Here is a 40,540-nt window from a genome sequence, read left to right as displayed (position 1 = left end):
GATTTCCCATCACATTAGTGAGTAAGAACCCTGAAAGATGATCAGGTTGATAGGTCTGAGGTGGAAGCGTGGTGACACGTGGAGCTGACAGATACTAATCGTTCGAGGACTTAACCTAAATTAAAGGCGGAAGAGGCCAGTATGGCTTCTGGAGCTAGATATAAAGAGCGTTAAACTAAGTGAATGAATATTAAAAATCGTTATCTAGTTTTGAAGGAATATTTTCTTCAAAAAAGACTTGAAAAATTCTTCTAAGATAGTATAATAGTCTTTGTCACAATTGTCTGGTGGCGATAGCGAAGAGGTCACACCCGTTCCCATGCCGAACACGGAAGTTAAGCTCTTCAGCGCCGATGGTAGTTGGGGGACTCCCCCTGTGAGAGTAGGACGTTGCCAGGCTATTATATTATTCCGCAGTAGCTCAGTGGTAGAGCTATCGGCTGTTAACCGATCGGTCGTAGGTTCGAATCCTACCTGCGGAGCCATTTTGGAGAGCTGTCCGAGTGGCCGAAGGAGCACGATTGGAAATCGTGTAGGCGGCGAAAGCTGTCTCAAGGGTTCAAATCCCTTGCTCTCCGCCACTACTGATAAAACAAACTTTGGCCCGTTGGTCAAGCGGTTAAGACACCGCCCTTTCACGGCGGTAACACGGGTTCGAATCCCGTACGGGTCACCATATATGGAGGATTAGCTCAGCTGGGAGAGCATCTGCCTTACAAGCAGAGGGTCGGCGGTTCGATCCCGTCATCCTCCACCATTAAATGTTAAACATACTATTATCGCGGGGTGGAGCAGTCTGGTAGCTCGTCGGGCTCATAACCCGAAGGTCGCAGGTTCAAATCCTGTCCCCGCAACCAATTTAAGTTAATTAAATGGTCCGGTAGTTCAGTTGGTTAGAATGCCTGCCTGTCACGCAGGAGGTCGCGGGTTCGAGTCCCGTCCGGACCGCCATTCTAAATTTATTACTATTTATAAAATGTTAATTAAGTCTAGAGTAAAAGGGTTTCGATAAGCGAGAAGATCAAGGAAGCGAATGAATGAACACCGGAGCGTATTTGAATACGTGAGGATGTGAATGAATGAGCTGACGCAGAGATTCGAAGTTTAGCGGAAGCCGAAAACATTAAGGCTCGGTAGCTCAGTTGGTAGAGCAATGGACTGAAAATCCATGTGTCGGCGGTTCGATTCCGTCCCGAGCCACCTTTTGTTTGCCGGTGTAGCTCAATTGGTAGAGCAACTGACTTGTAATCAGTAGGTTGGGGGTTCAAGTCCTCTCGCCGGCACTGTTTCACCAATATGGAGGGGTAGCGAAGTGGCTAAACGCGGCGGACTGTAAATCCGCTCCTTCGGGTTCGGCAGTTCGAATCTGCCCCCCTCCACCATTTAATATAGGGGCATAGTTTAACGGTAGAATAGAGGTCTCCAAAACCTTTGGTGTGGGTTCGATTCCTACTGCCCCTGCCAATTAAATAATGGCGGCTGTGGCGAAGTGGTTAACGCATCGGATTGTGGTTCCGACATTCGTGGGTTCGATTCCCATCAGCCGCCCCATTAATCAGTGGGCTATAGCCAAGTGGTAAGGCAACGGACTTTGACTCCGTCATTCGTTGGTTCGAATCCAGCTAGCCCAGCCATTTTTTTATTACACATTTTTGATTCTCTTGCATAGGCTAGAGTATACAAATTTTATAATTGTCAGCGCGGAAGTAGTTCAGTGGTAGAACACCACCTTGCCAAGGTGGGGGTCGCGGGTTCGAATCCCGTCTTCCGCTCCAGTTTAAAATGGCGGCATAGCCAAGTGGTAAGGCAGAGGTCTGCAAAACCTTTATCACCGGTTCAAATCCGGTTGCCGCCTCCATTTAAACTAACCCTTGCCGGGGTGGCGGAACTGGCAGACGCACAGGACTTAAAATCCTGCGGTAGGTGACTACCGTACCGGTTCGATTCCGGTCCTCGGCACCATTTGAATTTTATTTTGCTTTGCCAGTGTGGCGGAATTGGCAGACGCGCACGACTCAAAATCGTGTTCCTTCGGGAGTGTCGGTTCGACCCCGACCACTGGTATTATGTAACGATTGTAAATGAGATTAATTCGACGTTTCTTACGTATTGTAAGGAGCGTTTTTTATTTATCTCCAATACTATCCTTCAATTTCTTAGCAATAAATTTAAATAAAGCGTGGGATAAAGTATGTGATTCTATCCCCATCCTAATGATAATAGTATTTCTAACAATATACAGTGGTAATCTAGATAATGTACCTAAACTATGAGCAAAACTGTCTTTATTGCTCTGTTTCCTTTGCATTTTTTATTTAGTAATAGTAAAGTTTATAATGTTCTAAATTAAAGTCTGATAAAAAGTCATTAAGCATGCTTTAAGTGTAAAAAAGCGGAACATTTTCACTTTTTAATATAGAGACGAAGGTTTGACCAGGTATTTGATGATGAAAGGATTTGAGTTTGAATATGAAAGATAATTTTTGGCGTGAATTACCACGACCTTTTTTTGTACTGGCACCAATGGAAGATGTGACAGATGTTGTTTTTCGCCATGTGGTGAGTGAAGCAGCTAGACCTGATGTGTTTTTTACTGAGTTTACAAACACGGAGAGTTATTGCCACCCAGATGGAAAACAAAGTGTGCGTGGACGTTTGACTTTTACCGAGGATGAACAGCCAATTGTTGCACATATATGGGGGGATAAGCCAGAGTATTTTCGGCAAATGAGTATTGGGATGGCGGAGCTTGGATTTAAGGGTATCGATATCAATATGGGCTGTCCTGTAGCTAATGTGGCGTCTAAAGGTAAGGGAAGTGGCCTTATCCTTCGTCCAGAGGTTGCCGCTGAAATTGTACAAGCTGCAAAAGCAGGGGGCTTACCTGTAAGTGTGAAGACTCGACTTGGTTACACATATGTAGACGAGTGGAAGGATTGGTTAACACATATTTTGAAACAGGATATCGCTAATCTTTCAATCCATCTACGGACTAGAAAAGAAATGAGCCAAGTAGATGCTCATTGGGAGTTGATTCCGGAGATTAAGAAACTACGTGACGAGATTGCGCCAGATACACTGTTAACAATCAATGGGGATATTCTTGACCGTCAAACTGGCTTGAAGCTCGCTGAACAGTATGGTGTTGATGGAGTTATGATTGGCCGTGGAATATTTAAAAATCCATTTGCCTTTGAAAAAGAGCCAAGAGAGCATACTAGTCAGGAATTGCTTGATTTGTTAAGATTGCACCTTGACCTCCATGATAAATATTCAACTGAATTAGAACCACGTCGATTTAAACCTCTTCATCGCTTTTTTAAGATTTACGTCAAAGGGTTTCGTGGAGCAAGTGAATTAAGAAATCAATTGATGAACACAAAATCAACGGATGAAGTACGTGAATTGCTTGATACTTTTGATTATCATGTTGAGGATACGGAACAGTAAAAATGTGACCCAAAAGTAGCTGTTCTTCACATGATAACAAATATAATGTAGTATCCTTCCTATCAATAGACTATAATGCCCAGGATTTAAAGTAAACTTAAATAATGTTTAAATCAAAAACCCGGTTAAATTTCACTTTTTGTGGAACTTCACCGGGTTTTATTCATTAAAAAAGTTTAGCACCTGAAAAAAGAATAAAATCATACTATATAGTTCAGATTAAAGGGAAAAATCATCTTTAATTAGATTTGCATGGTTTGGCAGCCGATTTAAATAATGAATAAGGAGGAGTTTTCATGAAGAAGTTAATCATCATGTTTATACTTTTAATGATGTTCATTCCAACTGCCTGTTCAGATAATGATAATCGGACAAATGAAGAAAAGGATACTACTCAAGAAAAGAAAGAAGGTACTGAACAACAGAACGTAGATGTCGATAAAGGTCTTTTAAATGTAGAAATAACGGTACCAGCTACCATATTTGAGGGAGAAGATATTGATACTGTTATTTCAAATGCTAAAAAAGAGGGTGTAAAAGAGGTTGTAAAGAATGATGATGGCTCTCTCACATATAAAATGTCCAAAGAAAAGCATAAAGAAATGGTAGGAGAATTAGAAGCTGAGATAAATAAAACAATCCAAGAAACAAAGAAAAGTGGAGAATATAAATCAATTAAAGATATTACCCATAATGATACATTTTCTGAATTTATAGTTGTTGTAGACAGAGATGCTTATGAAAACAGTTTGGACGGTGTTGCAATACTTGGCCTAGGGATGTCAGGAGTCATGTATCAGACATTTAATGGCGGTGAGCCAAATAGCAACAAAGTGACCATTACTATAAAGGACCAAACTACTGAAGAAGTTTTTGATGAAATCATTTATCCAGATGCTTTAGAACATGATAACGAAAAATAAATGCTGTAAGAAAATATAATAAGGACATTTTGTTTAGTTTAGGTTGATTTCTACTACAGAGTACTCTCTTTTGTAACATAAAATAAAGCCGTGTATAAACCTATGAATAACATGCATACATTGAAATTAATTTTACTTATGATTATATTTATTAACACATAAGTCTAAAACGTGGATGTTCGTGTTGGGGAGAGTAAAAATTACTTCACCCCAACATTTGACGTTGAACCGAAACAATAAATTAGACATTAGCTACTTGCTATAATAATACTTCTTTCCTAACAAATATTACCTAAAAATATTCTTTTAATCTATTAAATATCAAATTGACAAGTAGAAATCACCTATGCTAGACTTGTGATTGAGGATTGTTACCGCTTTATTGTGGGCTATACCTATTTTTTGTTGTAGATGATGAATTTATAAAGAATAGGGACTATCTATGAATGTATATAAAGTAATTAATAATAATATCGTATTGTCTAGGAATCAAGATAATCAGGAAATTGTCGTTATGGGTAAGGGGCTCGGCTTTAAGAAAAAGGTCGGCGATGTAATTGATGAAACTCGAATTGAGAACATTTATCTCAGTTCAAAAGAGTGGAATGTCAATAAATTAACCCAAATGCTTTCTTCGATCCCGATGGAACACATTCAGGTAGCCAATGAAATCATTAGCTTTGCGAAAGTTTCACTTGGTAAGAAACTAAGTGAAAATATCTTCTTAACATTGACCGACCATATTAGTTATGCGATTGAGCGCTATCAGAATGGCATGGAAATTAAGAATGCCCTTCTATGGGAAATCAAGAGGTTTTATAATCATGAGTTCTTGATTGGAAAAGAAGCGTTATCAATTGTTAGAAACCGACTTGGGGTTGAGTTACCAGAAGATGAAGCTGGTTTTATTGCTTTGCATATCGTAAATGCTGAGCTTGATATGGGACAAGTAAGCCGAGTTTCTGAAATAGCAAAGGTTATCCAAAATATCCTTAGTATTATAAAATATCACTTCAAAATTGAATTGGACGAGTATTCGCTAAATTATGAACGATTTATCACACACTTGAAATTTTTCTTTCAACGATTGTTTAGTGGTGTTAAATTGGATGATGCTGGGACGTCAAGTTTCATTTTCATGTTAAAGGAAAAGTATACAAACGAGTACGCCTGTGCATTGAAAATTAGGGAGTATATTAAAAAGGAATTTGGAAGAGACCTAGAGGAAGATGAGCTAATCTACCTGACGATTCATATAAAAAGAATAACGAGTGATTAGGATTGTTACTGTCATGCAGGCTATACCTAAATGAACCCTTTATTTAAAGAGGGATTCATTTAGGTATTTTTTTATTCATTTTTATCTGCAACAAGTCATTTTAGGTTATGTGAGAATGGAGGATAAAACGGATGAACTATCAAGAGTTAGCGAAATTAATCATCGACAAAGTCGGTGGTGAGGGAAATATCAAAAGTTTGACTCACTGTGCCACACGTTTGCGTTTTAATTTAAAGGATGACCAAAATCCAGATGAGCAAACATTAAAAAGTACTCCTGGTGTAATGGGAGTTGTAAACAAAGGCGGACAATATCAAGTTATTATTGGTAGCGATGTCGCAAATGTTTATAAAGAGATTGCTAAGCAAACAAATATTTTGAATGAAGGTGAAGGGACTAAGGAGGAAGATAAACGTTCTCCTTTTGCCAAAGTGATTGATACGATTACAGGAATTTTCACCCCGATTCTTCCTGCAATTACAGCTGCAGGGATGCTAAAAGCAGTTTTATCTCTGTTAGTCGTATTTAATGTTTTAACAACGGAAAGCCAAAGCTATCAAATAATGAATTTCATGGCAGATGCCGCTTTCTACTTTTTACCTATCTTGCTAGCAGCGTCTTCTGCACAAAAATTTAAAACCAATATGTACTTAGCTATGATGGTTGGAGGAATATTACTGCATCCAACTTTTATTACGATGGTGACTACAGCAAAAGAGACTGGAGATGCGATTCAACTTTTTGGACTTCCTATCTCTGCTGTATCCTATTCATCTTCTGTTATCCCGATTATTCTTTCTGTATGGTTTATGTCTTATATTGAACCGATTGCAGATAAAGTTTCACCTAAGGCGATTAAGTTCTTTAGTAAACCATTGATTACGATCTTTATCGTGGGAACAGTTAGTTTGGTTGTTTTAGGGCCAATTGGTTATATGATAAGTGATGCAATTTCAAACGGTATAACAACATTAGAATCTGTAAGTCCATGGATCGTTCCATTATTAGTTGGAACATTTAGTCCATTGCTTGTCGCAACAGGTACTCACTACGGTCTAGTTCCAATTGGAATTAACAACCGGATGACAACAGGTTATGATACAGTAATTTATCCTGGAATGCTTGCTTCAAATGTAAGTCAAGGTGCTGCTGCTATTGGAGTTGGTTTAAAATCGAAGGATAGTACGATTAAGCAATTAGCTTATTCTGCGGGCTTGACTGGTCTGTTTGGTATTACGGAGCCTGCTTTGTATGGAGTTAACTTACGCTTTAAGACACCACTATACGCTGCAATGATCGGTGGCGGAGTTGGTGGATTATTTATGGGTATTCTTAGAGTACGAAACTTTTCTGGTGGTTCACCAGGTCTTCTAACATTACCTAGTTATATTGGAGATAACACATTAAGTTTCTTCTATTATGCATGTATTGGTGCAGCTATCAGTATTGTCGTAACATTTATCGCAACGTTAATCCTATATAGGGACCCAGTTGTTGAAGAAACATCTGAAGAACCAATTAAACCGGTAACGAATGCAAAATTAAATATTAATGGCGCAACGATTTTATCGCCGATGCAAGGGACTTTACACAGCTTAAAGCATGTAGATGATGGCATGTTTTCCGAAGAAATTTTAGGACAAGGTGTAGCGATTGAACCATCTGAGGGTACCGTTGTTTCACCTGTCAATGGTACAGTTAGTGCAGTGTTTGATTCAAAACATGCAGTCGGTATTACGAGTGAAGATGGTCTAGAACTATTAATTCATGTTGGAATCGATACTGTTCAGTTGAATGGGGAAGGGTATGAGTATTTCATTCAAAAGGATCAAAAAATTCAAGTAGGTGACAAGCTAATTCAGTTTGACCTTGAAGGAATTAAAGCAAAAGGATATAAGACGATTACTCCTGTCGTGATTACAAACTCAGCTGAGGTTGGAGATATTTTAACAGCAAATGAAAGCCCAATTAAATTTGGTGAAGAAATCATTAAAGTCATGAAGTAGGAGGAGAACTAATGGGATTTAGAGAAGATTTTTTATGGGGCGGTGCAACTGCTGCAAATCAATGTGAAGGTGGATTTGACCAAGGTGGCAGAGGGCTAGCAAATGTGGACGTCATTCCAACTGGTCCAGACCGTCGAAGTATCATTACTGGTAAAAAGAAAATGTTTGCTTTTGAGGAAGGATATTTTTATCCTGCAAAAGAAGCGATTGATATGTATCATCGTTACAAAGAAGATATCGCCTTATTCGGTGAAATGGGCTTTAAAACGTATCGATTATCGATTGCATGGAGCCGTATCTTTCCGAAAGGTGATGAGCTGGAGCCGAATGAAGAAGGTCTAAAATTTTACGAAGACCTATTTAAGGAATGCCATAAATATGGAATCGAACCTTTAGTGACAATTACCCACTTTGATTGTCCAATGCATTTGATTGAAACGTACGGTGGCTGGCGAAATCGGAAGTTAATTGATTTTTATAAACGCTTATGTACAGTATTGTTTACTCGATATAAGGGACTTGTTAAGTACTGGCTTACTTTTAATGAAATCAATATGATTCTTCATGCACCATTTCTTGGAGCAGGGATTTGCTTTGAAGAAGGTGAAAATGAGGAGCAAGTAAAATATCAAGCAGCACATCATGAGCTTGTGGCAAGTGCAGAAGCTACAAAAATCGCACATGAAATCGATCCTGAGAATAAAGTAGGATGCATGTTAGCAGCAGCGAGTTATTATCCTTATAGTTGCCGACCAGAAGATGTCTGGGAAGGAAAGAAAAAGGATCGAGGCAATTACTTTTTCATTGATGTGCAATCAAAGGGTGCTTATCCTGCTTATGCATTAAAAGAATTAGCTAGAAAGAACATTGTGATAGACATGAAGCCTGAGGATTTAGAAGTATTAAAGAATCATACTGTTGACTTCATTTCATTCTCTTATTATGCTTCACGTGTTGCAGCAGCTGAAGATTCTAATGTAGAAAAGACGGCAGGCAATTTGTTCCCGACTGTAAAGAATCCATACCTCCAAGCAAGTCAATGGGGTTGGCAAATTGATCCTTTAGGTCTGCGTATTACGATGAACGATTTGTATGATCGTTATGAGAAGCCTTTATTCATTGTTGAAAATGGGTTAGGTGCAGTAGATATACCAGATGAATCAGGATATGTAGAGGATGATTATCGGATTGAGTATTTAGCAGCACATATTCAAGCTATGAAAGATGCTGTTGATGAAGATGGTGTTGATCTTCTTGGCTACACATCCTGGGGCTGCATCGACCTAGTATCAGCAGGCACTGGTGAGATGAAGAAACGCTATGGCTTTATCTATGTAGACCGTGACAATGATGGAAGAGGAACTTTAAAAAGAACGAAGAAGAAGTCATTTCATTGGTATAAAAAAGTGATTGCAACAAATGGGGAAGATTTATCGAATCAATAGTAGTAAATGAATCATTCTATCATTTTTACCATCTTTTGCAGAGGTGGGAATGTTGATAGGAGCTAGTAATCATTTCTTGATAGAAGGATGTACTTTAAAAGGTACATCCTTTTTTTATATAGGAACAGTGAAAGTATAGTATTGTATTGGTATAAGATTATTTGGCTCAATTGATTAAAAATGACCACGGATTAGTTTATTAACAGCATAATAAAGGGACTTTTGGAATAGTAAGAAATTGTTAAAGCTAACTATAAAGTATCTGGAAATATTAAATTATTTACTAAAATAGTATTTTGATGATAAAATTGAAATAGTTCGTTTTTTGCTTAATCTTATTTTAAGAGCGGGGGACCCAAATTTTTTCTGCGGATAGTTCCGCTATTGGTGAATTCTTTAAAAAGAAGGGGCTCGTTGTTTCCCGTAGTCCTAACCTGAAAGCTAACCTCGTAAGCGATTGAGAGGAAACAGTAGGATAGAGAATGGTGAATCGGCATTAGCCGTTTTTTTGTGTGAAATATCGTATCTATTTGTTTCCCTTGCCTGAGACATTCGTTTATATAAAATCAACAAGAAGGTGGGGTAATTAATGAAAAAATTCAAATTAAGCTTAGCAAGTCAAATTTTTATCGGTCTTATATTAGGTATAATCATCGGTGGAATTTTCTATGGAAGTGAAACGGCACAAAGCGTTTTACAGCCATTTGGGGATCTGTTTCTCCGTTTAATTAAAATGATTGTCGTGCCAATTGTCCTTTCTAGTATTATCGTTGCGATTGCAGGTGTTGGTGATTTAAAATCTGTTGGTAAGCTAGGAGCTAAATCACTTACTTATTTTATAGGGATGACATTGATTGCAATAGCTGTCGGACTTATAGCAGCGAATATCTTCCAGCCTGGTGCTGGTTTAAATATGGACAAGCTGGAGCATACTGATATTTCAAATTATGTTGAAACATCAGAAGAGCAAGAAGGAAAAACAATTGCCGAAACACTTCTTCATATTGTTCCGACAAATCCAATTAGTGCAATGGTTGAAGGCGATATGCTTGCGATTATTTTCTTTGCTGTCGTTTTCGGTATTGGAATTGCAGCTATTGGAGATAAAGGAAAACCGGTTTTACGTTTCTTTGAAGGTACGGCAAGTGCAATGTTTTATGTGACAAACTTATTTATGAAATATGCGCCAATTGGTGTGTTTGCATTAATCGGGGTAACGATTTCTAAATATGGTTTTGCATCACTTATTCCATTAGGTAAATTAGCTCTTACTGTTTATGGAACAATGATTTTCTTTGTCATTGTGGTCTTAGGCATAATGGGTAAAATTGTTGGGTTCAGTATCTTTAAATTATTGAAGATGATTAAAGAAGAGTTAATTTTAGCATTTTCAACATCAAGTTCGGAAACGGTACTTCCGAAAATTATGGACAAAATGGAGCAAGCAGGAAGTCCAAAGCATATTGCGACTTTTGTTATTCCAACAGGTTACTCGTTTAATTTAGATGGTTCTGTTTTATATCAAGCAATCGCATCATTATTTATTGCGCAAATGTTTGGCATTGAACTAAGCATTGGCCAACAAATAACCCTAATGCTTGTCTTGATGGTAACCTCTAAAGGTATGGCAGGAGTACCTGGTGTCTCATTCGTTGTTCTATTAGCAACATTTAGCACAATTGGTTTACCTGCTGAAGGATTAGCGATTATTGCTGGTATTGACCGAATTCTAGATATGGGACGTACTGCGGTGAACGTAGTAGGAAATTCATTAGCAGCGATTGTTGTCGCTAAATGGGAAGGGCAATTTAACCCTCCTCTTGAAAACATGAAAGATGCTTCATAAAATTGTCTCAGCAAGCATGAAAAGCTGTGAAATTAAGACCTTCAACGTTAATGTTGAAGGTCTTTTTTGTGAGATGATTCTGGGATTACCTTTTCAGTAAAACACTCGTAGTAAGAGCCAAAACCGTATGAGCTAAATACAGTTCTATCAACGTTTCTTACATTTAGTAGGAACGTTTTTTATTTATCACAAATATGAAGCGCTTATACGGACTTTTCATGAAATGCTTAGTGATGTTGTTAGCGAATATAGTGCTCTCCTCTACTTTTCTATATTTTGAAATGATAATGGGAATTAAGCTTTTAATTATTTTGTAGGATAATATCTAATTTTAAGTGTATTTTGACTTAAAAATAAATGAAACAATGCTACTATAAAAAATTTCCAAAAATGGAACGATATTAAAAGGGAGAGTGAGGGGTGAATGCATTCATAAACTTTTATTTATATACTTCCTTTACTTTTAAAGAAGTCATCAAAAAATATAGGGTAGGTGGGGCATATTGGCAAAGTTATTGTTTGTAACAGACTTATACTATCAAGCGAAAGGAGCAAGAGTGTATTATGAGGAGGATTTATTTCTAACTTCTCAATTAAGGAAAGATTTTCAAGTTGTCATTTGTCATCCTAAGGATACCGAAATGTTTGAAAAGGACTTTGACTTAATCGTGTTTCGAAATGCTGGACCAGTAATTAATTTTAAGGACCAATATCAGTCATTTCGCCATAGAGTTGTTGCAAATCAGTTAAAAACCTACAATTCATTCAATGGGAAAGGTGACATGGATGGGAAGGATTATTTAATTGAGTTGACGAAAAATGGGTTTCCGGTTATTCCGACCATTAATTCCTTAGACGATTTGAAAAATCTTCCTGATGTAGAAACGTACATCATAAAACCAAAGGATGGGGCAGATTCAATCGGCTTCGAATTTGTTCATAAAAGTGAGCTTGATACGAAGATTGACGCAAACGAAAAAAATATGTTAGTACAGCCTTTTATTAATTTTGAATATGAGGTCTCCTTCTATTTTATTGACAAAGAATTTCAATATGCTCTTTATGCTCCAGACAAAAGCAAAAGATGGGAATTAAAGGAGTATATTCCTACGAAGCAGGATTTACAGTTTGCCGAGCGTTTTATTGAATGGAACAATCTTGATTGGGGAATTGAACGAGTGGATGCTTGTCTAACTAAAGAGGATCAGCTTTTATTAGTCGAACACGAGGATTTAAATCCTTACTTATCTTTATCCTTGCTACCACCGAAAGTATGCGATAGCTTTGTGGAAACATTTAAAAAATCATTAATAAAGGCACTAGAATTGAGTCAGCATGAAAAAATTTTAATAGCAAAATGATTGATAGTTTTTGCATTTATACTGGATTCTATTAAAAAGTTATAACAAAAAAACTTGTTAGGTGGTTTTTGTATGAATATAACAGTATCTGATAGAATGAGTTTTTTTCAGCCATCAATCTTTAGTGAATTGGCATCATATAAGCAACAAAAGCTTGCAGAAGGTGCTTTTATTATTGATTTAAGTATTGGGAGTCCAGATTTAGCCCCTCCATCCTATATTACAGAAACGTTAGCTGAAGAGGTTATGAAGCCTGGTCAGTATGGATATGCAATAACTGGGACAAACGATCTTAATGATGCATTCTCCAGCTTTTATAAGAAAAAATATCAAGTCGCACTAAATCCAGAAGAGGTTTTACATGTTATGGGATCTCACGATGGCCTTGTCCATTTACCAATGGTTTTTGCTAATCCTGGTGATCTCATTTTAGTACCAGATCCAGGGTATGTTGGCTATGCTGCGGGAATAGCGCTGGCAGGAGCTAAGCCATACTTAATGCCTTTGAAAAAGGAAAACGACTTTTTACCAGATCTTTCAGCAATACCAGATCATATTGCTAAATTAGCAAAAATCATGATATTGAATTTTCCTGGTAATCCAGTTCCAGCAATAGCTAGTAAGGAATACTTTGAAGAGGTTGTCGCATTTGCAAAAAAACATAATATTATAGTGCTTCATGACTTTGTCTATTCAGAGGTGTATTTTGATGGGAAGGAATCAATTAGTTTCTTATCAATTGATGGAGCCAAAGATGTCGGGGTTGAGCTATTTTCTTTCTCTAAAAATTATAATATGGCAGGTAGTCGAATTGGGTATTTGGCTGGTAACAAGAAAATTATCCAAGCGATGTATCAATTTAAAAGTAATTTAGATTATGGAGTATTTTTACCTATTCAAAAGGCAGCAATTCAAGCATTGAAAAAAGGGGAAGAATACAGTGAAACCATTCGAAAAATCTATCAGGAAAGACGAGATATTTTAGTAAATGGCTTAAATGAAATAGGATGGGAAGTCATGAATCCTAAGGCAGGAATGTTTGTCTGGGCTGAAGTTCCCAGAGGCTGGACATCTATTGAATTTGCCTATGCATTAATTGAGAGGGCAAATGTCGTTGTAACCCCTGGTAATGCCTTCGGACCAAATGGGGAAGGATATGTAAGAATTGCTTTAGTGCAAGATATTGATAAACTTAAAATGGCAATTTCTAATATTGAAAAAGCGGGTTTATTGCAAGTAGGTGTCGTGTAGTTTTTTAATAGATTAATTATGGGGAGACAGTTAGCAGAAATGGCTAGCTGTCTTTTTATTTCAACTAGATTATAAAAATGTCAATTTACTCAAGAATACAGTCGGATATAGAGTTTTTAATTTACTGAAAGTGAAAAGTTAAAATCTATGAAAATATGACTACAAATTTTAACAAATAAATCCATAAGTGTACAAAAAAGGTTTATAATAATCAAGATAATATATTTGGGGGAGGTTAATTTATGCAAAAGTGGATTGGTAAAAGACCAACAATGAGTCAAAAGGCTCTAGTATCTAAGTATGAAAAATTATTATTGCAAGCACAAGATACAATATTAAATCCGACTGAAAAAATTTTAAAAGCTATTGAGACAGAATGTGATAAAAAAAGTGGTCGAGAATTAGATGGAGTATTAGTGTTAACAACGGAATCTGTAGTATTTATCTCAAAAAGTGAAAATATGGTATATAAATACTCTCAGATTAATGATATTGATGTTCAATCTGACGGAAAAGATAAAAATGAGTGGCAAATAACACTTCAAATTGGTCGTTCAAGGCGAACATTTGATGATATTAAGAAAAATGATGATAGCCAAGAATTTGTTGAAATTTTAGAACATATGATTACAAATAAAGCTCAAGAAATTCTTACAACTGTTACTCATGATTTTGATTATTTTTTACATGCTGAAACCTTAGAAGATTTACGAAAACGTGAGATTAAAATTACGTCATTTCTTTTGAAAAGAGATGATATGGGACATACAAAAAATGGTGAGAGATTATTGCGTGAAAAGCATAAGGGCGCAGAATTAATTATTGAAGGTTTTTATCAAGATACGCAGAAAAAGGGTAACTTTATTGTAGTTGATACTAATATACTATTATATGAATATGATAATAAGGAACGAAAAGCTAAACTAATTAACACATGGTCTTATAATTTCTTTGCTAACGCAGTTATCGACTACTTTGCAATTAAAACAGTAATAAGTAATGATGAAGGCAAGTTAGTATTAAATAGTTCAGGTAAAGCTTTTGTTAATATTCTATCGAAGGGAAATATCCCTTTTAAATATAAAAAAAGAAAGTGGTATCAAAAAATACTTGGCTTTCGAAGTGGAAAGTGGTGGAAAAGAACAATTGCTTCGCTTTTTTACCTATTCATTTTGCTAATTATTATCGGAATAACTTTTGGAGAAGATTCTACAGAAAAGGCTTCTATTAAATCAACTACTGAGGTAACAGATTCCGAAACAGAGGAAGTTGAAGAAGAGGCACGTCTAGCGGAGGAAAAACGTAAACAAGAAGAAGAAGCACGTCTAGCAGAAGAAAAACGTAAACAAGAAGAAGAAGCACGTCTAGCAGAAGAAAAACGTAAACAAGAAGAAGAAGCACGTCTAGCAGAAGAAAAGCGCAAACAAGAGGAAGAGGCACGTCTAGCAGAAGAAAAGCGCAAACAAGAGGAAGAGGCACGTCTAGCAGAAGAAAAGCGTAAACAAGAGGAAGAGGCACGTCTAGCAGAAGAAAAACGTAAACAAGAAGAAGAAGCACGTCTAGCAGAAGAAAAACGTAAACAAGAAGAAGAGGCACGTTTGGCAGAGGAAAAGCGCAAACAAGAAGATGTACAGATGGCAGAGATACAGAAGCAGGAACAACAGACAAACGTATATTATAAAAACTGTACACAAGCAAAGGCAGCAGGTGCTGCGCCAATTCATAAAGGTGAGCCAGGATACGCCAAACATCTTGATAGAGATGGAGATGGAATTGGTTGTGATAGATAATAATTAGTTAAAAAGGAATTTAGGTTTTATAAGTAGATATCCAGTAAATGGATCGTAGCTAAATATTTTTATAAAGTAGTACTTATCCAATTTTAAGTGAAGATAAAAAATGTAAGGAGCGCCATTAAGCGCTCTTTTTTAAATTGATTTAAGGCAAAATAAAAAAGCTGTTGAGTACTTGATGAAAAGGGTTGCAAAGACTCAATGAAGGAAACTTTAAAACATCAAAGTAGATGCATAGTCCAAACAGGCATATCCAATATGAGTTGAAATACACGTATACAATGTCGAAAAGTTTCCCAATAATATTGCGATTACAACGTTTTAAAGCTGTAGGAAATTAAAGGAAACTGTTATATAATCGTAAGTAATAACGAATCAAATACTTAAATAACGCAAAAATTACGCAGCTATGAAAGGAATACGATATTTAAAATGTGTACCTCACTAAATAGATTATTCGATTTTGTAACGTGTCTAGACGAAAAGGCATTAAGGGACGAAAGGCTATTAAATGCATTAATAGAGGCAGACTTGTTAGAACCGTTAAATGATGTGATTATGCGCAAATATGAATGTAATAGAAATGCTAGTTTAGGCGTCCATTAAGGGCGTCATTTTTTGTTCGCCCAGCATGGGCGAACTCTAACGGGTGAAAGTCCCGAGTATGGCCTGGTAGCGGCAAATACATAGCTGAAGGCAAGGGTGTCCATGGTGACGTGGAATCTGAAGGAAGCCCAAGGCAAACCTCTGGTCTGACGAACAGAAATCATATAAGAGGCACCGTATGAGGATAAGGCTGCAAAAGAAGTTGAAGTCCGATAGCTACTTTACATGCGTTGTATATATGGCAGATAGATGGAGGGAAAGAGTTCGCACCTTAACTGGGGAGGTCTCGCGGATCTACATCAAAATCCTATAGAGATATAGGACTGGACCGTGAGAAGTCAGCAGAAGCCATAGTAGTGAAGAGGTCAAACGAAAGTTAGAAAGAGCGAAGGGCTGAACAATTTTATCGTTATAGAAATCTCAATTGGGGAAGGAAACAGACCACTGGCAAACCGCGACAAAGTGGATACCGACCTACGTGAAAGAAAGGAAATAACAAGCATGCACGAAAGAAAACTACTCGACAAGATACTCGAGAAGGATAATTTAGACCAGGCAGTCAAGCTGGTTAAAAGAAACAAAGGCTCTGCTGGTGTTGATGGCATGGGTGTGGAGGAACTGGTTGGGTATATGGCACTGAATAAGGATGAAACTATTCGCCAAATCCGAAAAAGAGAATATAAACCCAGTCCTGTATTAAGGGTCGAAATACCAAAACCAAACGGTGGAACACGACTTTTAGGAATTCCGACTGTTCTAGATAGGGTTATTCAACAGGCAATTGCCCAAGTTTTAACCCCAATGTTCGATAAACAATTCAGTGAATATAGCTATGGTTTCAGACCAAGACGTTATGCCGAAATGGCTATCCTGAAAGCCTTAGAATACATGAATGATGGATATGAATGGATTGTAGATATCGACTTAGAGCGTTTCTTTGACACAGTACACCATGACCGACTAATGAATCTCCTATCGAGAACAGTGGATGATGGAGATGTCATTTCTCTTATTCGTAAATTCTTAGTAAGTGGTGTTCAAATAGACGAAGAATATAAAGAAACAATCATCGGCACCCCGCAAGGCGGAAACTTATCACCTTTACTAAGTAATATCATGCTTAATGAATTGGATAGAGAACTAGAAAATCGAGGACTGCGTTTCGTTAGATACGCAGATGATTGTATCATCATGGTCAAAAGTGAGATGTCGGCTAAAAGAGTCATGAGGTCTGTATCGAGATTTATTGAAGAGAAACTAGGGTTAACTGTAAATGTGGAGAAATCGAAAGTGACGAAACCTAATGACCCAGAGATGAAGTTCTTAGGGTTTGGATTCTTTAAAGATTATCAAGCTGATTTATACAAAGCAAAACCACACCAAAAATCCTTTGATAGTTTCAAATTCAAACTTAAACAACTCACAAAAAGGCATTGGAGTGTTAGTACAAAGTATCAAGTGGAGAGAATTAATCAGTTAATTAGAGGGTGGGTCAATTACTTTAGGGTCGGTTATATGAAGAAAGCACTTGGGAAAATAGATGCTCATACAAGATTTAGAATGCGAATGTGTATCTGGGAGAAATGGAAAACTGCCAAGAATCGTAGGAAAAATCTTATTAAACTGGGCATGGATAAATATAGTGCTTACAAAAATAGCCATACAAGTAAAGGACCAGCTCGAATAGCTTATACTTGGATACTCACGACGACAATAACCAATGAGAGATTAGCCAGATTCGGCCTAATCTCCAGTGAAAAACATTATATCAAAGTGCGTGGCTAATATAAAATTGAACCGCCGTATACGGAACCGTACGTACGGTGGTGTGAGAGGTCGGCACGGAAACGTGCCTCCTACTCGATTATTATCTTTTTAAGGTATTTTAAAGAAGGAAGTTTATTGAAACTTATTATTGAGAGTTGAAATTTTATATAGGTAAGTTAAGATTTTTAGAAGAGTTAAAGGATTCTAGGTAGTACGTTTCACAAGAATTTGAATGCTCATGAGGATAAAAACTCCCCCATGGTGCTAAAATAGTTTTGGTTCGCCACCCAAAACATCAGCATATGGAGGAATTTTAATGTCAAAAGACACTCATATTTAACATAAACAACATGGAATTGTAAGTATCGCGATAGAGCAGACGACCTGTTATCATGGATGGTTTTGACTGGATTAGGAATTTATCTGTGGATAACTATTAACGGTGCAATATTCTTAGGTGAATTAAAAGGTAAGGGTATATTCTATCGATAGACTGCGATAAAGCTCAATAAAGGGTTATATTAGGGAATCACTTACAATAAGCACATTTAAAGTCTGACCTGGAATCCATATGACAGAATCCCGAAACTTGCCTACAAATTTTGTGCCTATGGATTGAGACTAAAAAAATAAAACTATTTCATAGAATCTTAGATTTATTCGCCAGCACGAATGTTCTTAATTGATTTCTTTACTAATGTAAAGTTTTTAAACATTCGGACTCCACCATTTCCAATCGGTGCCTGAGCGACTAAACCAACCTTGATTGTCTTTTCAACTGGCAAACTGAAAAAACGCATCATATCAAATTTAATTCCATCTAATGAATAATGGAAAGAGAAAGCATTCCCTACCCTTGCTACTTGCAGCCATACTGTTTCACCCTCAATGTTACAACCATTTGCGTCGTCTGATGTATGATTTGTGACAACACTAACGACTGCATGTGTATCAAAATCTGTTTTTTCGAAGCAAGCTTTTGCCCAAATGTTGTCATCTTGCATTACCATAATACATGCCGCATCATACATATCCTTAAATTCATGAGAGACTTGAACGCGCATTACAAAATCTCCGCTTGCTTCAGTATAATAAAACGGAGCATTCAATAGATTTTGTGGCAACACGCCTGAATCTGAAACAACACCATTATTACAAAAAAAATCACTTTTGGCAGGCGCTTCTATAATCAATGTATCTTGACTAAATTCTGCCTTACTTTCATTAATCCACTTAAAACGATCAAATGAGTCTTTATTCATTTTATCTTTCCCTTTCTCATTCTGATTTGAATTGACAAGCTAATCTACAAGTAACAGTAATTTTGCTAGATATTTCCTAAAGTTCAATAAAAAGGGTGAAACCTTATTCCTCATATTATAACTTGCAGTATTTTTGTACAAGACATTTTTGTAAAAGAAGGACGGCTCTTATTTCCTTTTTTATAGATTATGATAGTTAGGCAGGAGATCTGTTCCTTTGACTCTTGATGTGACTGGCACCAAGAACTATGTTATTCTTTTCTATAGTGTTCTCCTTATAATTAGGGGAAGGACTACTTATTATTTATAAGTTTTTAATAGGTTATCAAACTAAAAATAACAATATATTAATTGATTAGATGCTAGTAATTAGGAGGAATTTATATTATGGAACAACGTAATGCACACTATTATATATCCAAACTTGGACTTGAAGCACATCCTGAGGGTGGATATTATAAAGAAACATTTAAATCAGGGGAGCAGACGACGGACAAGGAGTTATCGGTAAGCTTTGATGGGGTGCGGAAGCTTTATACGAGCATTTACTTTCTCTTAACTTCTAATAACATATCACATTTTCACCGTTTGAAATCAGATGAATTATGGTATTACCATGCCGGAAGTCCATTAACAATTCATATCATTCATGAAAATGGAGAATATGAAGAAATTAAGCTTGGATTAGATTTTGATAACGGAGAGGTACCACAAGCATTAGTTCCGAAAAACTCGATCTTTGGCTCTTCTGTTATGGATAACGATACATTTTCCTTAGTAGGATGCATGGTCTCACCTGGCTTTGAGTTTCAAGACTTTGAACTGTTCACACAAGCTGAGCTTTTATCAGCTTATCCCGAGCATAAGGATGTAATTATGAAGTTGGCCTATGAAGTGCTTCCTGAGTAAGAGGTAAGATGAATTTTTCTACAGACTGACAATTTCTCTTTTAGCCATCTTTAACACCAATCTTTCCCACTTAAATCATGCTGTTTTCTGTAAATTTTTGTTGAGTATTTGGTGTTAGGGATGGTCAACTATTACATGATTCACGTCTTCGAATTAGTAGTTATAGGATTTACCCTTTACATAATCTATCCCCATAATAACTAACCATATTAACATTCCCTACAAATATTCCAGCAAACATCACTATCAAATTTTTCGAAATTTCGTCATTTTTTTACAATGAATTAATACTAGGTTAATAGTAAAACGATAAAATGATAGAGGGGAAAAGTTTGTTGTGTATTTCAAGCGGGAAAATAGCAAGAAATAAACAATTTGGAACGGTTTATCTGTATATCCTTACATGAAGTGAATTAGCTTTTAAACACAGATTGATGGATGGACGTATTTTTGTTTTAGAGACGAATTAGTATTTGTTGTAAATGTCCGAATGTTGAAGAATACACCAAGTGGCATGCTTTCAAACAGTGCATTACAAAGATTGAATTGTAATCTGGATTAAGAGCTAACGTTCAGTTCAGTCCCTTATGGTTATAGCTGTCTAAACAAGTGTTAAATGAAGCTACAATTCAATGAAATTTCATCTTTAGGTCTACTTATGGTATTTTTAAAAACAATCATTACTAAAAAATAGAAGTGGATCAAGTAAATGCACGAACTTGCTGATTAAGAGATGTCGTATTAAAATTATGCGTTTTAATTGGAATCATCAGCACGAAACACATCGATAACTCCTTGAATTTTAAGGTAACATAATAAACCGTTCCAACAGCAAATTCCCCTAGAAAGTTCCCTGTACTGAAATTACAAGAGTTCTTAAGTGCATACCCCTTTCCTATTAAATGACTATTATCATACTGAAAAGAGGTTTAGTTATATAGAGGGAGCACTTTAGACAGTAATTTCGGTCTTGAAAGGCTGAAACGTTTTTCAAGTAGCAAGAGAAAAAAACAGAACCAATCTAAAAGGAGGAGAAACATGAAACGAAGACATAAGAAGAGTGCAAGTATTGTCATGGTACTTGTCCTACTTTTAAGCTTAGTTTCACCATTTGCTAATTCACATGCAAAGGCTGAAACTAGTGCGGATTTAATTATCTCAGAATATGTTGAAGGTTCTAGTTTTAACAAAGCCATTGAGTTATACAATGGAACGAGCGCAGAAATCGATTTAAGTGAATATACTCTTGAACATTATAATAATAGTGGAAGTGCCACAACCGGAACAACGACAACGGATAAGGTATTACCATTAGTGGGTAAGATTGCTGCTGGTGATACATACGTTATCTCGCGTTCAGATGCGAGTTCCGCTATTGTTGCTGTTGCTGATTATATTGATGAAAGCAAAAATGTCATTAATTTCAACGGTAACGATCAAATCGTTCTTAAGAAAAATGGAACGGTTGTGGATTCAATTGGACAAGTTGGATCAGTGGAAAATTCCCTTGCAGATGTTTCTCTAGTTAGAAATAGTAATATTCTAACAGGAGATACAACGATTGATGATGCTTTTGATCCTACTAAGGAATGGACGAATTTAGGGAAAGATAACTTTTCAAATTTAGGAACGCACACATTCGGTGAACCTTCTGAAGAGGAACCGACAGAACCGACAGAGCCTGAAGCACCAGCAGAAGCAATGACAGTTGCAGAAGCTCGTGAAGCAGGAGCAGGTAATATCGTAACAATTGAAGGTATCGCTACAACAAGGAATGGACTTTGGGGTTATGATACTTTCTATATGCAGGATGAAACAGCGGGAATGTTCGTTTATAGTAGCCCGAAAGATGTACAACCTGGGGATAAAGTAAAAATTACTGGTAAGTTATTAACTTATAAAAACGAATTAGAAATTCAACCAACGAGTATGGAGATTATTTCCTCTGGTAACAGTCTTCCAGAAGCTCAAGTTATCGCGCCAACAGCTGTTAACGAAGCAACTCAAGGGGAATTACTAAAACTAGAAAATATAACAATTACTAACCTTGAAAGCGATAGCTATGGAACTGCGATTTTCCAAGCAAAGACAGAATCAGGTGAACAGGTACGTGTTATTCATGATAATCGCACAGGTTCTGACTATAATGAACTGATTAAATACTATAAAGAAGGCGACAAAGTTCATTTAACAGGAATCGGCTCGATTGATAATGATGGATATCATTTAAAGACATTTGGTCTTGAAAGCTATGATTTAGTCAACAAACCAGCAGTATATGTAGAACAACCACAAGGCACTGTACCAGCGGGCACAAAAATTGAACTGAAATCTGGTATTGAAGGTGCTGTGATTTATTACACGACAGATGGAACAGAACCAACTACAGAAAGTACAAAATATGTGGAACCAATTGCCTTAAATACTGGAGACACAACGATTAAAGCGATTGCTGTTAATGGTGAGGAAGTAAGCGAAGTATTTAGCTTCACTTATACGATTTTAAATACTGAAGGCGTGAAAATTCGTGATATTCAAGGAAAAGGACATGTTTCAAAATATGACGGTTCTTCGGTAAAGGGTATTACGGGTGTTGTAACATATGTTATTAACGGATCATCTTTTATCATTCAAGATGAAAATGCCGACGATGACAATACAACATCAGAAGCGATTCAAGTGTACAAATCATCTTATGGAGTTTCTGTCGGTGATAAAGTATCAGTTGACGGAACTGTAGAAGAGTATGGTGGCGGTGCAAACCTTTCTAAAACTCAAATTAACGCAAGTTTAATAACAAAGACGGGAACGGCTGAGTTACCAGCGCCACTTGTCGTTGGAAAAGACATCATGCCTCCTAACAAAATCATTGATAATGATGAGATGAAATCATTTGATCCTGCTGAAGATGGGATTGATTTCTGGGAATCTGTAGAATTTATGCGAGTTTCATTCCCGAATGCGAAAGTAGTTGGCCCTCCTTACTCAAATGATGTTCCAATCATTGTTGAGAGCACGACAAACAATGAGCTAAATAATCAAGGCGGTCTAAATATTGCAGCAGATGATTATAACCCGGAAAAAATATTTTTAGACAATGTAGGCAGTAACTTCAAATCAGGTGATACGTTTGATGGTGATGTTGAAGGGGTTATTTCTTACTCAAGCACAGGCTATCAGCTCTTAACAAACAAAGAGACATTACCAAAAGTAATCGAGTCTACAATTCAGCCTGAAGTAACTCATATTGAACCAGCTGAGGATAAATTAACTGTTGCATCATACAATATCGAAAACTTCTCAAACAATAAATCAAATACACCAGATGAGAAGGTAGCGAGAATTGCGAAAACATTTGTAGACAATATGAAATCTCCAGATGTTATTACGTTAGTTGAGGTTCAAGACAATGATGGAGAAACAGATTCAGGTAATACAGATGCTTCAGAAAGCTATCAACGCTTAATTGAAGCGATCAAAGCTGCTGGAGGTCCTGCTTACGAATGGACAGACGTGGCTCCTGTTAATAATGATAATGGTGGAGCACCTGGTGGAAATATTCGTGTAGGATATCTCTATAATCCAGAACGCGTGTCATTAGTTGACGGAACAAAAGGTACTGGTACTCAAGCAAATGCATGGAGTGAAGAGGGAAATTTAACTCTTAACCCAGGTGTGATTGACCCAGCGAAATTCCCTAATACACGTAAACCGATTGCTGCTGAATTTGAGTTCAAAGGTGAGCGGGTAGTTGTTATTGGAACACACTTGAACTCTAAAGGTGGAGATCAATCATTATGGGGATCTAACCAGCCTCCAAAATTAAATTCTGAAGCGGAACGACATGGATTAGCACAAGCAATTAATGATTTTATCGATGAGGGACTTGCAAAAAATCCTGATTTAAACGTTGTCCTTGCTGGCGATATGAATGATTTTGAATTTACAAAAACATTGGACATCCTTAAAGGAAACGAATTAACAAATATGGTGGATAAAGTTCCAGCAAACGATCGTTTCTCATATTTCTTCCAAGGCAACAACCAAGTGCTTGATCATATTCTAGTTTCGAACAACATCGCAGATAGCACAGTAGCAGATATGATTCATATTAATGCAAACTATACAGAAGCACAGGGACAAGCTTCTGATCATGATCCGTTATTGATTCAAGTTGATTTAACGGACAAAGAAACAGACAACTTTGATTTAACAGTTCTACACACAAATGATACACATGCATCCTTAGACAACATGCCGAAGACAGTTACTGCTGTTAAAGAAGAAAGAGCGAAGGATCCGAACGCACTTCTTTTACACGCAGGAGATGCATTCACTGGAACGTTGTACTTTAACGAATTCCATGGTCAAGCAGACTTAGCTTTAATGAACTTAATGGGCTTTGATGCGATGACATTCGGTAATCATGAATTCGATTTAGGTTCTTCAGCTACAGGACATGAGGGATTAGTTGAATTCATCGAAGGTGCAAAATTCCCATTTGTAAGTGCGAACGTTGATTTTTCAAAAGATGATAAATTCACTGGAATTTTCAATGATTCAGTTACAGCTGATGCCAAGAACGGTCAAATTTATAACGGAATTATTAAAGAAGTAAATGGTGAAAAGGTCGGTATCTTCGGATTAACAACAGAAGAAACCGTTGCGATTTCTAGTCCAGGTTCTATCGCGTTTGAAAACTATTTAGAAGAAGCGGAAAAAGCTGTTAAAGACTTAGAAGCACAAGGTGTTAACAAAATTATCGCTTTAACACATATCGGTTATGATGATAATGCGGCAATCGACAATGATCTTATCCTTGCAAAAGAAGTAGAGGGCATCGACATTATCGTTGGTGGCCATAGTCACACAACTTTAACAGAACCAACGGTAATAGCTGAAGATGAAACACCAACAGTTATCGTGCAAACAGGAAATGCGAATAGTAACTTAGGTGTACTTAATGCGGAATTTGATGAGAATGGTGTCATTGTAGCTCACAAAGGTCAATTAATTCCAATCGGTGACCAGGAGGCGGACAAGGAAGCTGCCGAAATTTTAGCGCCATTCAAGGACCAAATTGACAAAGTTGCCCAACAAGAAATTGGTGTCACAGCTGAAGTCGCATTAGAAAATCCACGTACAAATGGAGATAATAATCAGCCAAGCGTACGTAAAAATGAAACAATCTTAGGAAACTTAATTACAGATGGAATGCTTGAAAAAGCAAAATCATTCACTGGCGAAAATGTCATTATGGCATTACAAAACGGTGGTGGAATCCGTGCCGCAATTGATGCAGGTCCAATCACGGTTGGTGAAGTCATTACAGTTCTACCATTTGGTAATACATTAGCAACAATGGATGTCACTGGTGCTGAGTTAAAAGAAGCATTTGAAATTAGCTTCGGTAAATACCCAGCAGAAAATGGCGGATTTTTACATGTAGCTGGCGGAAAAGTGGAATTTGATTCAACAAAACCGGCAGGAGAACGTGTCGTATCTGTAAAATATTTAGATGAAAATGGTAACTATGTAGAAGTTGAAGACAATGAAACATATACAATCGCAACAAATGCCTTCACAGCTAAAGGTGGAGCTGGGTATGACGTCTTTGCGAAAGCATATGAAGAAGGACGTGTAACAGATTTAGGTTTATCAGATTGGGAAAACTTCAGAGATCATCTAGTAAGCTTAGAAAAGATCCCAACAGAAGTAGAAGGCCGAATTGTCGATACAAGCAATGAAATAGACAACTTTGATTTAACAGTTCTACACACAAATGATACACATGCATCCTTAGACAACATGCCGAAGACAGTTACTGCTGTTAAAGAAGAAAGAGCGAAGGATCCAAATGCACTTCTTTTACATGCGGGAGATGTATTTACTGGAACGTTATACTTTAACGAATTCCAAGGTCAAGCAGACTTAGCATTAATGAACTTAATGGGCTTTGATGCAATGACATTCGGTAACCATGAATTCGATTTAGGTTCTTCAGCAACAGGACATGAAGGATTAGTTGAATTCATCCAAGGAGCAAAATTTCCGTTTGTAAGTGCCAACGTTGATTTTTCAAAAGATGATAAATTCACTGGAATTTTCAATGATTCAGTTACAGCTGATGCCAAGAACGGTCAAATTTATAACGGAATCATTAAAGAAGTAAATGGTGAAAAGGTCGGTATCTTCGGATTAACAACAGAAGAAACCGTTGCGATTTCTAGTCCAGGTTCTATCGCATTTGAGAACTATTTAGAAGAAGCAGAAAAAGCTGTTAAAGATTTAGAGGCACAAGGTGTTAACAAAATTATTGCGTTAACACATATCGGTTATGATGATAATGCGACAATCGATAACGATTTAGTCCTTGCAAAAGAAGTAGAAGGCATCGATATTATCGTTGGTGGTCATAGTCACACAACATTATCAGAACCAACGGTAGTAGCTGAAGATGAAACACCAACAGTAATCGTGCAAACAGGTAATGCGAATAGTAACTTAGGTGTGCTAAATGCGGAATTTGACGAAAATGGTGTCATTGTAGCCCACAAAGGTCAATTAATTCCAATCGGTGACCAGGAAGCAGACAAGGAAGCTGCAGCTATTTTAGCGCCATTCAAGGAACAAATTGACAAAGTTGCCCAACAAGAAATAGGTGTAACAGCTGAAGTCGCATTAGAAAATCCACGTACAAATGGAGACAATAACAGCCCAAGTGTACGTAAAAATGAAACAATCTTAGGAAACTTAATTACAGATGGAATGCTTGAAAAAGCAAAATCATTCACTGGCAAAAATGTCATTATGGCATTACAAAACGGTGGTGGAATCCGTGCCGCAATTGATGCAGGTCCAATCACGGTTGGCGAAGTCATCACTGTTCTACCATTTGGTAATACATTAGCAACAATGGATGTTACTGGTGCTGAGTTAAAAGAAGCATTTGAAATTAGCTTCAGCAAATATCCAGAAGAAAATGGTGGATTCTTACATGTAGCAGGCGGTAAAGTGGAATTTGATTCAACAAAACCAGCGGGAGAACGTGTCGTATCTGTAAAATATTTAGATGAAAATGGTAACTATGTAGAAGTTGAAGACAATGAAACATATACAATCGCAACAAATGCCTTCACAGCTAAAGGTGGAGATGGGTATGACGTCTTTGCGAAAGCATATGAAGAAGGACGTGTAACAGATTTAGGTTTATCAGATTGGGAAAACTTCAGAGATCATCTAGTAAGCCTAGAAAAAATCCCAACAGAAGTAGAAGGCCGAATCGTTGATGTAAATGATCAACCAGGAGAAAACCCAGGTGAAAATCCAGGAGAAAACCCAGGTGAAAATCCAGGAGAAAACCCAGGTGAAAATCCAGGAGAAAACCCAGGCGAGAATCCGGGAGAAAATCCAGGTGAGAATCCAGGAGAAAATCCAGGTGAGAATCCAGGAGAAAATCCAGGCGAGAAACCAGGCGAGAACCCAGGAAATAAACCAGGAGAAAACCCAGGAAATAAACCGGGAGAGAATCCAGGAAATAAACCAGGAGAAAATCCAGGAAATAAGCCAGGTGAAAACCCAGGAAATAAACCGGGAGAAAAACCAGGAAATAAGCCAAATGAAAACCCAGGAAATTCAAATAATGCAAAAGAAATTAAAGTGCCTGTAACTAAGAAAGGCAACAAGTACACAATTAGTGATGATGCACTTAAAAATCTTGAAGAAGAAGGTATAGTTGTAATTGAAGTTGACAATAAAATAAATGCAACTTTAACACTTACTAAAGAACAAATTCAAGCTTTAAAAGATGCTAATGCAATAATTGTTGTAACAAATGGAAATGTCGATGTACAAATCCCTGCTTCTATTCTGCCATTAGCAGATAATCTAAATATTAAAATCGAGAAAATGGAAGCGAAAGGCTCTCTAGTTGCATACGACTTTACAATTGAAGCTGACGGCAAGGCGTATCATCAATTCAGTGAGAAAGTTAAACTTACATTCAAGGTTAATCCGAAACAAGTGAAAAACCCTAACAATGTAAAAGTTTACTATTGGAATGAAGCAGAAGGAAAATGGGAACTAATCGGCGGGGAATACAAAAATGGAGAAGTCTCAGCATATACTGATCACTTCAGTACGTATGCAGTATTCGACGGCGAACCAAATTCAACTTCAACTCCATCTCAAGCTGAACATGTACTTCCGAACACAGCAACGAACAACTTTAACATCATTCTTGCAGGTATCGTGTTCGTTCTAGCTGGGGGAGTATTATACTTCGTAAAGCGAAGAAAGACTGCTTCAAATTAATATGAAGTAATGAAAGAAAGGCGTGCTCATTTGATGCACGCCTTTTCTTGGTTATTTAAATAATCACTAATTCCTAGTTTTACTAAAGACGTACTCCGTTAATAAACTAGTAAAGTTCACTGCAGCCTTTGATAAATAATGATTCTTCAGCGATATTAAAGCCGTTGATGCAGATAGCTCTGTTTCTGTAATTTTTGATGCGTGAATATTGTTGCATTTGTATTGGTTTATGACAGTTTCGGGAACAATTGCGCCTCCTAAATTACTTGCTACTAAATCTAATAATAGGGAAATATCAGAGCATTCGGCAATAATGTTTGGCTTTAGCTGTGCTTTCGAAAATGCCTCTAAAATCATATAGTGAACGCCAAGTCCTTCTGTGCTTGGTAATATCAACGGGTGGTTTTCAATGTCAGCAAGTGTAATCTGTTGATGATAGGGTTGTTTTTTTTGTGCAGTAATATAGTAAAAAGGTTCTGTTTGAAGATGGATCACGGAAAAATCATTTAACTCGAGTGGTAAGCGGATAATTGCTATTTCAACAATACGGTCTCTCACTAATTGACAAAGCTGGGATGACTCATTTTGATGAATTTTATAAGTAATTTTAGGATGCTTGTTGTGGAATTGCTGCAGTAATCCTGGTAATCCAGCTACCGAAAACGTATTGATTCCTAGCGTCAGTTTTCCGCTTTCCCCACTACCGACCTCCTTAACTTCGATTTTCGCTTCTTCCATTAACTGAGTCATTTGCAGTGCATACTTATATAAGGCTTTTCCTGCTTCTGTCACTCCTAAAAACTTCCCATTTCTTTCTACTAATTTTGTACCAAGCTCATCCTCCATTGCTTTTAGCTGCTGGCTTAACGGTGGCTGGGAAAGATGAAGTCTTTCAGCGGCAGCAGAAATTTTTCTTTCTTCTACAATTGCTATGAAATATCGCAGTTGTCTAATATCCATCAGTAAAGATCACCCTCCCTATATGAAAAACTTAAGTAAAACTAATTTTTTTAATATTTTTCATATACTCGATTCTAAGATACCATGATCTTAGGTGAAATGAAATTTTTCAAAGCAGTATAGTGATGCTTTTTTAGGAAGAATTATTCATCATTACTTTTTTAAGGAGTGTTATGTAATGAGTCTCGAACAATTTATGAAACTCGCAATTGAATTAGCTTATGACAATGCGAAAAATAAAAAAGGGAAACCATTTGGTGCAGTGATTGTGAAGGATGGAGAGATTGTTGCAAAGGGAGTAAACAATGTTCTTGAAACACACGACCCAACTGCACATGCTGAACTTCTAGCAATTCGTCAGGCTAGTCTCTCTCTTGGTACATCTGACCTCTCTGACTGTGAACTATTCGCAAGCGGGGAGCCGTGCCCGATGTGCTTAAGTGCGATTTACTGGGCGAACCTTAAAGGTGTTTATTATTCCTATACTGCACAAGAGGAAGAGGAAATTGGCTTAGGAACGAAATACGTATATGAGCAAATTGCTCTTCCAAAGGAACAACGAGATATAAAGTTAATAAGGCTAGATAAGAATGATGGAGAAAAGAATCCTTTTGCTCTTTGGAAGGAAATGAATAAGGCAGAGATTATTTGAATAGAGGCGAATCATTTATGTGGAAGTGGATGCTGGCATTTGTTGTTATGCTTTTGCTTCAAGGGTGTATTTCTAACACAAGCAGCGAACCGAAAAAACAAGAGAAGGGGGAGGAAAACGTGGGAGAGGAATTAAATAACCAACTGCTTCAAGCTGCAGAGGATGGAGAGGCAGATTCGATACATAAACTCCTTGAAAAAGGAGCAAATATTAATGCACAGGACTCACAAGGACGGACAGCGATGATGATTGCGACTTATAACAATGATGTGAAAACGGCAAAGGTTCTTATCGACGCAGGAGCAGATGTAAATATTCAGGATGATATGAAAAACAATCCCTTCCTGTATGCTGGAGCAGAAGGATATATAGAAATTTTAAAGCTTACAATTGAAGCAGGGGCAGACCCAACAATAACGAATCGGTATGGAGGAACAGCTTTAATCCCTGCCTCTGAGCATGGATATGTGGACGTCATCAAGGAGCTACTCACTCGTACAAAAATTGATGTCAATCATGTGAATAATCTAGGTTGGACAGCTTTATTAGAGGCGATTATTTTGAATGATGGAGGAAAAAGGCAGCAGGAAGCAGTGCAATTGTTAATCGAGCATGGGGCAGATGTGAATATTCCCGACAATGATAAGGTGACTCCTTTACAGCATGCACGTGAGAAAGGCTTTAAAGAAATTGAAACCATTTTGTTAAAAGCAGGGGCGAAATAAATAGGTTGTTGCTGATTATAAATTACACAGAAACCCCGATTCAAATCAGTTTTGAATCGGGGTTTGTTTACATTATTAAATATTCTCCTGAATTAACCCATCAATAATATTTTCCTTTTTAATCTTTTGAATCGAATAAAGCATTGCAGAGCTAACGATGATAAATATCGCTACAATGACGAATAGAATATTCATCCATGGGAGGATGAAGCCATATTCAAACGTATTTTGTAATGACCAATACATAAGGAACATGACAACTCCACTTATCGGAAGCCCGTACAGTAAAGCCTTAACACCATAAAAAATACTTTCGTAATAAATCATTTTATTGAAGCCTTTTGGTGTGAGACCAACTGATTTTAACATCGCAAATTCTCTTTTTCGTAAGGAAATACTTGTTGAAATTGTATTGAAAATGTTTGCGATTGAGATTAAAGAGATTAACGCGATAAAGCCGAACGTAAACACAGATAAAAACATAATAAGCTGCTGTTCATTTTGTTTTTGTTTAAAGACATTGTATACATAAACATTTGAGGAGGTGGTATCTTCAATCTCTTTTTGTGTCGCGATCGGGTCAGAGCTATTCAAGTATAGATAGTGCTCGACCATCTCTTTTACTTCTGCATTACCATTAATTAGCTCATCCATCGTTTTTTGCGGAACGATGATATTTAACCCTCCTAGACCTGCGGGTGTTACTCCCATTGGAACCTCGTCTGTTAATGCACCAATTTTTAGTTCAGGTAATGCGACATGCTCCATCGTTTCATAGTTTTTTAATACAAGCTCAATTTTATCACCAGGTTTTGCGTGAAGAATTGCTTTTGTTTCAATAAATTTACCTGAGTCAAAATCCTGATAAGAAGTTTTATCCACCATAATCGCTGTTGGTTGCTCTGAATCTGTGAAACTCTTCAAGTCTGTTCCGACCGTTTCTGCATAAGTACGGAAGGATGAATCATCTAGACCATACAAATTTACATAATACTCATATTTCCCGTCTTCGATTTGTAGGTCTTCTTCTTTAATTTTCTCAACTAACAAATCGGGAAGTGCATCTTCAGGAATTGCTGCATTAATCTGAATTCTCGTTTGAATGCTAGTTTCTGTTACATTCTTTAGATGTGTGAACGGTTCTAAATCAAGAGGTGACATGTCGTTACTAGATACTGAAATATCGAAATTAACTCCATCCTGTGATAGCTCTGCTGACTTGCTGATGCTATTTGTAAAAAACGAAACAGATAAATAAAGAACAATGCTGATAACGAGCGAGAATACAGTCACTTTATAGCGTTTTTTATTTCGCTTAACGTTTTTTAACCCGATTTCAGCTTCGATTCCAAATATTTTACGCACGAGCTTTGAAGTTTTAACGGTTTTTCCCGATAATTTAATATCTTGTGTTTGACGAATCGCATCAATCGCTGAAATTTTTGATGCTTTTCGTGCTGGTAAATACGTAGAGATAAAGATTGTTAGGATGGAGATGAGACAAGCAATAAGTAAAGATAGAGGTGTAACAATGACTGCTAGCTTCTCACCACTCTCTCCTAATGCACCATGTAGATATTTGTTAATAAACCAAAACGTAGCAGCTATTCCGCCAACTCCAGCAATAACACCGATTGGGATACTAATTAAGCCAATAAGAAATCCCTCAAAAAAGACAGAGTTGCGCTTTTGCTTTTTCGTCGCACCGACACTTGATAACATTCCTAAATGTCGCGCACGTTCAGAAACGCTTATCGCAAACGCGTTATAAATTAAGGCAACGGAGCCAACGATAATAACGACCATAATAATTCCAGCGAGGGAAAATAATGTCAATCTCAAACTATCATTATCTGTTACACCGTAATAACGCAATAATTCCTCATTATATACAACCTTGTCAATGTCGTTTTCCTTTTTAATTTTGTTGACCTTACTATAGAGTGAGCCATTCACTTTATCTACCACTACAATCGCATCAAAACGATCTTTTTCAGTTAATAAAGTAGAATCGATATAGTTTATGACAGTATAACCTGGCGACCATGTTTGCTCCCATACAGGACGTTTCATAATCCCGACAATTGTAAAGCTGTTCGTTTCTTCAATTTGCAATGTTTCCTTTGTCCCGTCCTCAAGCTGCTGCAAAGGATCATTTTGTCCAAATGGGGCCTCTGCACCTTCAAGTATCCTTTGGCCAATTTCAACCGTTAGCTTATCACCAAGATTGTAATTAAGTTTAGCGTCTTTGAGCAATTCCTCTGAAATGACGACTTCATTTGCTGCCTTTGGAAGACGTCCCTTGCTTAATTCAACCGGAAACTGCTTATAGCCTTGTTTGTTGAATTCTTTTATAAAGATATAAGGTTTGTTTCGATTTTCTGAACCTTGTATAGGTGAATAACCACGGTCGTTTGCAATGACTAATTTGTCTGTTGATTCATCTTTCGCAATCGCGCCAAGCTGTTCCTTCGTAATATTTTTATACTGAACATGCCATTCACCGGTATCTGCTATTGTTTGTCTTTTCATTAAATCTAAAAAGGAAACCCCTAAGGTTGAAACAGCCATAATCATGGCAACGGAAATGATAACACCGATAATTGTGATAAGTGTCCGTCTCTTATTTTTTCTTAAATGTCTAGCTGTTAATTTATTGACGATGTTCATGAACGAATCACCTCGTCCTTAGCGATTCTTCCATCTTCAATTGAAATGACGCGATCGGCTTGCAGTGCAATACGCTCATCATGGGTAATGACGATAAGTGTTTGATTAAATGTTTTGTTAAACATTTTTAATAGCTCCATAATCTCTTCGCTATTTTTACTGTCTAAATTACCAGTAGGCTCATCGGCAAGCATAATCGCGGGATTGCTTATCAACGCTCGTCCGATTGATACACGCTGCTGCTGACCACCTGATAGCTGATTCGGTAAATGGCCGAGGCGATGTGTTAAACCTAGCTTTTCAACAATCTCGTTAAATTGCTTCTTATCAACCTCATGTTCATCCAAGAGCAAAGGCAATGTGATATTTTCTTCAACCGTTAAAATAGGGATAAGATTATAGAACTGATAAATTAAGCCAATTTGTCTTCTTCGAAAAATCGCAAGCTGTGTTTCGTTTAGATTGTATAAATCTGTATTATCAATGAACACCTTGCCGCTAGTAGGGCGATCAACACCACCGAGTAAATGTAGCAAGGTTGATTTACCTGATCCGGATGGACCGATGATAACGACGAATTCACCTTTTTTTACAGAGAATGAAACATTATCTAACGCCTTAACAGCCGTTTCTCCTTTGCCATACACTTTAGACAGATTTTCTATTTGTAATATATTCATTTTCATTACCTCCATATTGTTTGTGACTATAGTATATCTGCCTAAAATGACGATTGAGTGACTCTTAAGTGACAATTTAGTCACCTTTGCTTTTATTTAGCTTTTCTGTGATTGGAGTGTAAGTGCAAAAGTGATCAAATGACCTGTTTGTAAAACTTAATTCGGAAGGTTGTTCCTTTTCCGATCTCACTTTTTACCTCGATATTACCTTGTTGATTTTTAATGATGCTATAAGATAAGGCGAGTCCGATTCCGACGCTTTCCTCTCCAGCATTCTTTCCTTTGTAAAATCGTTTGAAAATATAAGGGAGATCTTCCTTTGCAATTCCTTTCCCTGTATCCTCAATCGTTAATTCAGTATAGAGAGCATTTTCTGTAAACGAGATTGAGATTGCTCCGCCTTCATCTGTATGCTCAATACAGTTTTTTAAAATATTAATTAGTGCTTCTACAGTCCAATTCAAATCAACCTGAAATGTGACCGTTTCATCACCGCTTATCTCTAACGACAGCTGTTTAATATCCATCGGAATAAGAACAGACTGCAAAGCATGCTGCACCAAAATGTTAGCAGGAACCTTCTCCTTTTTAAATTGAACGATGTCTGCATCGATTTTGGCGATCTTTAATAAAGAGGAGACAAGCCATTCAATTCTTTCCAATTGTACTTGGATATTGTGGGTAAATTCCTTCCGTTTTGCTGGATCAAGATTAGGATTGCTTAATAAGTCAGCCATGACAACCATTGATGTTAATGGGGTTTTTAGCTGATGGGAAATGTCTGAGATGGCGTCTGTTAACCGAACCTTGTCCTGTTGCAAATAAGAGCTTTGCTCAGAAAGCATGAGGGTTACCTTAAAAATATCATTTTTTAAGATGCTTAGTTCACCTTCAGCATTATCACGGATATCAAGGCTATAATCGCCATTTGTTATTTTTCGTAAATAGCTCGAAAGCTTCTCAATTTCCCGATAGCGCCATTTCGTAAAATAAAACGATACGAGCATTAAAGCTGCAGCTGTTATAAATAGAATAAGAGCTGCTTGGATAGGGAAAAAGATTGCCGTTATAACCGTTGCTGCAACGCTAATGAGAAGTTGGAGCAATAAAAATAATTGGATTTCGCGATTACGAATCATCATGAATCACCAACTTTGTATCCTAAGCCACGAACCGTTTTGATTATCTTTGGGTTACGAGGGTTATCCTCAAGCTTTTCACGGAGCCGTTTGATGTAAACGGTGAGGGTATTGTCATTAACAAATTCTCCAGCGACGTCCCATATTCGCTCCAAAAGCTGATTTCTCGTCAATACTTGTCCAATATGATTGGCAAAAATTAAAAACAGTCGATATTCTAAGGCAGTTAGCAGCATTTCCTCTCCGTTTTTATACACTTTCCCTTCCAACGTATTAATTCGGACATTTTCAATTTCAATCACTGTTTTCGGCTTCGTTTGCTGCTGTTTATCATATCTTCTAAAAACAGACTTTATCCGAGAGATAAGCTCACGAATCCGAAATGGCTTTGTAATATAATCATCAGCCCCCATATCAAGTCCCATTACAACATTTACTTCATCATCTAATGCTGTGAGAAAGATAACGGGCTTATCGCTGCGATTTTTAACGATCTCACACAATTCATATCCACTGCCATCTGGCAATGATAGATCAAATAAGCATAAATCAATTTCTGCTAACCTTTCTTTTATAACGGATTTCGCAGACTCAGCATTATAACAAATGACTGTCTCATACCCATCCGCCTGTAATGAATAGTCCAAGCCTGAGGCAATCGTTTTATCATCTTCAACCAATAATATTTTCACTTTGCACACCCTACCATTTGATTAGTTTCTAGATTAATCCTATTTTATCCGCGTGTAAGTGTCAAAACATGTTAAACGAAAAATTATTAAGATGACAGAATTAAGGGAATGGAGGTAGTAAATGAGTGTCTCCGTATTGTCGTTTGGCAATAAAATGATTGAATATTATATTAAGTCTTAGTATTCTTAATATATAAAATTTAGTATATATTCATTAAAGGGTGAGCGAAAATTAAATATGAACCTCTTTATCAACAAATCAAAAATAAAATTAAGGAGCAAATACAGTCTGGGAAATTACGTGTAGGTGATCGTGTACCATCTGAGAAGGAATTAACAGAGCAATATCATGTTAGTCAAATCACAACAAAAAATGCTCTTTCAGGACTTGCTGAAGAGGGGATTGTCGAAAGAATAAAAGGTAAAGGCACATTTGTTTGTGAGAGCAGCCTAACGAGCTCAATGAGTAAATCGGATCATTCAAAGGGACTAATTGGCTTTATTCTTCCAAGCATGAAAACGAAGATTGAACAGGAGTTTGTTAATTACATTGAAAAGTATGTATCAAAAAATGGCTATCATTTGATTATAAAGATTACGAGAGAGTCTCAATTTGAAGAAGCAGATGCTATTAAGATGTTTAGAAAATTAGATGTTAAAGGTATGATTATTTTTCCTACAGAAAAAGAAACATACAATGAAGCTGTATTAAGACTAACACTTGATAAATTCCCTATGGTTTTAATTGATAGGTTTATGGTGAATATTTCAACTTATAGTGTTACTTCAGAAAATGAGGCTGGAACATTTGAAGCCGTATCATATCTTTTAGATAAAGGTCACACAAATATTGGTCTAATCTCTCCTGTCATTACGAACACGGTTACGGATGAAAGAGCGAAAGGATTTGAAAAAGCGTTTTTCCAAAGGGGAATAACGATTAATAAAAATCTATGGTTCATTTTAAGCATAAATGAAATTTCAGCAAGCAGAACACCGAAGCGTATTTTAGAATTTTTACTAGCGAATCCTGAGATTACGGCTGTGTTTACGATGAATGCTGAATTAGCAAGGTATACACATATAGCTATAGATTCTATTAAGAAGAGATTCTCTCGAGACATTGAATTACTTACTTTCGATTCTCCAGGCTTATCTGATGTAACGTATATCCAGCAGGATATTGCTCAATGCAGTAAAAAGACAGTTGAATTATTGTTAGAACAAATCGATGGAAAGTATGATCCGAAACGAATATATGTCCCTGTTGAGCTAAAGATGAGTGAAAATGAAACGTTGTTATTGACGGAACTCACATAATTAGTGTTTCACTAAAACTAGAATATTAAAAGTTTAAAAACCCAATCATTCACATAAAAACAAACAATGTGGATGATTGGGTTTTGTATTTTTAAGCTGCAAAGATATGCTATTCGATAACAATGAGTGAACAGATAGATTTATACTAAATTTAGTATATTAATATCGAGAGCATGTAAATAAAATCCAAGTAATAATCATAAATTTCAAGAAGAATTTTCGATAAAAATTAATGTAAAAAAATAGATGAATTTTAAATAAAATATAAAAAGTATATTTTATACTAAGTTTAGTATATGAATAAAATTTCTTCTGCTATAAAATACATTTTGTAAGCGCTTCTATAAAGGTGTCTTAAAGAATTGAAAACTTTCTAAATAAAGGAGATATATATTATGACAAACAATAGCATTCCAAGAAAGGAATATCCGCGACCACAGTTTGAACGAACAGATTGGATGAACTTAAATGGTGAATGGAATTTTAAATTTGATCAAGAAAACAAAGGGGAAAAAGAAAAATGGTACGAGGGAGCCGACTTTGATAAAAAAATTATCGTTCCATTTACATATGAAACAAAGGCTAGTGGGATAGGAGAGGAGAAATTTTGTCCAAATGTTTGGTATCAAAAAAAGATAGAAATCCCACCTCAGTATAAAAATAAAAAGATTTTGCTCCATTTCCAAGCTGCCGATTATATCACTAAGCTTTGGGTGAACGGTATGTTTGTCGGAGAAAGGAAGGGAGGACAAATCGCATTCTCTTTTAATATAACGGACTACTTAGTAGAGTCGAATGAATTGAATATTGTTGTGAAAAACGAAGATAGTCAAAGCTGCTTTCAACCGCGTGGTAAGCAAAGATGGATGGATAATAGCTATGAATGCTGGTATGTGCAAACAACGGGGATATGGCAAACGGTATGGCTTGAGTTTTTAAATGAAGTACATCTTCAGTCAGTTAAAATAACACCAAATATCGATACAGAATCCGTGGAGTTTACGTATGAACTTTCAGGAAATCCCGATCCAGCTCTAGTCTTAAGAACTTCGATTTCTTTTAAGGGGCAGCAAATTAAAACAGTTGATCAATCCGTTATCCGCACAACTCAAACCTTTACTACAAATATTACAAGTGAATTTCACCACTGGAGAGTTTTCCATTGGAGTCCAGGAGCACCTAACTTATATGATGTTGAATTTACATTAATGAAGGATGATGAAGTAATCGATCAAGTAAGGTCTTATTTTGGGATGAGGAAGATTTCAATTGAGAACGGAAATGTATTACTTAATAATATTCCGCTCTATCAAAGGCTTATTTTAGACCAAGGATATTGGAAGGATTCTCATTTAACACCACCTAGTGAAGAGGCGATACTAGAGGATATTGATAAGGTATTAGAAATGGGCTTTAACGGAGTAAGAAAACATATGAAGGTTGAGGATCAACGCTTCTTATATTGGGCAGATAAAAAAGGCCTTCTTGTTTGGTCTGAAATGGCTGCAACGTATGAATTTTCAGATGAGGCGGTTCAAAGCTTCACAGAGGAATGGTTAGAGGTTGTCAAGCAGCATTATAATCATCCAAGTATTATTACATGGACACCTTTCAATGAATCTTGGGGTGTGAAAAATATATATACAGATCGTAAGCAGCAAAAATTTACAGAGGGAATCTATCATCTTACAAAAGCGATCGATAGTATGAGGCCTGTTATCGTAAATGATGGCTGGGAGCATACGGTTTCAGACATTCTTACTTTGCATGATTATGTTGAATATGGCGATGAATTTGTAAATCGCTATAAAGATAAACAAAAAATTGTTAATAATGAAATCGCATTCAATAAATTTAAGCATGCAATGGCACAGGGCTATGAATATAAAGGGCAGCCTATCATCATAAGTGAGTATGGTGGAATAGCCTTCAATTCAGAAAAGGGCTGGGGCTATGGTGATCAGGTAGAGAGTGAAAAAGACTTCCTATATCGTTATGAATCTATTACACAATTAATTAAGGATACTTCTTATATAAGTGGATACTGTTATACACAAATTACAGATGTACAGCAAGAGGTTAATGGTCTTCTAAATGAAGAGAGGGAACCAAAAGTAGACGTAAAGAAAATAAGAGAAATTAATAGAAAATAAATTCCCTAAAATAGACGAGTAGCGGCATGAAATGATTGTGAAATAACACATTCAATAGTAATTGTATACGTGTTTAGTCTCTATTGACTGGAATTACTAATTTCAGTCAATAGGTTCATATAAAATTTCATCGTTCTTACAAAAAAGCTAAGTTGAGGGGGAGATAACTTACATAATGCTGCGGTAATAGATTAAGGAAAACGACAAATAGGGGGAAGAGTATGAAAAAAACAGCTGTTTTAATGTTCACTATCCTTTTAATATTTGTGATGGCTTTATCAGGATGTAGTTCATCTAGTAGCTCAGGGTCTGATTCAGCGAAAAAAGAGATTGTTTACTGGAATCCGTTTACTGGGCCGGATGGAGAAAATATGAAACAAATCGTTAATGACTATAATAAGACAAATCCAGAATACAAGATTAAGAATGTTTCGATTACTGAGGGGGATATGTATACGAAAATCCCGACAGTAGTAAATTCAGGCAAAGGGATCCCTGATTTAACAATTGTTCATGCTGAGAGAATTAAACAATTTGTGGACAGTGATATGTTAACACCTTACGATGACTATTTGGCGGACTACCCAGAATTGAAAGCAGAAAACTATGTACCTGCAGGATGGAATATTGGAGATCTGAATGGAAGTAGATATAGTATTCCGTTAGATGTACACAGCTTTGTCATGTATTACAATAAAGAGCTGCTAGAAAAGTATGCTCCAACAGCTCTTGATGATAATGTCGTTACATTTGATGAAATAAGAGAAGCGGGGGTAAAGTCTAGAAAAGACGGTATTACTGGTTTTGGATTCACTTGGACTCGACCAATCTTCTTATCCATTTACAATCAATTAGGCGGAGACATCACGAACGATGGTGAAACCCCAACTCTTAATACTCCTGAAGCGAAGCAGACACTAGAATTATTAAAGGGTTTAGTTGATGACAAAATTACGAACAAAGATGGGGAAGACCCTGGACAGCTATTCAAATCCGGTAAAGCCATTTTCTATCCAGAAGGAATATGGATGCAAAATAGCTTAAATGAAGCGAAAAAACTAAATTGGGGCTTAACAAACTTCGCGCAAGTTTCACCTGATAAAATTGTCAACTGGACATCATCACATCAATTCGTCATGTTTAAGGATGAGAATCGCTCTGAAGAGAAAGCAAAAGGAATAATGGATTTCTTAGATTATGTTAGACAAAATTCACTTCCTTGGGCAAAAGCAGGACAAAACCCAGCGGCATTAGAGACGTTGGACAATCCAGAGTATAAAGAATTACCACAATCATTCTTAGTACAGGATCCTGAATTACAAAAAACATTAAAAATCT

General features: G+C 36.7%; 23 protein-coding genes, 16 tRNA genes, 2 rRNA genes, 1 pseudogene and 1 riboswitch (1 of these 43 only partly in view). Of the genes and pseudogenes, 36 read left to right on the top strand and 6 right to left on the bottom strand.

Features of this window, described 5'->3' with window-relative positions:
• The 28 genes from ACTJJ9_RS11825 to ltrA all read left to right on the top strand — a co-directional run.
• Positions 1-118: ribosomal RNA gene (locus ACTJJ9_RS11825) — 23S ribosomal RNA — on the top strand; the annotation flags it as partial.
• 165 nt (positions 119-283) lie between these two features.
• A 5S ribosomal RNA gene (gene rrf / locus ACTJJ9_RS11820) occupies positions 284-399 on the top strand.
• Between the two features lie 11 nt (positions 400-410).
• Positions 411-485: transfer RNA gene (locus ACTJJ9_RS11815), tRNA-Asn, on the top strand.
• Between the two features lie 4 nt (positions 486-489).
• Positions 490-581 (top strand) — tRNA-Ser (locus ACTJJ9_RS11810).
• A gap of 20 nt (positions 582-601) precedes the next feature.
• Positions 602-676, top strand: a tRNA-Glu gene (locus ACTJJ9_RS11805).
• A gap of 5 nt (positions 677-681) precedes the next feature.
• Positions 682-757 (top strand) — tRNA-Val (locus tag ACTJJ9_RS11800).
• Positions 758-780: 23 nt separating this feature from the next.
• Positions 781-857, top strand: a tRNA-Met gene (locus ACTJJ9_RS11795).
• Positions 858-874: 17 nt separating this feature from the next.
• Positions 875-951 (top strand) — tRNA-Asp (locus ACTJJ9_RS11790).
• A 176-nt stretch (positions 952-1,127) separates the two neighbouring features.
• Positions 1,128-1,200: transfer RNA gene (locus ACTJJ9_RS11785), tRNA-Phe, on the top strand.
• A gap of 10 nt (positions 1,201-1,210) precedes the next feature.
• Positions 1,211-1,283: transfer RNA gene (locus ACTJJ9_RS11780), tRNA-Thr, on the top strand.
• A 15-nt stretch (positions 1,284-1,298) separates the two neighbouring features.
• Positions 1,299-1,382: transfer RNA gene (locus ACTJJ9_RS11775), tRNA-Tyr, on the top strand.
• 8 nt (positions 1,383-1,390) lie between these two features.
• A tRNA-Trp gene (locus ACTJJ9_RS11770) sits at positions 1,391-1,464 on the top strand.
• Positions 1,465-1,475: 11 nt separating this feature from the next.
• Positions 1,476-1,551, top strand: a tRNA-His gene (locus ACTJJ9_RS11765).
• Between the two features lie 8 nt (positions 1,552-1,559).
• A tRNA-Gln gene (locus ACTJJ9_RS11760) sits at positions 1,560-1,634 on the top strand.
• Positions 1,635-1,700: 66 nt separating this feature from the next.
• Positions 1,701-1,775, top strand: a tRNA-Gly gene (locus tag ACTJJ9_RS11755).
• 9 nt (positions 1,776-1,784) lie between these two features.
• Positions 1,785-1,858: transfer RNA gene (locus ACTJJ9_RS11750), tRNA-Cys, on the top strand.
• Positions 1,859-1,873: 15 nt separating this feature from the next.
• Positions 1,874-1,962 (top strand) — tRNA-Leu (locus tag ACTJJ9_RS11745).
• Positions 1,963-1,982: 20 nt separating this feature from the next.
• Positions 1,983-2,064 (top strand) — tRNA-Leu (locus tag ACTJJ9_RS11740).
• Positions 2,065-2,469: 405 nt separating this feature from the next.
• The gene (locus ACTJJ9_RS11735; protein WP_186324331.1) at positions 2,470-3,450 is read left to right on the top strand and encodes a tRNA dihydrouridine synthase; all 981 of its coding nucleotides are present in this window, start codon (positions 2,470-2,472) and stop codon (positions 3,448-3,450) included.
• Positions 3,451-3,746: 296 nt separating this feature from the next.
• Complete coding sequence (locus ACTJJ9_RS11730; protein ID WP_095301228.1) at positions 3,747-4,373, top strand: hypothetical protein; 627 nt, start codon at positions 3,747-3,749, stop codon at positions 4,371-4,373.
• A 442-nt stretch (positions 4,374-4,815) separates the two neighbouring features.
• A complete protein-coding gene (gene licT, locus ACTJJ9_RS11725) occupies positions 4,816-5,652 on the top strand; it encodes a BglG family transcription antiterminator LicT (protein WP_095301227.1) in 837 nt (278 codons plus the stop codon).
• Positions 5,653-5,783: 131 nt separating this feature from the next.
• Positions 5,784-7,658, top strand: coding sequence for a beta-glucoside-specific PTS transporter subunit IIABC (locus ACTJJ9_RS11720; RefSeq protein WP_145585006.1), 1,875 nt, complete (start codon positions 5,784-5,786; stop codon positions 7,656-7,658).
• A gap of 11 nt (positions 7,659-7,669) precedes the next feature.
• A complete protein-coding gene (locus ACTJJ9_RS11715) occupies positions 7,670-9,103 on the top strand; it encodes a 6-phospho-beta-glucosidase (RefSeq protein ID WP_145585009.1) in 1,434 nt (477 codons plus the stop codon).
• Between the two features lie 316 nt (positions 9,104-9,419).
• Positions 9,420-9,574, top strand: a riboswitch (cyclic di-AMP (ydaO/yuaA leader).
• Positions 9,575-9,692: 118 nt separating this feature from the next.
• Entirely contained in the window at positions 9,693-10,949 is a 1,257-nt protein-coding gene (locus ACTJJ9_RS11710) for a cation:dicarboxylate symporter family transporter (RefSeq protein ID WP_145585011.1), read from the top strand.
• A gap of 503 nt (positions 10,950-11,452) precedes the next feature.
• A complete protein-coding gene (locus tag ACTJJ9_RS11705; protein WP_145585013.1) occupies positions 11,453-12,310 on the top strand; it encodes a hypothetical protein in 858 nt (285 codons plus the stop codon).
• 72 nt (positions 12,311-12,382) lie between these two features.
• A complete protein-coding gene (locus tag ACTJJ9_RS11700) occupies positions 12,383-13,561 on the top strand; it encodes an LL-diaminopimelate aminotransferase (protein WP_145585014.1) in 1,179 nt (392 codons plus the stop codon).
• 242 nt (positions 13,562-13,803) lie between these two features.
• A complete protein-coding gene (locus ACTJJ9_RS11695; protein ID WP_440768669.1) occupies positions 13,804-15,351 on the top strand; it encodes an excalibur calcium-binding domain-containing protein in 1,548 nt (515 codons plus the stop codon).
• 1,110 nt (positions 15,352-16,461) lie between these two features.
• Positions 16,462-17,745 (top strand): group II intron reverse transcriptase/maturase, encoded by a 1,284-nt coding sequence (gene ltrA / locus ACTJJ9_RS11690; RefSeq protein WP_095303608.1) that lies wholly within the window; start codon positions 16,462-16,464, stop codon positions 17,743-17,745.
• 638 nt (positions 17,746-18,383) lie between these two features.
• On the opposite strand, the gene ACTJJ9_RS11685 is transcribed toward ltrA, so the two are convergent.
• Entirely contained in the window at positions 18,384-18,989 is a 606-nt protein-coding gene (locus ACTJJ9_RS11685) for a DUF1349 domain-containing protein (protein WP_145580568.1), read from the bottom strand.
• A 387-nt stretch (positions 18,990-19,376) separates the two neighbouring features.
• Here ACTJJ9_RS11685 and ACTJJ9_RS11680 point away from each other — a divergent pair, with 387 nt between their 5' ends.
• Entirely contained in the window at positions 19,377-19,898 is a 522-nt protein-coding gene (locus ACTJJ9_RS11680) for a cupin domain-containing protein (RefSeq protein ID WP_095301220.1), read from the top strand.
• 1,038 nt (positions 19,899-20,936) lie between these two features.
• Entirely contained in the window at positions 20,937-28,211 is a 7,275-nt protein-coding gene (locus ACTJJ9_RS11675; RefSeq protein WP_440768668.1) for a 5'-nucleotidase C-terminal domain-containing protein, read from the top strand.
• A gap of 66 nt (positions 28,212-28,277) precedes the next feature.
• Here the strand turns inward: ACTJJ9_RS11675 and ACTJJ9_RS11670 are convergent, their stop codons facing one another.
• Positions 28,278-29,171 carry a LysR family transcriptional regulator gene (locus tag ACTJJ9_RS11670; RefSeq protein WP_145580566.1) on the bottom strand — a complete coding sequence of 298 codons (894 nt, stop codon included), beginning with the start codon at positions 29,169-29,171 and terminating at the stop codon, positions 28,278-28,280.
• A 178-nt stretch (positions 29,172-29,349) separates the two neighbouring features.
• Between ACTJJ9_RS11670 and ACTJJ9_RS11665 the strand changes: the two genes are divergently transcribed.
• Positions 29,350-29,823 (top strand): nucleoside deaminase, encoded by a 474-nt coding sequence (locus ACTJJ9_RS11665; RefSeq protein WP_145580565.1) that lies wholly within the window; start codon positions 29,350-29,352, stop codon positions 29,821-29,823.
• Positions 29,824-29,840: 17 nt separating this feature from the next.
• On the top strand, positions 29,841-30,548 hold the full coding sequence (locus tag ACTJJ9_RS11660) for an ankyrin repeat domain-containing protein (RefSeq protein WP_145580564.1): 708 nt from the start codon (positions 29,841-29,843) through the stop codon (positions 30,546-30,548).
• Between the two features lie 75 nt (positions 30,549-30,623).
• Here the strand turns inward: ACTJJ9_RS11660 and ACTJJ9_RS11655 are convergent, their stop codons facing one another.
• From ACTJJ9_RS11655 to ACTJJ9_RS11640, 4 genes are all read right to left on the bottom strand, one after another.
• Positions 30,624-33,218 (bottom strand): FtsX-like permease family protein, encoded by a 2,595-nt coding sequence (locus ACTJJ9_RS11655; RefSeq protein WP_145580563.1) that lies wholly within the window; start codon positions 33,216-33,218, stop codon positions 30,624-30,626.
• Positions 33,215-33,898 carry an ABC transporter ATP-binding protein gene (locus tag ACTJJ9_RS11650; protein ID WP_095301212.1) on the bottom strand — a complete coding sequence of 228 codons (684 nt, stop codon included), beginning with the start codon at positions 33,896-33,898 and terminating at the stop codon, positions 33,215-33,217. Before ACTJJ9_RS11650 ends, ACTJJ9_RS11655 begins: the two co-directional genes overlap by 4 nt.
• 134 nt (positions 33,899-34,032) lie before the next feature.
• Positions 34,033-35,037: a sensor histidine kinase gene (locus ACTJJ9_RS11645; RefSeq protein WP_145580562.1), complete on the bottom strand. Its 1,005-nt coding sequence runs from the start codon at positions 35,035-35,037 to the stop codon at positions 34,033-34,035.
• Positions 35,037-35,729 carry a response regulator transcription factor gene (locus ACTJJ9_RS11640; RefSeq protein ID WP_145580561.1) on the bottom strand — a complete coding sequence of 231 codons (693 nt, stop codon included), beginning with the start codon at positions 35,727-35,729 and terminating at the stop codon, positions 35,037-35,039. Before ACTJJ9_RS11640 ends, ACTJJ9_RS11645 begins: the two co-directional genes overlap by 1 nt.
• A 231-nt stretch (positions 35,730-35,960) precedes the next feature.
• Between ACTJJ9_RS11640 and ACTJJ9_RS11635 the strand changes: the two are divergent.
• The 4 genes and pseudogenes from ACTJJ9_RS11635 to ACTJJ9_RS11620 form a co-directional block, all read left to right on the top strand.
• Positions 35,961-36,155, top strand: a pseudogene (locus ACTJJ9_RS11635) (GntR family transcriptional regulator); the annotation flags it as partial.
• A 36-nt stretch (positions 36,156-36,191) separates the two neighbouring features.
• The gene (locus ACTJJ9_RS11630; RefSeq protein WP_255451771.1) at positions 36,192-37,049 is read left to right on the top strand and encodes a substrate-binding domain-containing protein; all 858 of its coding nucleotides are present in this window, start codon (positions 36,192-36,194) and stop codon (positions 37,047-37,049) included.
• A gap of 395 nt (positions 37,050-37,444) precedes the next feature.
• Positions 37,445-39,202 (top strand): glycoside hydrolase family 2 protein, encoded by a 1,758-nt coding sequence (locus ACTJJ9_RS11625; RefSeq protein WP_440768667.1) that lies wholly within the window; start codon positions 37,445-37,447, stop codon positions 39,200-39,202.
• Between the two features lie 221 nt (positions 39,203-39,423).
• Positions 39,424-40,540, top strand: partial view of an extracellular solute-binding protein gene (locus tag ACTJJ9_RS11620; protein ID WP_145580558.1) — the 5' portion only. The gene runs 140 nt beyond the window's last position; only the first 1,117 of its 1,257 coding nucleotides appear in the window; the start codon lies at positions 39,424-39,426; its stop codon lies beyond the right edge, outside the window.

The sequence above is a fragment of the Metabacillus sp. 22489 genome (assembly GCF_052044855.1).
GTDB classification, from domain to species: domain Bacteria; phylum Bacillota; class Bacilli; order Bacillales; family Bacillaceae; genus Metabacillus; species Metabacillus niabensis.
Note: the sequence above shows the minus strand (reverse complement) of the source record. Positions and strands in the feature narration are given on the sequence as shown.

Excerpts from the sequence above, each read along its gene's own strand:
- ltrA (WP_095303608.1), top strand. The coding sequence starts at position 16,462 with ATGCACGAAAGAAAACTACTCGACAAGATACTCGAGAAGGATAATTTA.
- ACTJJ9_RS11710 (WP_145585011.1), top strand. The coding sequence starts at position 9,693 with ATGAAAAAATTCAAATTAAGCTTAGCAAGTCAAATTTTTATCGGTCTT.
- ACTJJ9_RS11670 (WP_145580566.1), bottom strand. The coding sequence starts at position 29,171 with ATGGATATTAGACAACTGCGATATTTCATAGCAATTGTAGAAGAAAGA.
- ACTJJ9_RS11730 (WP_095301228.1), top strand. The coding sequence starts at position 3,747 with ATGAAGAAGTTAATCATCATGTTTATACTTTTAATGATGTTCATTCCA.
- ACTJJ9_RS11660 (WP_145580564.1), top strand. The coding sequence starts at position 29,841 with ATGTGGAAGTGGATGCTGGCATTTGTTGTTATGCTTTTGCTTCAAGGG.
- ACTJJ9_RS11645 (WP_145580562.1), bottom strand. The coding sequence starts at position 35,037 with ATGATTCGTAATCGCGAAATCCAATTATTTTTATTGCTCCAACTTCTC.
- ACTJJ9_RS11650 (WP_095301212.1), bottom strand. The coding sequence starts at position 33,898 with ATGAATATATTACAAATAGAAAATCTGTCTAAAGTGTATGGCAAAGGA.
- ACTJJ9_RS11680 (WP_095301220.1), top strand. The coding sequence starts at position 19,377 with ATGGAACAACGTAATGCACACTATTATATATCCAAACTTGGACTTGAA.
- licT (WP_095301227.1), top strand. The coding sequence starts at position 4,816 with ATGAATGTATATAAAGTAATTAATAATAATATCGTATTGTCTAGGAAT.
- ACTJJ9_RS11735 (WP_186324331.1), top strand. The coding sequence starts at position 2,470 with ATGAAAGATAATTTTTGGCGTGAATTACCACGACCTTTTTTTGTACTG.
- ACTJJ9_RS11625 (WP_440768667.1), top strand. The coding sequence starts at position 37,445 with ATGACAAACAATAGCATTCCAAGAAAGGAATATCCGCGACCACAGTTT.
- ACTJJ9_RS11720 (WP_145585006.1), top strand. The coding sequence starts at position 5,784 with ATGAACTATCAAGAGTTAGCGAAATTAATCATCGACAAAGTCGGTGGT.
- ACTJJ9_RS11665 (WP_145580565.1), top strand. The coding sequence starts at position 29,350 with ATGAGTCTCGAACAATTTATGAAACTCGCAATTGAATTAGCTTATGAC.
- ACTJJ9_RS11700 (WP_145585014.1), top strand. The coding sequence starts at position 12,383 with ATGAATATAACAGTATCTGATAGAATGAGTTTTTTTCAGCCATCAATC.
- ACTJJ9_RS11675 (WP_440768668.1), top strand. The coding sequence starts at position 20,937 with ATGAAACGAAGACATAAGAAGAGTGCAAGTATTGTCATGGTACTTGTC.
- ACTJJ9_RS11715 (WP_145585009.1), top strand. The coding sequence starts at position 7,670 with ATGGGATTTAGAGAAGATTTTTTATGGGGCGGTGCAACTGCTGCAAAT.
- ACTJJ9_RS11655 (WP_145580563.1), bottom strand. The coding sequence starts at position 33,218 with ATGAACATCGTCAATAAATTAACAGCTAGACATTTAAGAAAAAATAAG.
- ACTJJ9_RS11630 (WP_255451771.1), top strand. The coding sequence starts at position 36,192 with ATGAGTAAATCGGATCATTCAAAGGGACTAATTGGCTTTATTCTTCCA.
- ACTJJ9_RS11695 (WP_440768669.1), top strand. The coding sequence starts at position 13,804 with ATGCAAAAGTGGATTGGTAAAAGACCAACAATGAGTCAAAAGGCTCTA.
- ACTJJ9_RS11685 (WP_145580568.1), bottom strand. The coding sequence starts at position 18,989 with ATGAATAAAGACTCATTTGATCGTTTTAAGTGGATTAATGAAAGTAAG.